Here is a 56,728-nt window from a genome sequence, read left to right on the forward strand (position 1 = left end):
GGCTTGTTCCACTGCAGGCCAAGCGCCATCTCCGACAACGTGCCCAGCCCGCCTCCTATCGCGATGAGGCAGAGCGAAGCGCGCGCAATCAACGCATTTCGTGTGATGCCCAGTCCGGTTGGCAACGCCACGGTAAGAAACGGGTTAGCCTCGTTCGCATCGTCCTCGGGCAGCAGGCCGATCACGATGCCGCCCGCGCGTTTCGCGCCGAATGCGGCCGCTTCCATCACTCCGCCTTTGCCGCCGCAGAGAATCGTCATGCCGGTGCCCGCTAACGCGTAGCCCAGGTTTCTCGCCGCCTGCAGTTGCTCCGGTGTGGCTTCCCTCGGACCGATCAATCCGACCGGCATCGCATGCCGCATTGGGCCCGTCTGGTGAACCGCCAATCTCTGCAGCGCCAGAAACGCTGCGTTGGACCATTCAGTGTCGTCGTTGCCGTGCAAGGCATTCTCCTAGTGCCAGAACGCACGTACAGACCGCCATCAACGCCAGCGAAAGCGCGGCTGCCTGCGGAAAGTCCGTCTGTCCGTCTGAAAGCTTCAGGTACATCAGTAGCGGCAGGATATTGATCTGCGTCCCGGCGAGCGCGAGTGCGGTACCGTAGGTTCCCAGTGCGATCGATGTGACAAGGCACCAGGCCGCAGCGATCGATGGCCACAGTTCCCGCAACGCCACGTCGAAGAGCGCCCGCAGCGGTGACGCGCCCAGTGTCAGCGCGGCTTCGATCGGACGGCGGTCCAGGTTAGCAATCGCCGGATAAAGCATGAGCGCTACGCGTGGAATCAGGTAGTACGCATAAGCCGCAACCAGTCCCGCGGTCGTATAGATCAGCGCCCCGATCGTAGCCGGGTCGGCGCCGAGGCGAGCGACGATGCTCGTCACGAAGCCGGCGCGGCCGAAGGCGAGGATGAACCCGTATGCAATCACCAGACCGGAAAACGCCAACGGCACGCCGAGCAACGCGAGCAACCAGCCGCGCCGCTGCGGCGGCTGTCCGGCCAGCACCATCGCAAGCGGCAACCCTACCGCGAGCGACACGGTGCCGGCGGCGAATGCCAGCGCGAGCGAGTGACCGAGCGCACTGACCACCAGCGGATCATGAGCGAGGCGCACGAAGGCCGCGCCGTTCCCCTCGGCCGCCGAGACCAGCAATGCGCCGAGCGGCAGCGCAAAGAACAGGGTGAGAAGAAGGCCCGCCGGCAGCGCGCCGAAGCGCCGAGCGAGCCCTTCGTTCATCGAGGAAGTCCCCATCTGCCGCCCCTTATTTCGCGAGCGCGGCCTGCGCCCACAACTGGTCGACTTCCGCCTTCTTCGCCGCGGCCTTGACCACGTCGAGCGGATGCATCTGCGGCACGTCGGGCATCTTCGCGCGGATGTCCGCGGAGAGTTGCACGTCAGGCACCGCGGGACGCACGTAGCCTTGCGCGAACAGCGCCTGGCCGACGTCGCTCATGACCAGGTTCAACCACAGACGCGCCGCGTTCGGATTCGGGCCGTCCTTCACGAGGCTGATGGCGTACGGTGCGGACACCGTCGCTTCCTTCGGGATCACCACCTCGACGGCGTCGCCCATGCCGTCGGCATACTTCGCTTTGAGACCGTCGTTTTCGTAGCCGATCAGGATCGGAATCTCGCCCTTGACGAACTTCGCGTACGGGGTGGTGCCTTCAACGCGCATCACGTTGCCCGCTTCACGCAACTTGCCGAAAAAATCGGCACCCGGCTTCGGATTGTCGACGCTGCCGCCGAACGCATAAGCCGCAGCGAAGACCGCGACCTGTCCCTGTCCGGTCGAACGCGGATCCAGATAGACCACCGAGTTACGGTACTCGGGCTTGAGCAGGTCGGCCCAACCCTGCGGGACGTCCTTGATCAGTTTCCGGTTGACCAGCAGAGCGATGTTCAGCGAATGGACCGTGAACCAGCGGCCATCGCGCTCGCGAAACACCGGCGGTAGTTTGTCGAAATTGAGCGGCTTGAACGGCGCCACCACGTCCTTGTTGACGGCGTCCAGTGCGGACGCGGCAAAGTAGTACGCAGTGTCGGCCTGCGGGCGCCGCCGCGATTTGTCCAGCGCCACCACCGTCGCAGCCGAGCCGATGTCGTTGTACGTAATCTCGACCTTCGGATAGCGCTTTCTGAACTCGGCGAACAGCGCCTTCCAGTTGGCCCATTCGGGACCGGTGTCGAACGACACGACGAGCCCTTCATCCGCCGCCTTTGCGTACAACGCCTCCTCTCCGGGGTAAAGCGGCGCGGCCGGCGCGGCATGAGCGCCAGACGCGGCAGTCAGTACCGACAATGCGCAAACGACTCCGGCGATACGGCGGACTCGCGACAAAAGACTAAGCCCTGCAAACATTCTGGTTCTCCGTCAGACAAGGAAGGTGAATTAGCAAAATTGACTGGTCGGCGCGGGCAGCACGAGCAAATGTTCGGGGTCGACGGCGATAGCGTGTTCGGCAAGACGGCGCCCTTCGCACAGAAGCGGCTTCTGCGTGGAATCCGGAACGAAGTCGTAGCGGCACGTCGCCCCGAAGTAGCGCACCTCGGCGCGGCGGCCCGCGAGCCGGTTGACCGCGTTCGCCGGCGGATCGGGCTGCACGTGCTCGGGACGAAGCAGCACCTCGACCTGATCGCCGGGGCGAAAATCGCGAGTATCGGCAGACAGCAGCGCAAAGGAAACGTCGACCGTGCCGTTCGCTAACACGCGTCCGGGCATCACGCTCGAATGACCAACGAAGCGCGCGACCTGGGTCGATACCGGCTGCTCGTAGAGACGTTCAGGCGTATCCACCTGCAAGACACGCCCGCCGTCGACCACGGCCACGCGGTCCGCAAGACTCAACGCTTCGTCCTGATCGTGCGTGACCAGCAGGGTGGTGGCGCCGCATGCGCGTTGCAGCGTGCGAATCTCGTCGCGTAGTTGCTGTCGGATGCCTGCGTCGAGCGCCGCAAGCGGTTCGTCGAGCAGCAGCACCTTCGGTTCGAACGCCAGCGCGCGAGCCAGCGCGACGCGTTGCTGTTGCCCGCCCGACAGCAAGGTCGTACGCCGCCCGGCATGCTCGGCAAGACCGACCCGTTCGAGCATGTCGAGCGCGCGACCCCGGCGTTTCGCGGCATCGATGCCGCGCATCCGCAGCCCGTAGGCCACGTTGTCCAGCACGTTCAGATGCGGGAAAAGCGCGTATTGCTGGAACACCATGCCGACCTCGCGGCGCCACACAGGAACACCCGCGACGTCGCGCCCGTCGATCGCAATCCGTCCTCGATAGCCGTCCAGCAGACCCGCGGTCAGCCGCAGGATCGTCGACTTGCCGGAACCGCTGCGGCCCATCACGGCGAGCAGTTCGCCCGGCGTGACCGACAGCGTGACGGCTTCGATGCCGTGTTGCGCGCCAGGATAAGTAAAGCTCACGTTGTCGAAATGGAGGCTCATCGTTTTACTTCAGTCGTTGAACAGTGTTGATCGATACCAGGGTCGCGATCACCGCGAGGCAAAGCAGCACCACGGTGGCGGCACACGCCATGCCGGTCGCGCCGTAAAACGCCTGCAACAGCACGACCGGATAGTTCCGGTAGCGAAAGCCGGCGATCAGGTTGGACACCTGAAACTCCCCGATCGACAGTGCGGCCACCATGACGAGTCCCGAGAACAGGCTCTGCCGGAGGTTGGGCAAGACGATCGTGAAGAACTGCCGCAGCGGTGTGGCGCCGAGCGTCGCAGCGCACGCTTCGAGGCGCGCGATATCGAGGTGGCGCAAGTCGCTAAGCAGTGTTTGCGTGAGGTACGGCAAGGTCAGCACCGTATGGGCGGCGATCAGCAACGGCAACGATCCGAGCCAGGGCAGCGTGTCGCCGCTGAAGATGGCGATGTAACCGAAACCCAGCGTGAGCGCGGGCACCCCGACCGGCAGCAACGCGACCAGCCGCGCGGTCATGCCGCGCCCGGAGAGCGAGCGGTAGTGCAGCGCATACGCGAGCGGCAAACCGATCACGGCAGCCGCGCAGCAACACGCCAATGCGACCATCAGGCTCACGCCGAAAGCGCGCCGGAAACTCGTGTTGGCGGCGAGGTCGGCGAACCAGTGTCCGGTGACGCCGGTCGGCAGCAATGTGTTGGTCCACGTTTCACCGAACGCGCCGATCAGCAGCAGAGCGATCGGCAGCAGCATGTAGATCGCGAAGAGCACCACCACGGCATGAAGCGCGACGCGCTGGATCGACGCAAAGCCCCCGCTGCTGTGACGAGCGGGAACATGGGGCTGGATGACCGGTGCGGCAGGCGTTTGCATGCAAGCTTTCCTCGTGAAACGGACTGAAATCTGCGCGCCCTGACTGGACTGGGGCGCAAGATTTCGATTTGCTTGCAAGTGTGCGGATGCGACATGGCGTCGTCATGAAAAAAACGTACAAAACACGCATTGCGCTGTGCGCATCCGGAATACTTCGACGCCAGACCGATGAAACACCTTTACCCGAACGTCACCGAATTACTCGCCTTCACGAGCTCCGCCAAGCATCTGAACTTCTCGAGAGCGGCGCGTGAACTGGGACTGACGCCCAGCGCAGTCAGCCGGCAGATCGCCAGCCTGGAAGATTCATTCGGTGTGCAGCTATTCATTCGGGACGGCCGCAATCTTGCGCTCACCCGGGCGGGCAGCCTTTACCTCGCGCGCGTGGCCACCCCGTTGCGCGACCTGGGCAACGCGTCGCTTGAACTGATGAGCGCCGCCGGGCAGAGCGACGTGCTGACAATCGCGAGCGTGCCGACATTCACGACCAAATGGCTGATTCCCCGGCTACCGGAATTCCTGTCAAGCACCCCGGGACTCACGATCAGCTTCAGCCGGCACCTCGCGCACGGCGATCCGTTTCCGCTGGATCTGGACGCGGCTATCCGCTATGGCGATGGAAGTTGGGAGGGCGTCCAATGCGATTACATCGACGGGCGTACTTTTCTGCTGGTCTGCGCGCCTGAATGTCAGCAAAGGTATGCGTTACGACGGTTGCAGGATGCCGCGCGTGTGCCCCGGCTGTTGCACAGCCAGGCTGAACAGGTATGGAGTCAATGGGCCGAGTTCTACGATGTACGCGATATGCATGTGCTTGCAGGCCCGCGTTTCGAGCAATACTCCGTGCTGATCCAGGCAGCTCAGGCCGGTTTGGGACTGGCGCTCATCCCAGCCTTTCTCGTGCGCGACAACCTCGCGGCCGGCACCCTCGTTGAGCCGCTGACGGCTCCGATCGACGTCGATCATGGACACTATCTCTGCTATTTCCCGGGGCGCATCGAAACACAACCGGGGTTGAAGCGTTTCAGGGAATGGATGTTGTCCAAGGTCTGAGACTCAATGCGCCAGAACACGCGTTGTCGGCCTCAGCGGGCGCCAGTGCGCCGCTTTGCGGGTGCCCGCGTTGAGCCTAAACTACCCGCATCCCGTCGGCCCTCCCGGAACTCATGCCCCTTCGCGAAGACCATCACGCCCAGCCGCTTGCCTCGTCCCCCACACCGGTCGGCGCCGACGCGTTGCAAGACCCGGCCCTGCTGCGCCGACTGCTACGCGCCAAAGACCGCATGGACGCCGCCTCCCACGAAGCCTGGCCCGTCAAACGACTCGCCGAGGTCAGCGGCGTCTCTGAAGCCCATTTCGCACGGTCCTTCAAGCGGGCCTTCGGCCTCCCACCGCACCGCTACCTGCTGACACGGCGCATCGAACAGGCCACCACCCTCCTGCGCGACACCGAGCTCAGCATCACGGAAATTGCCTTCGCCACCGGCTGGGAGAGCCTGGGCACCTTCGGCCGCATCTTCCGCGACATCACCGGCCAAAGCCCCAGCGCCCTGCGCCTCGAGGCTCAGGCCAACATGCCTCAACTCGACCGTGTGCCCGCCTGCGTCCTCAAGGCCGCGCAGCGACCCGACCTCAACATCGCAGTTTTGGAGAAGCGCCGCCGCGTGGCCAAAGATACATTCTGACCATCAACCAGGGAGGTGCCATGAACCAAGGTGTAAATGTTGTGGGCTTGTACGTCGATAACCAGGACGAAGCGCTCACGTTCTATGTCGACAAGCTCGGATTCCGCGTCCACACGGACGTGCGCAACGGTCCCTACCGCTGGCTCACGGTCCAGCATCCGGATCAGCCCTCGTTCCAGCTCGGCCTGTTCACACCCGGCCCGCCCATCCACGACGACGCCACTGCGCAAACCTTGCGCGCCATGGTCGCCAAGGGGGCCATGCCGCCTCTGGTTCTCTCTGTGACCGACTGCCGCGCCAGCTACGCCAAGTTGAAAGCCCGCGGCGTGGAATTCACCCAGGAGCCGGTAGACCGCTTCGGCAGCGTCGATGCCGGTTTCCGCGACCCCGCCGGCAACGGCTGGAAGATGATCCAGGCCCCGAGGAGCACGACATGAGTACCAGCAGCTGGATTCGTCGGTCTCACCGGTGGGTATCCATCGCCTTCACGCTGACGGTTATCGCCAACTTTGCCGCCATGGCCCAGGGAAGCGGTGTCCCGCCGCCCTGGATCACCTACGCGCCGCTGCTGCCGCTGGCCCTTCTGCTGTTCTCGGGGCTGTACCTGTTTGCGCTGCCCTACTTCGGCCGCTACAGCAGCCGTCATAGCTCACAGCGTTCTGTCGGCGACCAGGAGGCGCCGCTCGCATGAACAACGCCCCTATCGTGCGAGCTGAGCCTGCCTGGGCGTTGGTGACAGTCTAGCGGGTCGAGAACACTGAGATGCCGCCGTTGGGGAATCCTGCCGCGCCGGCCTGGAACGGCACATACACTTGCCCAAGCGAACTATCGATGGCGACCGAATGCGCGCCTGTGCCCACGGGAATCTTAAATAGCAACTGCCGTGACGCGCCATCGATTACCCCCATCTGCGGGCTAAACCCTGAGGCGGCAGCAGTACCGCTGGTGACATAGTGCCGGGCCGGCAGGAAATAGCGATTGGAGGCCGGATCGTAATTGACCTGGTCCACCCCGCCAAATGGCAGGCTGGCTTGAATTGCGCCACTTGTACGATCGAGGATCAGCGTGATGAGGGGATTGCCGGCGGGTGGATCGCATCCAATGAGCACGTCGTTATTCGGACCGAGCACGATGCCCGTCGGTCCGCATTTCCCTAATGGAAACGACTTGCTGACAGCAGGACTTCCCGCCGCCGCGGAGCTGGCAGTGATGACATCGAGTTCGCCATCGGGATTGGCAGCGGTCCCGTCGTTGTTGATCAAAAAGCTTTTCGAGGCTGGATCATATGTGCATGCTTCCAGCCCCGACGAACCGTTGAAAGGAAGCTTTACCAGCACCGTTTGTGTCAGCGTGGAAATGAACGTGACGAACGGCGGCGAGTCTCCAGGGCTCGCGTACATCACGAGATGATCGTCAGGATCGTAGCAACCCTCATCGACGCGCTGTCCGGAATTACTGATGGTGATGGTGTTGACCGTCTTTTGCGCAGCCGTATCGATCACCTTGACCGAGTCGACGTCGCCGGCATAGATCGTGTTCGTGCCGGTGATACCTACAATACCGTCGGGACCGGACTCGTTTGTCGTGGCGCCGGCACCGATGAATGGACCCGGAATCTGGGCGATCAACGTGTTCGATTTGGTGTCTACGATATCGACTGCTTTGTTGTTGCGGTCGGTGAGAAAGTACTTGCCGGCCTCGACGTAGCCGATGTCGAAACTGAATGGCGGGCTCGAAGCATTGGGCACGGCGATGTTCGTCAGTAGCTTTGGCGATGTCGGTGTGCTGATGTTGTCTCCACCTCCACAGCCGGCCAATGCGGCCGCAGCGAGTAATATCCAGGCCATCCGGCGCTTTTCCATCGATTCGTCTCCTTTCCATTTATGGGCTTGACCGCTGGTCCACGGATTGGCCTGAGTATTTGAATTTCCCGCCGCTCTCGATCGACGAGCCATTTCTTAAGGAATCTTAAGAAATGGCTATCTGTACAGATAGCCCTATTCCCCATCGATGCGGCTGTATGGCTCACACAATGGCGGCGCGGCGGAAAATCGGAAAGTAAAACTTATTTATGGTCTGTATTCAGTGAACGCCATACCTGTAATGGATCTGAAACATTCCGTCGCGTTCGCTCATCTCGTCGATGTTCGTGTTTTCAGACGACCGTCCACTCAATACGCCGAAAGAAGTAACCAACGATGGCTTGTGAGGCCCGCGAGTTTCAGTGACCGAAATAGATCGAATGAGTATTTACGGTTGCCGTCGGCGCGCCCGCCTGCGATGAGCCATCCGACGTTCCGCCTACATCCGTGCTCCCCTGCGCCGCAACATTCTGCGCTTGGACACGCGCCTCTGCTGCCTGGATATCGTCCGGGTAGTGCACATCTTTGGCGGCCGGCCGGTACCCGGCCTGTTCTAGTCGAATCAGATCCGCGCGTACTTCCGCCCGCGTCAGCGGAGCCGCAGCCTCCTGCGCGAAAGAGGCAACTGGAGCGGCGAATACGCCGGCAATCAACGCTGCATAGATAAGGGTCTTCATGATGAAATATCTCCCGAACTTAAGTTTGGTCAGCTTCACGCCACTATGACTGAAGCCTCCGATCTCACCACCTCGTGGAAGCGGGAGTGAGTGTTCCTCATTCTGTACGGCGAAGATGGATGCACGCTGACGCTCACATTACAGTGATGTCATATTCGCTTCAGCAGCCCCCCGTTTCTTGCTGCAAGAGGGAAGATCAAGGGGTTATCCTTCGACACTCACTACGATACAGGCACGTCGATCGTTGACAGTTATTCGCCTGGCATTTTTTGAGCACGAACTTTGCACTTGCCACAACTAGTCCGTTGTTTCACGCTGGAAATATAGCCATGGATTATTTTGCCGCGGTACGGGCCTTCATTAACGCTGCAGAACTGCAGAGCTTCAGCAAGACGGCCCATGAAATGGCAGTCAAGACCTCGACCATCTCGCGCTACGTAAGCGAGCTCGAAAAGGATCTGGGCATTGCCCTGTTCAACCGGTCGACGCGAGGGCTCGTCCTGACAGAGGGCGGCAGACTGTTTCGCGAACACGCCATAATTGCCCTGCAGGCGCTCGATGACGCGCGCCAGGTCACGTCATCGCTGAATCTCACACCGCAAGGCGTGCTGCGCGTCACGATGCCGTCGGCGTTCGGACGCCGGCATATCGTGCCGCATCTGCCGGCGTTCATGACGCGCTACCCCGACATCGGCCTCGATATCGTGTCGACGGATGAAACGCTCAACATGATCGAAGCCGGCATTGACGTGGCAATCCGTATCGGCGTGCTGCCCGACTCTTCGTTAATGGCCAAACGCATTGCGCCGCATCGTCGCATAGTCTGCGGCAGCCCGGCGTATTTCAAGCGCAGCGGAATGCCTCGTGTCCCTGAAGATCTGGCCGCGCACGATACGCTTCGCTTGTCCCTGCTGCCGGACGACAAATGGTCTTTCACGCGCGTCGCGGATGCACAGGCGTCGCCGGAACAGGTGCTGGTGGAATTGCAAGGGCGCTTGCGCGCAGACGACTCCGAAGCCGTATTGGAACTCGCTGTGGCCGGCTGCGGCCTAGCGCTCCTGCCGACGTGGCTCGCGTCTACGGCCTTGCGCGAAGGGCACCTTCAGCACGTGCTGCCTGAATGGGAGGCGCGCACGGGGCGAGCCGAACCAGCGGTCTGGGCGGTCTACCCGCCGAAGAAAATCGTCTCGTCGAAGGTACGCGCGTTCGTGGATTTCTACGCCGAGATGTTTGGCGAGCCGCCGTACTGGGACGACTGACTCGCATTGGCGCTTAAGCCTTAACGGGCGAAGCGGATGTCGAGCGTGCGCAGCCAGGTCTGCAAGCCGGCATCCTGGATCGGAATCACATAAGCGTTTTCGTTCGTTTCATTGAAATGCGCATGCCAGTATCCCGGCGGCGTAACAAACGCCATCCCGGCTTCCCAATCGACGCGTATCGGATTCGCGATATTGCCGTTCTCATCCAGTTCGCTACCGACCAGCGTATAGACGCCTGGCTTGCCCCCGGCGATGAAGTCGAGTGCAATCGACTGGTGACGGTGCGGCTTCTGAATTGAGTTGGGCGGCACAATGCCGAACATGGCCCACAACACATGCGTGACCGTTCGCGTCTGCGGGAAGTTAGCGTTGCCCATCAGCACGCTGATGCGGTTGCGGCGGCCTGCATTGGCTTCTTCCGAGACCTTGCGCAATTCCGCCTGCGCCTGGGCGGCCGGATAGAGCGTCGGCGCAAAACGCGCGCGGACGCCGGTCGTGCCGAGATACGTGAGCAGCGGCGCATCGTTGACGTAATAGAGCGTGGCCGTCGCGTCGGCGGATAGCACAGCGGCATCGCCGCCTGGCAGCGTGAAGAAATCGCCCTGCGCGAACGGGAAGCGGGTTTCGGCCTGCGTCACGCTGCCGGTCCCGCTAATGACGTAGCAGACCTGCGAGGTCGCGTTCGGGGCAAGCGTCAATGCGTCGCCTGCGTTGATGCGCAGGAAATTGGCGCTCAAGCCGGGACCGGTCGCGGGGCCGGGGCAACCCAACTCCGCGGAGAGGTCGAGCGGCACGACCCGGGTTGCGCCATCCGCGTACAGCGAAGGCGGGAAATTGCGGAAAGGCACGCGCGAGATGAGCTTCGCGCCGATCGGATTGGCGGACGACGTGTACTCGAAGTATTGCGCGTCCAGGGTCGCAGTAGCGGGTTCGGCGAGAAGCGCCGGGGACGTCCTGGTCAACATGGTCTGCTCCTTTGGGTTAGGCGGGCTTCGTCCGGGTCCCCTCATGAAGTTGGGGTTAGCGTCCGAAAGCTGACCTGACTATAGGTGCGGGCCGCTGGCCTCAGAAGTGCCGGAAATCGAAATCACTTTTGCGTAAAGGGGTATGCCGCGCCGGGCCGCTTTTGAAAGCGCGCGTGGATCACGCCCGACTCGAATGCTCGCGCACGTAGCGGTCCGGTGTCAGTTTGTCGTTGCCCGCATTGCCCGATATTCGCGTCGAACGATATCCATCAGTTCCTCGACGGACGTGCTGGCTGCTTCCCGCTGGTAAGTGACACGTCCGCGCTGCATCAGCATCACGCGGTCCGCGATGTCGAGCGTCTGAGCGTAGTTGTGCATGATCATGATGATGGACAGACCACCTTTATTCTTGAGTCGAAGGATCAGGTCGATGATCAGCCCAGCCTCGCGGGCGCCCATTGCGGCGAGCGGCTCGTCAAGCAGCAATATCCTGGCATTTGAATTGACCGCGCGAGCGACTGCGATTGCCTGTCGCTGTCCGCCGGAAAGTTGTTCGACCGGCAGGTCGACCGAAGGCACGTGCACGCCGATCTCCTCAAGACACTCCGCGGCACGAATACGCATGGCGCGATTGTTCAAGAGGCGAAACGGGCCTCGACGTATGATTTCCCGATTCAGGAACATGTTGTGATAGATGCTCAGCGAATTGGCGAGCGCCAGATCCTGGTAGACGCATTCAATGCCGAGTGAACGGGCGTGATCGACCGAGCGAAGCATGGTTTCCTCGCCACCAACAAAAAGCTTGCCGCTGGTCTGCTGATGAAACCCGGTCAGAATCTTGATCAACGTCGATTTGCCCGCGCCGTTGTCGCCAAGCACGCCAAGGATCTCGCCTTGTCTTAGCGTCAGCGACACGCCGTCGAGCGCGGTAACCGCACCGAAGCGCTTGACAATATCTTCGCCGCGCAGCGCCTCCAACACCTCGGACATCACAACTCCCCTTTGCGCGCGAGACGAACCACGTGGATGTTGAAGATCATGGCTCCGAGGATCGCCGCGCCGAGAATCATGTTGAAGGTGAAGGCGTTGATGCCGATCAGCGTGAAACCGTCGTTGAGAATGCCAAGCACTGCCGCACCGATCAGCCCACCGATGATCGTGCCCGATCCACCGGCGAGCGGCGTGCCGCCAATTACGGCTGCGGCAACGGCAAGAAACATGATCTGGTTACCGCCCGCTTGCGGATCGATCGAGGTGATACGAAAACCCTCCAGAATCCCGGTCAATCCGGCCAGTAGCGCGGCGAGAATAAAGTTGCCGAGCTTCAGCCGCCTGACCTGTATCCCTGCTTCGCTCGCACCCAGCGGATTCGCTCCCGACGCGATCGTATGCAAACCCCAGCGTGTATGACGAAGCAGCACGTGCATGACCGCGGCAATGGCAAGCGTCCAGATGATCTCGCTGTATCCCCATCCCCCCATGACCGCCGCAAATACGGAATCCTCCGGTGGCGAAACCGGTGTACCTCGCGAGATCGTCAGCGTGAGGCCGTTCACGAAGAACAACGTACCGAGCGTCGTCACAAAGGATGGGATGCGCAGGTAGACCGTCACGGCCCCGTTAATGAGCCCGACGAGGCCTGCCGCAATGACGCCGGTGAACATCGCAAGCCATGCCGGCAGGCCTGCCTCGAGAGAAAAATGCATGATGAAAGGCGCAAACGCAAAAACCATCCCGGCGGAAAGATCGATCTCCCCACCGATCATCAGCATGATTTCACCAAAGGCAATGATCGCCACCGGGGCGATGAACTGCGAGAGATTCTGCAGACTCGCGCCGGTCAGCAAGAAGTCGTGGTTGACCGTCTCGAAGTAGATGCAAAGAATGAGTGCGACGGCAAGGATGCGAATCTCACTGGAACGCCCGAGCGCGCTTGACCAGCGCCTCGGACGTGCAGCGGGTTGTGGGGCGTCCGGCACGGCAGAGGTCACCCTTTGATCGCGCCTGTGCGTGGCACGATCTGGGCTTTCGTGCTTTTGCCTTCATAGCGCGTCGAGGTGTTCAGGTAAGGATCGACCGTGCCCTTGGTGACGAATTTCAGACCCGTGTTGATATTGGCCGGCCCAACGAGGCCGCCGGATGAAAGAAAGATGAAGGCCTCCAGCACCGTATAAAAACCCTGTACATAAGGTTGCTGGTCGATCGTGAAGTCCAGGAAACCTTCGTGGATCAAATCGACCGTGCGCGGCAACAGATCAAAGCCGCCGCCGTGCACACCTTTGGCGGGCAGGTTGGATTCTTTCATCACCTCGGCAACGCCCTGGGTGCTGCCCGCATCCACGGCAAACATGCCTTTGAGATCCTGGTGGCCGAGAAAGAAGGACTTGATCTTCGAGAGTTCTTCGTTGACGGTCGCGCCGGTTGCGATGGTCTGCACGTCGATCTTCTTGCCCGATTTCTTGATTGCGGCCGCTGCGCCGTCAAGCCGGGGCTGAATGTTGAGCTGGCCTGGCGTGGCGATAAAGAGCGCGACGAGACCGCTGTCGATGAGGCTGACAATTCGCTCGCCCATCTGGTAACCAGACAGATAAAGATCCTGGCCGATATAGGCAAGGCGCGGATTCGTCGAACCCGAGGGTGCATCGGCGTTATAGGCGAACACGGGAATGCCGGCGTCGAGTGCGGCCTGGATGGGCTTGTCGAACGCCTTGGGATCGACGATCGGTACCGCAATTGCGTCAGCTTTCCCGGCAATCGCCGCGTTGACCGCATTCACCATTTCCCCGATGTCGGCATTGGCCGACCCGGTCCATTGATAGTCCATGCCCAGCAACGCGGTCGCATCCTGAATGCCGTATTGCGTGGGAACGAAAAACGGATTCGTTGTGACGTGGTTGACGAATACGATCTTCCACCGTTTGTGCGCCGGGAACGATCCGGCTTCCGCCGCCTGCGCCGGCGTGATCATTCCACCCATTAGCGCCAGTGCTGCGGACAGGCCCGCGCCCTGCAGCAAGCCGCGACGCGTGGCTTGCACTTCGTCCTTGCCTTCCTTCGCTTGCGCCATCTCAGTCTCCCGTCTCTCAGTTGTTGAACACTTCAATGTCCATGACGGCGCAAGCAGGAAAAGCCCCGGCAAGAACAGCACCGGAGCCGGGCATCATTCCTTTCATGAAACCCACGTGCACGCGCGTACGCATGACTACCCTCCAGAAAATCCTATATCACGCCCTTTTGCCTACTAATCGATGTATACCCTTAACTAGTCCGACTAATTAATTTTTTGCGGTGCAGCGCGGCGCTCCGCATTCGCGTCCAGCCGTGCAGCGCAACACGATGATGGGACAGGTCCGGATCGCTGGCTGCAGGTCGTGCGTTTTCGAAATGATCTGCACGATATGCAGCTTTAATAGTATGACTATCGAGTTGGCGCCCGGAAAACAAGGGACATAAAGGACAGTAAGCGCCCGCTACGCTCTGCCCAATGGTTCGACTCAGCCAACCCGTTCGCATCAGGGTTCTGTCTGAAACTGGCTGCCGGTTTCCAGAACGCGCTCGGCGTCCGCGCGTGCATTGTCGAGCTGGACCAGACTTGCATGCCGCGCGCCCAACGGGTCACGACTCTGGATTGCAGTGAGAATCGCCTTGTGCCGCGGCAACGAAAGCGCGTGTGTGTCGGGATGACGGCTCGTCAGCTTGATCGATTCCGTCAGGGCAAGTGACAGCATGTTGCCGATATAGGCCAGCAGGTCGTTGTGAGTGGCCGCCATGATTGCGCGATGAAACTCGAGGTCAGGATCCAGTAGCGCGCTTGCGGTTTCCGCACGCTCCATCTGGTCGTAAGCCGATGCAATGCGCGCAAGATCGTCGCTTGTTGCAGCCGTGGCGGCAAGTGCCGCCGCCGCGGGTTCGATAACGCGGCGCACGGTCAGGAGCGAGCTGAAGAACTCGCCTTCCGGAACACTGTTGATCGTCCAGAACAGGACATCGGGGTCAAGCATGTGCCACTCCGCGCGAGGCTTCACAACACTGCCTACACGCGGTTTCGACACGACCAGCCCTTTCGCCACGAGCACACGGGTGGCCTCGCGCAGCACGGGGCGGCTAACGCCATAGCGCTCGCATAAGTCGGCCTCAGCAGGCAAGCGCTGGCCCGGCTGTACCTTGCCGCCGACGATCTCCATGCCGAGCTCCTGCACAATGCGGCCGTGCAAGCTCTTGCGCTGCTGCAGATGACGATAGTCCATGGTCAACGATCGCAGTCGTGTCCGGCTCGGTTTTGCGCCGACCGGTGCGGCGTTCTGGATGGCACTTACCTCATCGTCGACACGGATAGCGGTGGGTAGCGCGGAGATACTTGCCGGTCCAAGCATAGCACGCGACATTTGGCGCTAATACTGTTCGATTTGCCCTGCTGCAATGTCCTCGAGCGATCTTCCGCGTGTCGGCACCCCCATGAGTACCACGGCCATCGCACCGGTCAACAGCACAAGCGTTGTCGCACCGAACACCCCGCCAAAACCAAGCTTCGGATAGACGTACCCGACAAGAATAGGCGCTGCAATCGCGCCCAGCCGGCCAATTGACGAAGCGAGCCCCGTGCCCGTTGCGCGCACGTCGGTGGGAAACACCTCCGGGGTATAGGCGTAAACGCCGGCATAGGTGCCGTTCATGAAGAACGACAGCAGGATGCCCGACACCATGATGCCGGCATCCGTACGCGTCAATGCAAGCCCAAGCGCCGATACGCCGCCCAATATCATGTATGACGCGATCGTCGCCTGCCGGCCGATCTTCTCGTTGAGCCACGCGCCTGAAAAATATCCCGGGATCTGTGCAATGTAAATCACGAGCGAATACGAAAAGCTCCGCGTGATCGTCATTCCGTTCTGAACCAGCAAGCCGGGAATCCACGTGAAAAAAGCGTAATAGCTGAACGTGATGGATAGCCACATCAACCACGTCATGGCTGTGATGCGCGCGAGTTTCGTCGCCCACAACGCCTTGACGTTCGCGACGATCGAGGCTCGTCCGGCTGCGAGCGGAACGGTTCCGTCACGCACCGGAGACAGCGGCTCCAACTGCACGCCCGCTTGGGTGACCTCCGCCTCCATCCTCGACACGATCGCATCGGCCTCCGCGTGCCGGTCGCGCGCCTCCAGCCAGCGCGGCGACTCGGGCAACGCGCGGCGCCACCACAGCAGCATCAGAATGGGCAGCGCGGTGATGACCATCACGGCGCGCCATGCATTGGGTGCGAGCGGGATCACCAGATAGCCGAGCAATGCAGCCGCTACGAAGCCGAAGGAGAAAAAACCCGCGAGGCTGCCCGTGAAACTCCCGCGATACCGCCGCGCCACGAACTCCGAGAGAAACGGCGCGACGATGGCGCTTTCCGCTCCCGTTCCTAACCCGGCGACAATCCGCGTCGCGAGAAAAAATCCCCAGTCGTTCGCCAATGCACTGGCAAGCGACGCGACACAGTAAATCACGAGCGCATACATCATGACCTTGCGCCGGCCGATGATATCGCCGAGCATGCCCGCCAGCATCGCGCCGAAGAAATAGCCCATGAACGTGCCGCTTCCCAGTACGCCCGTCTGTACGCTCGTCAGCCCCCATTGCGTGCGCAACACCGGCAGCAGGAAAGCGAGCACGGCGGCGTCCATCGCATCGAAGGTGTAGCCGAGGCCGCCCATCAATAGCAGACGGCGGTGAAAAGCTGAAAACGGCAGGCGCTCGATGCGGGCGGAAATCATCGTCATAGACAGGCTCCGACAGGGACTGCGGGGCGCCGCGGACGCAGCGTCAAACGGTCAAACTCTTTCGAGTTCGTTGACGAAGAGCCGGCCATCCTTCATCACGAGCGGAATATGCTCACCCTGACCCAGCAGACAATCGACGGACTTCAGAGGATTGCCATCGACCACCAGCACATCGGCATGGGCACCCGGCATGATTCTGCCGAGCTTGTCCTGCATGCCCAGCACTTCCGCGCCAACGAGGGTCGCGCTTGCGATCACCTCGCCCGGTGACAAAACCTCCGCCAGGATCCGGAATTCATCGCTTTGCAAACGCTGTGCCTCGCCGAGCAAGTCCGTGCCGAAGCCCATCTTGACCCCGGCGCGCTTCATGATTTCGATCGAGTGCATGCCGGCGCCGTGCACGTCCGCGACCTTGGCAATACTTTCGGGCGGCAAACCATATTTCTCGCCTTCGCTTGCAAGGGCATCGTAAGTAACAAGGGTCGGCACGACATACGCGCCATGCTCCGCGACGAGGCGGGCGGTCTCATCGTCAATCAGATTGCCGTGCTCGATCGTGCGCACGCCGCAACGCACCGCGCGCGCGATCGCTGCAGCCGTATAAGCATGCGCGAGCACATAGGTGCCGCGCCCCTGAGCTTCCGCTACGATCGCGCGGATCTCATCTTCGGAGTAACCGAATGCGCCGACCGGATCGGTCGGTGACGCAACGCCGCCCGAAGCCATGATCTTGATCTGGTCGGCGCCCATCTGCAGTTCCTCGCGCACGGCCCGGCGCACTTCATCGACGCCGTCCGCCACGCGGCCAAGCGCCCCCACGCGCACGCAGCATCCGCAGGGTGAATCGGGCGGCATGTAGTCGGAGCGGGCGCGCGGATCGGCGTGACCACCGGTCTGGCTTAACGCGCGGCCGGATACGAAGAGGCGCGGACCTTCGATCAGCCCTGACTCGACCGCCTGCTTGAATGGATACCCGGCACCCCCTGCGTCACGCACGGTGGTGAAGCCGCGGCGCAGCATTGCACGCATGATCGGCACGGCGCGCAGCGTAACCAGCACGTTGGGTAGCGTTGCAACGCGCGGCAGGTTGAACTCGATCGCGACGACGTGCACATGCAGATCGATCAACCCCGGCATGATCGTTTTGCCTTTCACATCAATTACGTGCGCGCTGCCGCTTTTTATCGGCTTGTCGGAAACCTCGCGGATGAAACCGTCCTCGATGAGGACTTCGAAGCCTTCTAGCAGATCAGGATGGGTAGGGTCGAGAAGTGCGCCGTTACGTAGGAGGAAGGTGGTCAACGGTTGTCTCCTTCAGGTTTCGATCGCAGCGCCCGGCATCCTGCACTCACCTCGAGTATGCAGACGGGCGTATGGAAGCGCTGCCAGAGTAGTCGTCGGGATCAGTGTGACACGCATCACGTCTGTGCGCTGACGAACACGTTGTGCGAAGCGGCACGCGATTGCCGGTCAACGGGTCATGCTGCGCCGCGACGGCTTCACGAAGGTGCCGTAAAAATGCTGAAAAAGTTTTTCCCACATATTGATCTATTGGACAACTCAGCATTAAGATGAGTGCCATGGCGCGCGACATGCCACCCGAACGTGAGGTGACAGCCTGCAGCAGCCATCCCCGAATTGATCCTGCTCGCGTAGCGAGGCCAACGGATCACGTTCCCAGCAAAGCAGGTTTAGCCAGGAGACGGCGATGCTCAGTCCGCATGAATTCGCGACCCTCATGCTACTCAAGGATGCGCCGGATTGGCTGAGTCTGGACGGTTCCGATCTGGAAGCGCTTCTGGACCGTCAGCTCGTCACGCTGGAGAACCTCCCTTCCGGGCAACAGCGCCCTCTCATCACTCACGACGGACAGATGTTTCTGAAGGCTGCCGCTCGTATCCTGAACGACGAATGACACGTATCGCTTGATCAGTTTCACAGTCAAGGAGTGTTCCGTGGCCGAATCGTGGACAGGAATCGTCGTGGGGCTGTGTGGGTTGAGCGCCGCCGTGCTGCTGGTCGCCGTTCACTATTGGCGCGAAATGACGCGGCGGCGCAAACTCAGCCGAATGGACCATCGCGATTGCTGGGAAGTGATGCGCCACAGGCGCTGATGGCAAGTGCACGTCGCTAACGAAAGATGTATGCACACCCGTTGCCCGGAATCCCAGAATATTAGAGGGCGAAGGTGCCTCGATACTTCTCGTCGGCATCCGAACGGGTATTGAATTCGACGAGGACGCCGCCCGGTACTTCACAGAAGAATCGCGAGCCGCGTTCATGCTTGAACACGCCGGTTTTCATCACGACGTCTGCTGCAACCATCTCGTCATAGAGCGTGCGCCGCGACGGCCACGTCCTCTTGCGGTGGCAAACCGTCACGCGCGAGGACTTCCAATAACACGCTGCGCACCGATCCGGTGCTGGCCAGCGCCACGCGCAGTTGCGGCCTGCTCTCCTCGACGTCGAGTAGCTGTGCAAGCGTAGGTCTCGCGAACTGCTGCCGCACTGAGACGCCGATCAGATGCCTGAACGCGATCGGTCCAAGTGGCGTACCGCGCTCCGGATGACTTCATTTGTCTGCATGCGTCGTCATGCACGCCATTCATGTCGTTCATTTTTGTCCTGAATTTGACCGCCTTTTGCCTCGGCCATATTGTGCGGACATGCCTGCCCCGTTCGCATCGTCGTACCTGCCGATCTGTGTTGTCGAGAGGCGGGATCTCCAACACTGTGATCTGCGAAATGCCATGAATCCTGACGCAACAGCTACGCTTGCTCCCCTATCCAATCTGCGTCCGACCAGCAAGGTTCGCCGCGCGGTGACGACTGCAGTGCTCGGCCAGATTCTCGAGTGGTACGACTTTTTTCTCTATGGAACCGCCGCCGCGCTGGTGTTCGGCCACCTGTTCTTCCCCATCGGCACCGATCCACTGACTGGGACCATTGCGGCGTTCGGCGGCTTTACGGTCGGCTTCATCGCCCGCCCGATCGGTGGCGTGCTCTGCGGTCACATCGGGGACCGATACGGCCGCAAGACGGTCATGATGCTGACGCTGTTGATGATGGGCAGCGCGACCGTCTGCATGGGTCTCTTGCCGACCTATCAGCAAATCGGCATCGCGGCCCCCATCATGCTGGTCCTGCTGCGCATCGTGCAGGGTCTTGCTGCGGGTGGGGAATGGAGCGGCAGTATTTTGCTCATCCACGAAAGCGCGCCCGCTTCGAAACGCGGCGCACTGGCTGCATGGAGTCCGTGCGGCGCAGCATTCGGCTTCGTTCTCTCCACTGTTGCGTTCCTGCTCGTCCAGACGCTGTCGTCTTCCGACTTTCTGAGTTGGGGCTGGCGCGTGCCGTTCCTGTGCAGCGCCGTGTTAGTCGCGCTCGGACTGTGGATGCGCCGCTCCGTGGACGAAAGTGCCGAGTTCGCCGAGGTCAAGGCCGCGCACCGCGGCAGCCGCATGCCGATTATCGAAGTGCTTCGCCAATGTCCGCGTCAGGTGCTGACTGTTTTCGGCCTGCGCTTTGGCGAAGGCGCTGCGTCGTACATCTTCTTCGCTTTTTCGATTGCCTATGGCCGGTTTGTTGGCCTGCCATCGAGCTGGATTCTGGGTGGATTGACCGTATCGATGCTGTTGATGATCCCCGTTTCGCTCGTCATGGGCCACGTGACGGACAAAATCGGCCGCAAGCCGGTTTATCTCGCCGGCGCGATTGCAATGGTGCTGGTCGCCTATCCTTACTTCGTGTTGCTCGGCTCGGGCGTGCTGTGGAAAGTCATCCTGGCGCTCGTCCTCGCCAACAGCATCACACTGGGCATCCTCGAAGGCGCTCAACCTGCTTTCATCAGCGAATTGTTGCCCGTGCATCTGCGTTTCTCGGGCCTTGGCATTGGCCGCGAGATGTCGTCGGTACTCGGCGGCGGCCTGTCGCCGATGATCGCGACCGCGCTGCTCGCTCACTACCGCAGCGCCACGCCAGTCGTCATTTATCTCGTTGTTCTCGGACTGATCACCGTACTGGCGACCTGTCTCGCGCCCGAGACTTTCCCAAAGGCTTTGAGACTTCAGGCGAAAGAAAGCGCTTAACACCGTCAAGAGACAGCGCCGAGGCGCCGCCGCACCAGACGGATCGATTTTTCAATTCCTACACCCTGCCATCATGCAAAGCCTCCAGAGTGCCAGCCTTCCGACTTACGCCTATGAACCTCGCGTCATGGATCAAGCCGACCCGTATCCGGAGTACGCGGGTCCCCTTTCCCTCGATGTTCTGATCGAGGAAATAGAGCGTCGAAGAGACGAGTTCGATCACTTGTCGCATGTTCCGCGCGACATGATCGCGAAGATGAAACGCGCGGGTATCTTTCGGGCAAGTACGCCGCGGCGGTTTGGTGGAGACGCGCTGCCGCCGCCGCAGTTTTTGCGCATACTCGAGCGCATCGCAATCGCCGACGGGTCGACCGCGTGGGTCGCCGCGTTCGGATCGGCGAATACCTATCTCGCGTCGCTCCCAATCGAAACGCAGCAGCATATCTATGCAAAAGGACCCGACCAGGTTTTTGCCGGCGGACTCTATCCATTGCAGCCAGCCGCCAAAGTGCCGGGTGGCTTCATGGTCAGCGGCCAATGGCGATTTGCAAGCGGCTGCAAGGGCGCGGACTGGATCGGCGTAGGGATCGGCGGCACGCCCGCCAATTCGGGTGACACAGGCGCAGGGAAACCTTTCACCGCCGTATTCCCCGCGCACGAAGTCGAGATCGTCGAGAACTGGAACGTCGTCGGCATGCAGGGCACCGGCAGCCATGATCTGCGGCTTCGCGACAAATTCGTCGACGCGCAATGGACATTCGTGCGCGGCGGCCAAGCGCTGATCGACGAACCGCTCTATCGCTATCCCGCCGTTGCGTACCAGGCGCAAGTACACGCCGCCGTCAACATCGGCCTCGCGCGTGCAGCGCTCGATCTGCTGACCGACATGTCCGGATCGACTAAAACCACCACCGGCGCCCCGCGTCTTGCCGACCGCGGTTACTACCGCTCCGGCCTCGCGAAAGCGGAGGCCAACTGGCGCAGTGCTCGCGCGTTCTTCTACGAGTCCGCCGAATCGACGTGGCAAACCATCATCGCCGGCGATCCTGTGACACAGCATCAAGCCAATCTGATGCGCCTCAGCGCAACGCACGCCGCACAAGTGTGTGCCGAGGTCGTGATGCAGGCGTATCAGTTGGCGGGCATCGCGGCGATCTACCGCGAGAATCGGCTGCAGCGATTGGTGCGCGACTCGATTGTCGTGACGCAGCACGCGTTCCTTGGAGAAGGCACCTACGACGCATCGGGCGCACTGTTTGCCGGCATCGCGCCGGTAACGCCGTATCCCTGATGAGGGCCATGCCACATGAAAGCGACAGGACAATCATGACGATCGACGACACCAAACGGCGTTTCCGCGATGCGATGGCGTGCCTGCCCGCGGCCGTCAACATCATCACCACGGATGGCCCGAGCGGACGTTGCGGGATTACCGCAAGCGCAGTCTGTTCCGTGACGGATGCGCCGCCTACGATGCTCGTTTGTATCAACCAGGCCAGTTATGTACACGATGTTCTGCATCACAACCGGAACGTGTGCATCAATGTGCTGGCTGCGGAATGTCAGGACGTCGCGCGTGATTTCGCGGGCATGACAGCCTGCTCGATGGACGAGCGATTCGCACGTCACGCATGGACGATCGGGCATCAGTCGGCCCCGGTCCTCTCGCATGCGATTGCAAGTCTCGAAGGCGAGATAGTCGACCTCAAGAGTGTTGGATCGCATTCGGTCATGTTTGTAGAAATCGGGCATATCTCGACCAGATCGGAGGGCGACGGACTGATCTATTTTGGTCGGCAGTTCCACCGCCTTGTGCGGCCAGAAGCAACGGCGCAATCCGTCGTAGCAAGTGCTCCGAGGTGAACGTGGAAGTCTGTCTGTTTCTTATCGGCTACCGCAATGGCATACATCGGGAGCCGCGCGACATCGATATATCGCTGATTCAGGCGGTGTCCCAGAACGTAGAAGGACTGCGGCGTTTCGTGATCCATCGCTCTGCGGAGTCGGCGAATGGCGACCCTCATTCAAACGAACATGCTTTGAAGCCACGCTGGGTGCTGCAGTGGTATTTCGACGATCTCAATCCTGCCGAAGCGGCGCTTCAACGCGGCGGTGCCACACATACGATCGTGGAGCAAGCGATCGACGCCGTCCAGGACCGCCTTGCATTCGCGCAGCAACTCATGGCGGTGAGAAAATTTGCTACGCCGAATGCCCCCGACATTGACGATCCGTCTGAGAAATGCACGTATCTCGTCGGCTATGAAGGAGAAGCCCAGAATTTCAATGCGTGGTTGACGCACTATCTGAAGCATCATCCCCCGCTCATGGCACAGCTGCCCCACATTCGTGAGCTGGAAATCTATACGCGGGTCGACTATCGGACCGGTTTAGATATTCCGCAAGCAACCGCCATGCAGCGGAACAAAGTGGTCTTCGACGATTCCGCGGCGCTGACCGCAGCGCTGGCCTCGCCGGTACGTGCGCAGATGAAGCAGGATTTCGACGCATTCCCGCCATACAGCGGACCGGCCTCGCATTTCCCTATGCACAGCATTTACGGTAACCTGCAGCGGACGTAAAGCCGGACGCGGATAGCCCTAAGCAGTAGGCGGCTGTCAGGTCCCGCCCTGCGAACCGGATACTGTCGCACCGAAAGTTGCGCGTCCGTCTTAACAGCCAGAGCCTGACGCAACGCGATCGTCAGACTCCTTCACTGCCGCGATCCGAACGTCATGACAAAGTCGCACTCTGGCATTACGGATTTGAATCTGCTGCGCGTGTTTCTGGCCATCTCGGATCTACGCAGCCTGACTGCCGCGGGCGAACGCCTCGGACTCACGCAACCTGCGGTGAGTCACGCGCTCCGCCGGCTGCGTGGGTTATTCGACGATCCGCTCTTCGTGCGCACACCCAGCGGCATGGTGCCCACGGATGCGGCACTGCGTTTGCACGCACCGCTCACGCAGGCGTTCGAGATCATCAACGGGGCAGTGCAGCAGCTCGCGAAATTCGACCCCGCTACGACGACGCGCGTATTCCGCGTGTCAATGTCGGATATGTCGGAGTACTTTTTCCTGCCGCCGCTGCTCTCGATGCTCGACCGTACTGCACGCGGCATCCGGATCGAGATCGCCAATGTCTCCGTCGATTCAGTGAGTGCCGCGATGCGCAGCGGTGAAATCGATCTCGCGCTCGGTTACGTTCCGGGTCTGGATTCAGGTTGTGTGAGCAGGACGCTATTCTTCGACGAACACGTTTGCGTCGTGCGGGCGGGTCACCCTTTGCGCAAACTGAAACCAACCAAAGAAGACCTCGCGGGTTTGCGCTACGTCTATGCGAGCACAAACGCAACCGGACACCGGATGGTTGAGCAATGGCTGGAGGAATTGAATCTGCGCCGGGATATCGTGCTGCGTCTGCCTCATTTTGTCGTTGCGCCCGAGATCGTTCAGAACACCGATCTTGCCGTCATTTTCCCAAGGAGCATCGCGCAGCGCTTTAACCGCAACAAGTCCTTCCGCATCCTCCCGTTGCCTTTCTCGTTGCCACGCATTGAAATTCAAGTCCATTGTCACGCCCAGTTCTCGGCGGATCCGGGAATCGCCTGGCTGGTCGACGCCATTTACGATATGTTTCATCAGGCCGGTTGACCGGATTTGCCCGGACGGCGCTAGTGTCCCGCGCGCAATCTTGCCGACGCCGATTCGAGATCACGCCAGGCCGGCTGCCCTGGCGCGTAGCGCGCGCGGATATACGACGCGAGTTCGGCCATCTGCTTGTCGTCGAATACATCTCCGAATCCGGGCATGTAGCCCAGCGATTCCGTTGCGGGCTGATCGATTCCGTGTTGCAGCACATGCAGAAGATTGTCCGGTGAAGCCTGGGCAACGCTCGTGTTCAGCCCCATCAACGGGCGCACGCCGAAATGGCCAACGCCGCCCGATTCCGCATGACACACCGCGCACGATGCTTCGAAAATGCGACGGCCGTTTTCGAAGCCAAGTGTCGTCGTCGAACCCGCGTCCGTAGCAATCGCATGCGCGGCCGCGGCACGGGCGGACACCTCCGCGTCAACGGGTGGCGACAACGACGCGACGTAGTGAGCCATTGCGCGCACGTCGGATTCCGGCAGCGTAGCGAGCCCGGCGACGACAGGTGCCATCGGTCCCGCCGCCACACCGTGTTCTGCAGAAAAGCCCGTGCGCAAATAGTCGAATAGCGCAGCCTCGGACCACGGCACCGGCGACGCACGCGAAGCCACCAGCGACGGCGCGTCCCAGCCTTCCGCACTCCCGCCCGACAGATACGCAAAACCGCCCTTCTCCGCGCCGATCGCATTGCGCGGTGTATGACACGCGCCGCAATGCCCCGCGCCGTCGACCAGATACTTGCCGCGATTCCACTGCGCCGAGCGCGTCTCGTCAGGGACGAACGCACGCGTGTCATGAAACAGCCAATTCCAGCCGGCCACCAGCCGTCTTTGATTGAGCGGGAATGGCAAGTTCGTTTTCGGTGGCGCGTTTTTGACCGGCGCTTGCGACATCAGATACGCGTAGAGCGCCATCATGTCGGACTCGCTCATCCTGGCGAACGCGGTGTACGGAAACGCCGGGTAAAGATGCGAGCCGTCGCGCGAAACACCTTCGCGCATCGCCCGCGCAAACGCTTCGTACGACCAGGTGCCGATGCCGGTCTGCGCATCGGGCGTGAGATTGGTCGAGTAGACGGTGCCGAACGGCGTGTCGAGCGCGAAACCGCCGGCATTGGTCTTGCCGCCCGGCGCGGTGTGGCAGACCGCGCAATCTCCCGCGGCGGCGATCTGACGACCGCGTTCGAGCGTGGCCGGCGACCACAGCGAAGTGTCGACTGAGGCAATCGGGGCGATCGGCGCCGGCCCCGGCAGGACCGAGCACGCGAGGCCGATCAAACCACCCATCACGCCACCGACGCCGCCCCCGGCCAACCAGCGCCGCCAACGCGACGGACGACGCGTTTGCGCAGGTGCCGCAGCCAACGTAGCGGAAGGTGCGTCGGCCAACGCGCGGCGGATGCGCTCCGCGTCGAACGGGGGCGCACGGAAACGCACGCCGGTTGCGTCGAACAAGGCATTCGCAATCGCGGCCGCGGCGGGCGCGGCAGCACGCTCTATCGTGTCGGCCTCCGCGCTCGTCAAGGTACGCGCCGTCCCGGCAGTCGACTCGTTCAGCGCTCTCCCCGTTACGCTCAGTTCATGCGACACCGCGGCATCACCATTCGCAGAGCCGGTTTCATCGTGGGCTGACCGGGCAAGAAAGCGCACGCCGGTGGAGCGCTCGATCGCATCGGTCACCTGCCATGACGGCAAGCCCGAGACGCGCGCGGCACCCGGTTCGCCCGAACCACGGCCCGCAACCACGCGTCTGATCGCGACATCGCCAGTTTCACGATTCACGTCGACATCCACGACCCACGCCGTCCAGCTATCGGCACTCGGATTCGGCGTTCCCGCCGTGACGCGCACAGGCAGACTGCTTTTCTCATCCGACGATAGCGGCGCGCTGTGTTCAAGCGCTTCGCCGTCGAACGCGAAGCCGCGTCCGCGCACCCAGGGTGACGTCGGCTCAACCTGAGCCGCAAGCGCCCCGCCCCACGCGGCACGCTCGGTCACCATGCGGATCGTTTCGCGCGCGCCGCCGTCACGCTGCGCGTCGAGGTGCTGCAGGCGCAACGCGACGGGATCGCGTTGCAACGCATGGGCGAGTTCGTCGATGAACGATTCGCGGGCAAATGCATGCGCCTGAACAGGAATTGTCCGGGCCGCAGAAGCTTCGACCGCCACGGACGCCTGAGCGTGCCGGTATACCAGCAAAGGCACACCAGACTCGACGTCGTCATCGCACGCTGAAGCCTCTTTGTGTTCCAGCCGCGCACGGTATTGCCACGTTGTCATCGTGCCGTCGCGCTCGTGGCCGGTCTCGACCATCAGGTCCGCATAGGCCATGGCGGCCGCGTCGACCGTTTGCGCTTGTACGGGCCATTGATACCGTTCCGACCGGTACAGCGCCGCGCCGGACTTTTCGTTCTCGACAGACTGCGCACGCACAGACTCAAGCCCACGTTCATCCTCACGCACCGCTACGAGGTCGTCACCGTTCTGATTCATGCGCACCTTCATGCCGCAGATATTGCGCAGCGCGACGCACCGCGTTGACGATCTCGAAGTGCGTGCCGCATCGGCACAGATTGAAGCGCAGCGCGTCGCGGATCGCGTCGTCGTCAGGCTCCGGGTTACGGTCGAGCAACGCCTTCGCGCTCATGATCATGCCGTTCAGGCAGTAACCGCACTGCGCCGCCTGTTCGTCGATGAACGCGCGCTGCACTGGGTGCAGCGCATCGGTCGTCCCCAGTCCTTCGAGTGTCGTGACTTCGCGCCCGATCGCAATGCTCGCCGGCACGACGCACGAACGCGTCGGCTGCTCGTCGACGATTACCGTGCACGCGCCACACTGCCCGAGGCCGCAACCGTACTTCGGCCCATTCAGTTCGAAGTCGTTGCGCAGGATATACAGCAGTGGCGTATCCGGCGTGGCGCCCTGAACGGTGCGACGAACGCCGTTGACGGTGAGTGTCAGCGGACCGGCGGGCGGACTCGAATGCGCCATATCTGAGCCTGTTCACAAATGAAAGGGGACGACGTTACAGCGAAAGCACGCGGCGTGCTATGGCGCCGGCGCCGCGCGCTTCCGGATTGCATGCTTGCCACTCACACTCAGGCCGAAGCAACCTCGGCGGCCGGCGACACAAGCGGTACGTTGAACACGTCGTAGCCAAAGACCCACGACGGGTCTTCATTCGTACGCAGCCACGTGTTGTTGTGCGAGACCAGTTGCACCTTGGAGGCGCGCGTCGCACGGTTTGCTTCGTATAGCGCGAAGGCACCCGCGTAGTCGGTTGCGCCCACTTCGTCGAGGCAGCGCGTCAACATGGCCGCGTCTTCGATCGCCATCGCCGCGCCCTGCGCCATGTGCGGCTTCATCGGATGACATGCGTCGCCGAGCAGCACCAGACGGCCACGGCTCCACAACGGCAGCGGATCGCGTTCGAGCAACGGCCATTTCGTAATGGACGGCGACACGTCGATCAGATTCTGCACGTCCGGATGAAAACCTGCGAACGCCTCGCGCATTTCTTCACGGCTGCTTTCCATCATCGACACCCCCGCGGGCCACTCGGCCTGCGGCACGCCCGTGACGTAGTAATACTCGTCGCGCGCCTCGGTCACGTAGTAGACCATCATGTGACGGTCTTCCGACCACCACTTCACGCACATGTCATACGGCTTGTGGCCGAGCAGCGACGCGGGGAAGACCGCGCGATGCGCAACATAGCCCGTATAACGCGGCGGCTCCGAGCCCAGCAGATGATCGCGAATCTTCGAGTTGACGCCGTCCGCACCAATCACGATGTCGGCTGTCTCGACCGAACCGTCCGCGAAGGTCATGCGCACGTCGCTACCGGTGTCCTCGACAGCCTTCAGGCATTTGCCGAAGACGATCGTGCCGGGCGCAACCGCCTCGGTCATCAGCGCGTGAAAGTCGCCACGATGGACCGTCAGATAGCTCGCGCCATAGGCCTTGAGCGCGTGATCGCCGAGCGGAATCTGCGAGATCGCTTCTGCTGTTTTCCAGTCACGGCTGTACCAGAAGTCGGGATGCGAGCCCATCAGGTTCAGAGCGTCTTCGCAGCCGATACGACGCATGATCTTCATCACATTCGGCCCCAGGTGAATACCCGCACCCAGACGTGAAAACGCCTGAGCCTGCTCGTAGAGCCTGACGTCATAACCGCTGCGTTGCAACAACGCGGCAGCCGCCGTGCCACCGAGGCCTGCGCCGATAACGGCGATACGGGTTTTTTTCATGATGTTCTCCTGTTCGTGCGCCCGCCCAGCGACATGCTTCGACGGTCCGGTTGAGTTCGATAAAATGTAGCGTACACATTATAAATTCTTTCGACAACAAAAATTTTTCGTGCACTCGAACGCCGAATTTATCGCCTATATACGTGCAATCTCGCTTTCATTCCTCCTGTCTCTCGCCAGGAACATTTTTATTCTGTTGAATTTTTATAACGTACACACTAGACTTTGCTTCAACGTACGACGCCCTTCGCCGTCGCAAGGCGCCGGGCATCACTCACATTGACCGGAGAGCATCACAATGACCAGGACATACCGGATCGGCCAGATCGTGCCGAGCTCGAACACCACGATGGAAACGGAGATCCCGGCCATGCTGCGACTGCGCGAGACGATCCGCCCGCAGCGTTTCACCTTCCATTCGAGCCGGATGCGCATGAAGAAGGTCGTCAAGGAAGAGCTGGCGGCAATGGACGCCGAGTCGGACCGCTGCGCCCTCGAGTTGTCCGACGCGCGTGTCGACGTGCTCGGCTATGCCTGCCTCGTCGCGATCATGGCCATGGGTCACGGTTATCACCGCGTGTCGCAGGCGCGCCTGACGAAGCGCACGACAGAAAACGGCGGGCAGGCGCCCGTCCTGACGAGCGCCGGTGCGCTCGTCGATGCACTGCGTGTGATCGGTGCCAAACGCGTCATCGTCGTGGCGCCGTACATGAAGCCCTTGACCGAGCTCGTGGTCGACTACATTCGCCACGAAGGTTATGAAGTCATCGACTATCGCGCGCTCGAAATCCCCGACAACCTGGACGTGGGCCGTCACGATCCCGCACGCTTGCCCGACATCGTCAAAAGCATGCCTTTCGAGCGGGCCGATGCAATCGTGCTGTCCGCCTGCGTACAGATGCCGTCGCTGCCGGCGGTCGCCAAGGTCGAGGCCATGACAGGCAAGCCGGTAATTACGGCCGCGATCGCCACCACCTACGCGATGCTGCGCGAGCTCGATCTCGAACCGATCGTACCGGGCGCAGGTGCCCTGCTGTCGGGCGCTTACTGACCGCCACCGCAAGAGGACGCACCATGACTACCTTCCTGTACGGCGCGAACGTTGCGGCCAACGGCATCCGTCAGCACTATCTGCGCTACGGCGGCGCCGACGGTTCACGCGCGAAACGCCCCGCTATCGTGCTGATTCCAGGCATCACCAGTCCGGCGATCACGTGGGGCTTCGTCGGCGAAGTGCTGGGCCGCACGCACGACACCTACGTACTCGACGTGCGCGGCCGCGGCCTGTCGTCGGCATCGCCGACCCTCGACTACAGCCTCGACGCGCAAGCCGCCGACGTGGCCGCGTTCGTCGCGGCGCTCGGTCTGCGTGAATTCAGCCTGGTCGGCCATTCCATGGGCGCGCGCATCGCGGCGCGCGCGGCGCTGCATGCGCCGCGCGGACTCGCATCGGTGGCGCTGATCGATCCGCCGGTTTCCGGGCCCGACCGCCGTGACTATCCGGGCAAGCTGCCCTGGTACGTCGATTCGATGGCCCTCGCGCGAAGCGGCACCGACGCCGAAGGCATGCGCGCGTTCTGCCCGACCTGGACGGAAGCCGAACGCCAGTTGCGCGCCGAATGGCTGCATACCTGCGACGAGCGCGCGGTACTCGCCTCCTATGAAGGCTTCCACACCGACGATTTCCACGCGGACGCCGCCCGTCTTACCGTGCCCTCGCTGCTGATGACCGCGCAGAACGGCGACGTGGTGCGCGACGAGGACGTCGCCGAACTGCAGCGCGCCACACCGGCGATGCTGCACGTACGCGTGCCCAACGCCGGCCACATGATTCCGTGGGACAACGCTGCCGGCTTTTACGCCGCCTTCAGCGACTTCCTCGGCGCGCCGCTCGCCTACTGACCGTAAAAAGGAACCATCGATGCCAGTCAGCGACTACCAATTGATCGAAGCGTGGAAGGAAGTCCTCACGCTGTCCCGCCTCGAGCCCGGCCAGAGCGTCACGATCCTGACGAGCCCGGCCACGCATCCGCAGACCTTGTCGTGCGCACTCATCGCGACGCAATCGATGGGCGCGATCGTCAATCGGCTCGATCTGCCGCCGGTGAACGGCGAGAAAGCGTTCAGCCGCGATTCGCTCGCCTATCTGGGCACCACGCCGCTCACCGGCAACGGCCCCGCGATCGCCGCGCTGAAAGCCAGCGATCTCGTGCTCGATCTGATGACCCTGCTGTTCTCCCCCGAGCAGCACGACATCCTGAAGTCCGGCACAAAAATCCTGCTGGCCGTCGAACCTCCCGAGGTGCTCGCGCGCATGGTGCCGACCCAGGCCGACCGCACGCGGGTGCTGGGCGCCGCGAAGCGCATTTCCGCCGCACGGGAAATGCGCGTGACGTCCCCGGCAGGCACGTCGCTCGTGTGCCCGCTTGGCGAGTTCGGACCCACCGCCGAATACGGTTTCGTCGACGAACCCGGCCGCTGGGATCACTGGCCGAGCGGCTTCGCTCTGACCTATCCCAACGATCGCACCGCGCACGGCACGATCGTGATCGATCGCGGCGACATCCTGCTGCCGCAGAAGCGCTATGTGAGCGAGCCGATCGTGCTGACTGTTGAACGCGGCTATGCGACAAAGATCGAAGGGGGTGTCGATGCCGCGTTACTGCGCGACTACATGGAAACCTTCAATGATCCTGAAGGCTATGCGATCTCGCATATCGGCTGGGGGCTGCAGCCGCGTGCGCGCTGGTCGACGCTCGGTCTCTACGATCGTGAAGCGACCATCGGTATGGATGCGCGCGCGTTCGAGGGTAATTTCCTCTTCTCGCTCGGCCCGAACAACGAAGGCGGCGGCAGCCGCACGACAACCTGCCACATCGATATCCCGCTGCGCCACTGCACCGTGCTGCTCGACGACGATGTCGTCGTGCGCGACGGCCGCGTAATCGAATCGACACTCTGAGATCTGATGCGATGAATGCTCCCCAAACGCACGCCGAAGCCCATGTGTATCAGCAGCAAGGGTTCGGCACACCGCTGCCCGTGCACGGCAATATTGGCCTGTTGATTGTCGACTTCGTGGTCGGCTTTGCTGATCCCTTTACATTCGGCGGCGGCAATATCGCGCCGGCGATTGCACGTACCGTGAAGGCGCTTGCACACGCCCGCGCCGCGGGTTGGCCGGTCGCGCACAGCCGCATCGTCTACGCGGAGGACGGCAGCGACGACAACGTGTTCTCGCTGAAGGTGCCGGGCATGGCGACGCTCACCGAAGACCATCCCAATAGCGCGATCGTGCCGGAGCTGACACCCGCGAAAGGCGAACTGGTGGTGCGCAAGACCGTGCCGTCCGCGTTCTTCGGCACGCAACTCGCGCCGTGGCTCACGCAGCGCGCCGTGCAGACGCTGCTCGTGGCCGGCGCGGTGACGAGTGGTTGCGTGCGGGCCAGCGTTGTCGATGCGATGTCGTATGGGTTCCGGCCGCTGGTGTTGTCCGACTGCGTCGGCGATCGAGCCATCGGCCCGCACGACGCGAACCTGTTCGACATGCAGCAGAAGTATGCCGCGGTGATGCCGCTCGCGGACGCGCTGGTCGCGATCGAGCAGCGCGTGCGTTGACGCATGAGCGTGGTACACACCTTGGGACCCTGCCCGTGAACCGCTCCGAACTTCTGGCAAGTGTCGGCCGCCTTGCCGTGATCCGCCGGCCGGCCGCGCCGGTCAGGCCCGCCGCCGGACAGCCTGGCAGCCTCTCGACCTACGTGCCGGACGTACCCGAGGTCTTCGTCGCGATACTCGATGACGGGCGGATCCTCGCGTTCAACGGTCACGTCGATCTCGGCACGGGCATACGCACATCGCTCGGCCAGATCGTCGCGGAAGAACTCGACGTGCCGGCGAAGCGCGTCACGGTACTGCTCGGCGACACCGCCGCCACGCCGAATCAGGGTCCCACGATCGCCAGCGCGACGATCCAGATTTCGGCGGTGCCGCTGCGTTGTGCGGCGGCGCAGGCGCGCGGCGCGCTCTTCGAACTCGCGGCGCAGCGCCTCGGCGTCCCCATCGAGCAGCTTGCTACCGACGACGCCCAGATTTTCTGCGCGGCCAACCCGGACGGCGCACGCGTGACGTTTGCCGAACTGGTCGCTGGCCGCAGCATGACGCTTGAACTCGACATCGGCACGCCCATCAAGGATCCGTCGACATACCGGCTCGTCGGGCGTTCATCGCCGCGCGTCGATCTGCCGGCGAAGGCGACCGGCGCGTTGACCTTTGTGCATGACATGCGCGTGCCCGGCATGCTGCATGGACGGGTGGTACGTCCGCCTTATAGCGGCATCGATAGCGGCGCTTTTGTCGGCACATCTCTCGAGCGGGTTGAACGCGAATCCGTCGCTCATATTGCGGGTGTACGAGACGTGGTCGTGATCGGCGATTTCGTGGGCGTCGTGGCCGAGCGCGAAGAACAGGCGATTCGTGCCGCACGCGAGTTGCGCGTCAAATGGAAGCCGCTGCCGCCGCTCGATTCCCTGGATGATCCAGGCGCTGCGATCTCCGCTGCGCCGGCAAAACGACGGCCTCTGCTGGAAGAAGGCGACGTCGAATCCGTGCGCGGCCTGCCCGGCACGATCACGCTGTCACGCACCTACGTGTGGCCTTATCAGATGCATGGCTCGATCGGTCCATCGTGTTCGGTGGCCGATTACCGGGAGCCCGGCAAGGGACGCATCACCGTCTGGTCGGGCACGCAGAACCCGGTCTCGCTACGCTGCGACCTCGCGACCCTCCTGCAACGCGACGAAGCCGACATCGACGTCGTCCGCATGGAGGCGGCAGGTTGCTACGGACGCAATTGTGCGGACGACGTCTGTGGTGACGCGCTGCTGCTCTCGCGCGCGGTCGGTGCACCGGTGCGCGTGCAGCTCTCGCGTGCCGACGAACACACGTGGGAGCCGAAAGGCTGTGGCCAGGTGGTGGACGTCACCGGCACGGTGAGCGACGACGGCCGTCTGCTCGGCTACGACTTCGCGACGCGCTATCCGTCGAACGATGCGCCGCTGCTCGCGTCGCTGCTGACAGGCGCCGTCGCCCCACAAGCGCGCGTCTTCGAAATGGGCGACCGCACCGCCGTCTCGCCGTACGAAAGCCCGCACCGCCGTTTCGCATGCGACGATCTCGCCCCTCTCGTGCGTTCGTCATGGTTTCGCGGTGTGTCAGCGCTGCCCAACTCGTTCGCGCACGATTCGTTCGCCGATGAAATGGCCGCGCTAACCGGCTGCGACCCACTGGAATTTCGGTTGCGCCATCTGAACGACACACGCGCTGCCGAACTGCTTGAAGCGGTTGCCGCGCGCGCCGGATGGAAGCATCGCAAGCGCGGCAGTGAAGCGGCTGACGAGCGCTATGCGCGCGGACATGGCATCGCTTACGCACGCTACGTGCACAGCCGCTTTCCGGGCTTTGGCGCGGCATGGTCGGTGTGGGCGGTGGAACTCGTGGTGGATCGCGTGACCGGGCAGGTGCGGGTCGAGCGCATCACGGTCAGCCAGGACACCGGCACGATGATCAACCCCGACGGTGTGCGCCATCAGATTCACGGCAACGTGATCCAGGTCCTGAGCCGCTCGCTCAAGGAGCGCGTGCGATTCGTCGACGGCAAGGTGGCGAGCCGCGAATGGGGCAGCTACCCGATCCTGACTTTTCCGGAGTTGCCGGCCGTCGATATCGTGCTGATGCCGCGTCAAGGCGAACCGCCGCTGGGCGCCGGCGAATCGGCCTCCGTGCCTGGACCCGCCGCGCTCGCGAATGCGATCTACGACGCGACTGGCGTGCGCCTGCTCGCGCCGCCGTTCACGCAAGAGACCGTGCGCGAGGGTTTGCGCGCCGCCGGCAAGCTGCTGGCGGCTGAACCGGCGCATGCGGCGAATACTTAGGAGCCACGCAAGACGATCGCGGCGTGACTCGCCTACTCGGCGTCCGCGTCCGACTCCATCATTTTGCGCAGCAGAAACAGCATGGCGACGCGCTCGCCCGCATTCAGCGCGCCGTAAGTGCGCTCCGTGACCTCCTGGGCGAACGGCACGGTGCGCTCAATCAGTGCGAGGCCCGCCGCGGTGGGGCGCACGACGAGCTTGCGTCCGTCGTTCGGGTCGGCGCCCACCTCGATCAGCGCGCGCGCCTTCAGGCGCTCGACGACGCCGCGGATCGTCGCCTGATCGATTGCAGTTGCTTTGACGATGTCATTTAGCGAGCACGGTTGCTGCTCTTTGACCGCACACAGTGCGACGAACTGCGCGGCGGTCAGATCGGAATCGGGAATCGCTTCCTGAAAAATCGCGACATGCCGTTGATACGCACGACGCAACAAGTGGCCGATCTGATCGTGAAAGTCGTAGGAATCCTTGCGCGGCGCCATAGGGGTACAAGGCCGGGCGGCCTGAAGACGAAAGAGAAAGAGTGTACACCCTCTAACCGGACCCTCAATACGGGCTTGATCAATCTCTCTCATCGAGCGGCTTATTTGTAGCTAACACGCTTTACATTTTTCATGCACTTCCGCTGTGCAAGAGGTACGTACACGCTCGCATGAAAGCACGAATTACAGGTATTTCTACGAGAAATTGAGCGAATCGATGAGGAAATTTTATGGGCTTTGGCCGGTATTTTTCCACACCGTATTTTGAAGCGTATACGCTACGTTTTTAGCGTGATACACAGACATCTGCAAGCGAAGTGCGAGTGATCTCTGTCGCACGACATCCACCTTTTTTCGCACCACCTTCCGGGAGTGGCAGTCATGGCGAATGTTTATCAGGGCAGTGCCGTGCTCGACACGAGCAGCACCGACAATAGCGAGCTCTATCGCAAGGTTACGATCCGTCTCATCACGTTCTTCTGTCTGTGTTATTTCGCGGCGTATCTCGACCGAATCAACATCGGTCTCGCGAAGCTGCAGATGCTCGACGCGCTCAAGTTCAGCGATACCGTCTACGGCCTCGGCGCAGGCCTGTTCTTCGCCGGCTATATCCTCTTCGAGGTACCGAGCAATCTGATTCTGCAACGGGTCGGTGCGCGCTTGTGGATCGCCCGCATCATGATCACGTGGGGTCTGCTGTCGGGCGCGACGCTGTTCGTCACCACGCCGATGCAGTTCTATATCGTGCGCTTCCTGCTCGGCGTCGCCGAAGCCGGATTTCTGCCGGGCGTGCTGCTCTATCTGACGCAGTGGTATCCCGATGCACGCCGTGCTCGCATCGTGGCGCTGTTCATGGTCGGCTTGCCGCTGTCGAGCATGATCGGCAGCCCCATTTCCGGCTGGATCATGGCGTTCTTCAACGGCGCGCACGGCCTGGGCGGCTGGCAATGGCTGTTCCTGCTCGAAGCGCTGCCGTCGATCGCACTCGGCATTGCGATCCTCGCGTGGCTGCCGAATAACATCGAATCCGCCCGCTGGCTCAGCGCCGCGGAGAAGAAAACGCTGCGCGCGAATCTCGACGCGGAGCCGTCCGGCAACAAGAGTCATTCGCTAAGCGGCGCCTTCGTCGACTTCAAGGTGTGGGCGCTCGGCCTCATCGATCTGTGCGTGCTGCTTGGGCTGTACGCGACGAGCTTCTGGCTGCCGTCGATCCTGCGCGACACCGGTGTAGCAGATCCGTATCACATCGGTTGGCTGATGGCGATTCCGAATGCGTTAGCCGTGCTGAGCACGCTTTACTGCGGCGCCAGCTCCGACCGGATGCGCGAACGCCGCTGGCATATCGTGGTCCCGTTCCTCGTGGCGACGGTTGCGCTGGTTATCGCCGGTTCCGGCCACCACGGCACGGTCGCGACGGTCATTCTGTTCTCGCTGATCAACGCGGGCGCGGCCGCTGCGATGCCCGTGGTGTGGTCGCTACCTTCGACCTTCCTGAAGGGCCCCGCCGCGGCGGCGGGTATCGCCTTCGCCTGTTCGATCGCGAACCTCGGTGGCTTCGGCAGCACGTATTTCATCGGTTGGCTGCGCGATACGTTCCATTCGCAAAGCGCAGGTCTGTTCGGCTTCGCCGCATGCATGATCGTCGGCTGCGCGCTTGCGTTGACCTATTCCGCCAAGCTCGTGAACCGCTGATCGGTTCGTTGCGATGCGCGCGCCTCGCTGCGGCGCATCGTAACGCTTGCCGGCGTAGCAAAAGAATCGCGGAGGGAAGCGGTTAGCAAGGCGGGTGTCGGCCTGTTTTATGGGAGTTTGCCGAGAAGAGCGCTGAATTCGTCTTTCTTTAATGCACGGAGCGTTTGCGTGCGGACATTGCCTGCGGCGCCGAGCGCCAGGCCGAATGACATGAAGCTTTGCTCATCCGGTGCTTCCACGATCGTGACAATGTCATATTGGCCCATCGTCCAGTAGATCTCTTTCATTTCACAGCCAAAACTCTTGGCCATCTCTGCCGCTTGACCAGCCCGCTGTGCGCTGTTTTTGACGGCGCGAATACCCTGATCAGTAAACTGTGCAAGAACCACATAAGTCGCCATGACGATTCCCCTTACGAATAGTACGAGTTGGGATTCAGACGCGCAGGCTCGACAGCGAACGCTACTGCAATCGAGTTGCTCGAAAGCGTTCTGCGCGTAACCTGATTCTAGGTAATGGAATCGCGTGTCACCGCATCAATCTCGACACGCAGCGTTTCCGATGGGAAAAGTTGCTCGGTGGTCGCACGAGCCGGACGCTACCCAGACCCTCCCTTCCCAAATGTTATTATCGGAAACATCGAACGCCGCGCAAGGCGAGCATTTAAGCCAGCCCCATGGACACCCACCTCACCAAACCCGCCGACCCATCGACAACCGACCTCGGCCGCCGCGTCCGCGCCGCCCGCCAGGCGCAGGACTTGACGCTCGAAACCGCGAGCCGCCTCTGCGGCGTCTCCCGCTCGACCCTCTCCAAAGTCGAAAACGGTCTGATGTCCCCGACTTTCGACGTCCTGCAGAAAATCGTGCTCGGTCTGAAGATTGAAATCGGCGAGCTCTTCGGCTCGACGCCCAAAGTCAGCGCCAGCGGCCGCCGCGCGTTGACCCGCAAAAACGAAGGCCAGCGTCACGCCTACCGCGGCTATCAGATGGAGTTGCTCGCCACGGATCTGGCGCACAAAGCGATGTTGCCGTTTCGCATCCGCATTTCGGCGCACACGCTGGATGCCTTCGATGACTGGGGCCGTCACGAGGGCGAAGAATTCCTGTACGTGATCAGCGGCAGCGTGTGTCTCTATTCCGAGTTGTACGCACCGACGCATCTGAATGCAGGCGACAGTCTTTACTTCGACAGCCGTACCGGCCACGCAGCCGTGTCCACTAGCGACGAAGACGCCGAGGTGTTGTGGATGGCAACCAGCGCCGACATCCCGCAGACGTCGGCTACCTCAGAGCCGGCGAAAAAATAGCGACGGCGCTACGGCCCCTTAACGGCGTGCCGCCAACGCCCGCTGCGCTAGTTGCGCGATATGCATCGCGTGTTGCCCGGTCTCCTGTTCGATCTGCTCCCGGCAACTGAAGCCGTTGGTTAGTACGATCGTTTCCGCGTTTGCCGCCGCAGCAGCACGCACCGCTGGAAACAGCGTGTCTTCGCCGATCTTCTCCGAAAGCGCGTGATGCTCGTCGTTAAAGCCGAACGATCCCGCCATGCCACAGCATCCCGTATCGAGCAATTTCCACTTCACGCCAAGCTTGTTCAGCAGCGCGGTATCGCCTTGCATACCGAACAGCGCCTTCTGATGACAATGCCCGTGCACGATCACGTCCGCTGCAAGCGTCGGCCAATCGAACGGCTGACGCGCGACGAAATCGGAAAATAGAAACGTCTGCGCCGACAGTTGCGTCGCTAAAGCGTGATCGGGGAACTGCTTCAGCAGTTCATCCTTGAACACCGATAAGCAACCGGGTTCGAGCCCGACCAACGGCACCCCCGCGGCGATGTCCTCCCCGAGATCATCGAGAATGGTGGTCAGCAACTCGCGCGCACGGTCGAGTAAACCGAAGTCATACAGCGGACGCCCGCAGCACAAACGGTTCTTCGGTAGCACGACGTGCCAACCCATTTGCGTCAGCACATCGGCCGCGGCCTGCGCGATCTCTGGCGTGAAGTGATCGTTGAACGTATCGACCCACAGGATGACTTTCTTCACGTCACTACGAGAACGAGCATCAAGCTCCGTCTGAGGCGAACGCCGGGCAATCTGTCGATACGTCCGCGTCGCAAACTTCGGCAACTCACGTGCTTGCGCGACACCGGCGACCCACTTCCCAACCGCAGCCAACCCAGGCGCCGACGTCATAAAATTCGTGAAACGCGGAAAGCGCGCCGCCCACGGCGCCCATTCGCCAATGCGCCCCATAAACAACGCCTGACGCGGTCGGCGATTCGTCTCGTAGTAATGCGAAAGAAACTCCGCTTTGTACGACGCCATATCCGTATGCGTCGGGCAGTCGGATTTGCAGCCCTTGCACGCGAGGCAGGTATCAAGCGCCTCTTTCACTTCACGGCTTTGCCAGCCATCGGTGATCACGTCGCCTTGCAGCATTTCCCAGAACAGATGCGCGCGGCCACGTGTCGAGAATTTCTCTTCACGTGTCGCACGAAAGCTCGGGCACATCGTGCCGCCTTCGAGCGAGCGGCATTTGCCCATGCCGATGCATCGTTCGATCTCGCGCTGAAAACCGTCGCCTTCCTGGCTCGCGAATGTGAGCTTCGTTTGCAGTGTCACGGGCTTGTAGGCCGGACCCATGCGCAGGTTTTCGTCGGCGCGATACGCATGGACGACCTTGCCGGGATTCAATCGATTGGCCGGGTCCCAGATCGCCTTGAACTGCTCCATCGCCTGCATCAGTTCGGGGCCGTACATAATCGGCAGGAATTCGGCCTTGGCCTGGCCGTCGCCATGTTCGCCCGAGAGCGAGCCACCGAATTCGACCACCAGTTCCGCGGCCTCGCGCAGAAACTTGCGCCACGTCGCGACGCCTTCCACGCTGCGCAGATCGAAGGTAATGCGCGCGTGGACGCAGCCGTCGCCGAAATGACCGTATAGACTCGTCTCGTAGCCATAGCGATCCACCAGCGCCTGAAACGCACGCAGATAATCGCCGAGACGCATTGGATCGACCGCCGCATCTTCCCAGCCGACTACTGGATCGGGCGTGCCCGCATCCACCGACAAGGCCACCGCCGACGCGCCCGTCTCGCGGATCGACCACACCTTCGCCTGCAGAGCACGATCTTCGACAAGCATCGCGGACACGTTCGGTCCTGCTGCGCCCGACGAGAAATATGCCTCAGCGGTTTGCGCCTGATGCACGGCGTCGTCTTGCGTATCAGCACCGAATTCGAGCACGACCCAGGCATCGCCTTCCGGCAAGAGCGCGATCTCGTCCTTCTTCAACCCGCGCGCCTGCAAGCCGCGAATGATCGCACGGTCGAGCCCTTCGATCGCGATCGGCCCGCAGCGCATGAAATGCGGCACGGCGTCCGCGGCGGTGTAGATATCGGTGAAACCGACCACGACGATCACGCGTTTCGCCGGGCTCTTTACGAGCCGAACTTTCGCCTGCAAGGTCACCGCACAGGTGCCCTCGGTGCCGACCAACGCACGTGCGACATTGAAGCCGTTTTCCGGCAGCAGTTGATCGAGGTTGAAGCCCGACACGCGCCGCTTGATCTGCGGGAATTTCGCGCGAATCTGATCGGCGTAGGTGTCGCGTAGTTGCTTGAGCGCGGCGTAGATTTCGCCCTGGCGGCCACCTGCGGCGATGATGCGTTCGAGTTCGTCGTCCGGAGTAGGGCCGACCCAGAAACGGGCGCCATCGAAGGTTGCGATTTCCAACGCCTCGACGTTCTCCACCGTCTTGCCGGCCATTACCGAATGCGCGCCGCAAGAGTTGTTGGCGATCATGCCGCCGAGCGTGCAGCGACTGTGCGTCGCGGGATCGGGTGCGAACGTGAGGCCGTGTGCTTCGGCGGCGTCGCGCAACGTGTCGCAGATCACGCCTGGTTCGACGATCGCTACGCCCGCGACAGGGTCGACCGACACGACGCGGTTTACATACTTGCTCGCGTCGGCCACCACCGCGACGTTCACGCATTGGCCGTTCTGCGAGGTGCCACCGCCGCGCGGAAGAAAGGGCACGTCATTGCGGCGGCACGCAGCGAGCGTTTCGAGCAGATCGTCGACGTCCGATGGCACCACCACGGCGAGCGGGACTTGCCGATAGTTCGACGCATCCGCCGCATAGAGCGCTTTCGAGCCCTGATCGAAGCGCACTTCACCGCGCACGTTGCGGCGCAGGTCGGCTTCGAGCGCCTGCATAACAGCAGCGGCCCCTTGAAAGGGCTTGGCAACGCGCGGCGCTTTCGACGTGTCATGAGCCGCGTCACTCAACGAAGCATTCACGCCCGCGCCCTGCTCTTCATCTAATGACGTTCCCACCTTGCCCCTCATGTCTCGTGTTCAACGCCCACGCTATCGCCTTGCGCTTACGAATTAAGCCGCCTGGCTCGCGGTCATCTTGAAGATGCCCTGCGCGTTGCCCGCGTCGAAACGCAGGTCCGTTTCCCAGCGGCGCGCGTCCTGATCGAAGGTCCGCTTGCGCGTGATGAACTCGTAGAACGAACCCGGCACCTCGCGCGTCACGATGCTGCCATCGGCCGCGCGGAATTCGCGCCGCACGATGTCCGCACGGTACGCGGTCTGAAACACGCGGCCCGAACGCGAACGCTCGACTTCCGGCTTCATCGGACGACCCTTCGCCTTTTCGTCGTCGGAGAGCTTGAACACGTCCGCGACGCGATCGGTAGCGTGATTGAAAGCGTTGCCTTCGGTCGCGATCCACGCCATTTCGGCCGACTCCTTCAACAATACTTCGTAATCGGCTTCGCGTGGCGTCTCATGCTGACGCGCGAACGCGCCAACGATCACCGGCAGCAATGCGTGAGCCGCATCGAGCGGCAACACGCCTTCGCGTTCGAGCTCCCACAACTGGCCGGCGGCTTGCGGCGTCAACGGATCGCGAGAGGCGCCGATCACGTTCGTCACGGCCTGCTGAAACTCTGCCGAGAAACGCTCGGGATGCAATTCGCTAACGAAGAACTGCGCGATCTCATCGGGGGCGTCATCGTGCGCCCAGGCGCGGCCGGTCATGCCCAGGCGGTCGAGCGGATAACGGCCGTTGATGCTGAAGCCGAGCGGCCGTAGGATGCGCGCGAAAGCCGCTTCGCCCGGCGGCAACGCGCCGCTCTCCGCCCAGCGCACCGTGCGCAATGCGCCATGATCGAAGTAGACGCTGCCACCAGCGGCGATCGTCTCCTCGGTGTACTGGCGGCCATTCGCCGAGCGGGCCAGCAGGTCTTCGAACAGCGCCATGTTCATGGCCTGCGCCAGTTCGGCGCGGGTGACGGTGCCGTCCTCCCATTCATTGAGGATCTGCGGATGGTTCAGGGTGGCGAACAGCCTCGCGGTTTTCTCGACGCCGAGCAGTTTCATCAGCAGTTGTTCGACATTCGCATTCTTGATGTTTCGCATATCGGTTCCGGGCGGGGTGCGGTGAGCACGCGTTCGTGTGTTTGGCGATGGCCTGCCGGCATGGCTTCGAGGCGCAAACGCGGCATCGTTGGATGCGAGATTATTCAAATTCGCAGCGCCGCCGTAAAGCGAGATAAAATCGCCACTTGATGCATTTTTGGAATCAACGTGCGAAAGTTCAAGATCCCCAACATGGGCGCCCTGCTCGCTTTCGAAGCCGCCGCGCGGCACGAGAGCTTCACGCATGCGGCGCGCGAGCTGTTCCTCACCGAAAGCGCGGTATCCCGGCAGATCAATACGCTGGAGAGCAATCTCGGCGTGCGGCTGTTCGTGCGCGTCAAACAGCGCGTGGTGCTGACCAAGGCGGGCAAGGTCTATAGCGCGCAGGTGCGGCGCTCGCTGGAACAACTGGACCGTGACACGCTGTCGATCATTGCGCATGGCAGCGGCGGTGGTTATCTGGAACTGGCGGTGCTGCCGACTTTCGCATCGCAATGGCTGATTCCGCGCCTGGCGGCATTCAATGCGCAGTATCCGGATGTGCGGGTCAATATGGGCGTGCGCACCGGCACCTTCCCGTTCGCCGAGACGCATTTCGAAGCCGCGATTCACTACGGCAAGCCGACATGGCCAGGCACGTCGGCGGATTTTCTGTTTAGCGAGGAAGTCGTGCCGGTGTGTGCCGCGAGTCTGCTGGCCCGGCCCGCGGAAACTGCGGCAGATCTGCTGGACTACCCGCTACTGCATTCCACCACCCGGCCTGACGGCTGGGCGTCGTGGTTCGCCAGCCTCGGTGTCGACGATAACCGGACGATGCAAGGCGTCCGTTACGAACTCCACACGATGCTGATCAGCGCCGCCGCGGCCGGTCTCGGCATCGCACTGGTGCCGCGTTTTTTCGTCGACGCACAGCTCGAGCAGCTCGGACTTGTGATGCCACTCGACGCGCCCGCCGTCGCCGACTCGGCGTATTACCTCGTTTATCCGACGGAGTTGAGCCACGGCAAGCCGCTCACGAGCTTTCGCGAGTGGCTGTTGCGGGAAGCGGCGGCATACAGCGCCGTGAATCCTGGGCTGGGCGGCAATCCCGATACTGATTGATTCAGCGGCAGGCGCCGAGTGGCAAACGGCAAGCGCTAAGCGTTAAGCGCCGGTTTGCTCGCGTGCCTGCGCCAACGCGCTCAAATTGCCTTCGCCGAAACCGTGGTGACCCTGCCGTTGCACGATCTCAAAGAAGATCTCGCCGGCGCCGCGTCGCACAAAGGTCTGAAAGAACAGCAGCGGTACGCCGTCGGCGCCGATCTCGCCGTCCACCAGAACATGCGTGCGCTTGAGCCGCTCGACATCGAGCCCATGACCTGGCAGGCGCGCGTCCAGTTGCTCGTAATAGCGCGGCGGTGGCTCGACGAATTCGACGCCGTTCGCGAGGAGTTGCTCGACGCACGCAAAGATATCGTCGGTGGCGAGCGCGATGTGCTGCACGCCTTCGCCCGGATGATCCGGCAGATAGTCGTGCATCAGATTCGTGCGGCGCGTGCCTTCTTCATACAAAGGCACGCGGATCGCGCCGCATGGAGACACCATCACGCGCGATTCCGCCGACACATGCCAGTTCGCGTGCAGCTCGTGAATCTCGCGGAAGTTAAGCAGGTCGCGATAAAAGTCGAGCCATTCCTGCATCCGGCCCTCACCGACCGTTTGCGTCAGATGATCGACCGCAACTAGGCCGGTGCCCGCGTGACTCAGATCGGCGTGCGCGGTATCGATCTCGATCGGACGGAAGTCGATATCGAAGATCGAGATGTCGCCGAGGCCGCCGCGCTGGCCGCCACGGCCGCGCCACCGGTCGACGAAATAGATGTGCGAATCGCCAATGCCCTGGATTGCCGGAATCAGCAGTTCACCCGCGCCGAGCCGTTCGCCTTCGAACGCCCATGCGCCGAGTTCGATCGCGCGGTCGAAGGCGCGCTGCGCGTTGGCCACGCGAATGCCGATCGCGCAGATGCCGGCGCCGTATTCCTCGGCGTAGCGCTCGGCAAACGAATCCGGCTCCGCGTTGATCAGGAAATGCATCTCGCCCTGGCGATACAGCGTGACGTCCTTGCTGATATGGCGCGCAATCGCCTTGAAGCCGAGTTTCGTGAAGGTCTCGCCGAGCGCCTTCGGCTCGCGCGAGGCGAACTCCACGAATTCGAGGCCGGCGGTGCCAAGCGGATTGTGCTCAGGCGCCGACACGGCGCGCAGCGCGGCGTCTGGAGTGGGCAAGTCGCTGGGCATGGCAATCTCCTTGTGCAGTCTTTCGTACGCTGTTGCGCGTGTTCGTGATGTTTCTGCTGCTCGGTGCGCACCGTCATTCACCTGAAGTGAGCTGCAGTGTGACACCACATGCGTGGTGTGCCGCAGCAATGCGGCCCGCGACGGCTTTTGCACCGTGTTTGTACACCGGGTAGCAGGGCGTTCGCAACCTTCATTTTGTACTGGATGGTTCACGCGCGGTGAATCAAGGCGCAGCGTAGGGCTTCTGTGGCGCTCGTGTCCGTCGCGTCTGTGGTGGCTCTCTTCGCTCTTGTGGCTCCTGCACCGTACCATCGCGGCGCGGCATGCGTCAGATGTTGGGCGTCCCGCCGCGACTGCGTTTGGACGCACGTTTAACCGCAGGCTTGCCAGCGGCCGCCGTCATGCGCAACTGCGCAACCTCGCGCACGGCATCGATAAACGCCCGTCCCACCGGCGACGGCTGCGTGTCCGAGCGCCGGATCAGCCCCACAGGCTCGCCGGTGCCCGCGAACGGCAAGGGCAAACGCACCAACATACCGTGCACCAGTTCATATTCGACGGCGCTCAGTGGCACGAACCACACCGCGTCATTCTCCAGCGTCAACGCACGCCCCGTCGACACCGACAGCACTTCGACAAACCCCGACAACGGCGGCACGCCCCACGCGCTCAGCAAGCTTTCAGCCGATTGCCGGATCAGCGTGCCGAACGGCGGCAGCACAACCGGAAAATCCTCCAGCGACGTGGCCGGCAAGCCGGCCCCCAGCGCCAGCGGATGCCCGGCGCGGACCACGGCAATCAACGGCTCGCTGAAAAGCTGCTCGAAACTGAGCCCGACCATCCGTTCCGGGTCCGCCAGACGCCCGATCGCGAATTCGATCGTGCCGGCCTTTAAACGCTCGAGCAATTCGGGGTTGGCGCCGGTGGCAAGGCGCACGATCACACGCGGCCAAAGCGCGGCGAAGCGCTTCAGCACCGGCGGCACCAGCGCAGCCGCGACGGTCGGCAGAATGCCGATTTCCAGCGTGGCGGCCGCCGCGCCTTCCGCGCGCGCCAGCAAGTCCACACCCTGTCGCAACGCACTGACACAGGCGCTCGCATGCGGCATGAAAAGCTGCCCCTCGCGGGTCGGCACGGCGCCGTGGCGGCCGCGCTCGAAGAGCTTCACGCCGAGAATCGCCTCCAGTTCGGCAACCGTCTTGGAGACCGCGGGCTGCGTAATGGACAGGCTTTCGGCCGCCCGCTGCACGCCGCCGAACTGGGCGACGGCCAGGAAGCACTGGAGATGACGGAATTTGACGCGGCTGTCCGCGAGGCTGCGTTGCATAACGGTAGGTTATACGAAATGGGCGAAAACGTCATTTTGCATAACCTCTCGGGTTAGATAAAGTCGCTCCATACGCTGTATCCCACAATTCCCCGAAGGAGACACTGATGGACGATTCCTTTCTCACCGCGCGCGACTTCGCGTCCCACCCCGCCTACGTCTATCCCGGCTACGGTTCTTCGGTCAAACGCGGCCCGACGCGTCCGCTGATTCCGCTGAAGGAAAAACTGCGCGACCAGCGCGTGCCAGTCTACGGCACGGAAGACCTGGGCGCGCTCGATCACGATCTGACGCGCAATGCGGTGCGCAACGGCGAACCGCTCGGCGAGCGCATCATCGTGACGGGCCGTGTGCTCGACGAAGGCGGCCGCCCGGTGCGCAATACGCTGGTTGAGATCTGGCAAGCCAATGCTGCCGGCCGCTATGTGCACAAGAACGATCAGCACGACGCACCGCTCGACCCGAACTTCCTCGGCGCAGGCCGCTGCATCACCGACAACGAAGGCCGCTATCGCTTTCTGACGATCAAACCAGGCGCTTACCCTTGGGGTAATCACCCGAACGCGTGGCGTCCGAATCACATTCACTTCTCGCTGTTCGGCGACCATTTCGGCTCGCGCCTCGTCACGCAGATGTATTTCCCCGGCGACCCGCTGTTGGCCTTCGACCCGATTTTTCAAGGCACGCCCGAGCACGCACGCGACCGCCTGATTGCAAATTTTTCGCTCGATACGACGCAAGAGGCCTATGCGCTCGGCTACGACTTCGACATCGTGCTGCGCGGCCGCAACGAAACCCCGATGGAGCGCTAAGCCATGACGACCCTCAAGCAAACGCCTTCGCAAACGGTTGGACCGTACTTCGCCTACGGTCTGTGCCCGCAGCAATACGACTTCGCCTTCAAGAGCCTGTTTACGCCAGTTCTGGCCGACCGCGAAGCGGCCGGCGAGCACATCACGATCGTCGGCCAGGTGTTCGACGGCGATGGCAAGGTGATCGGCGATGCGATGCTGGAAATGTCGCAGGTGGACGCGCAAGGCCACTACCCGGAATCACGCGAGGAAATCCTGAAGACCGGTTTTCGCGGCTTCGCCCGCGTCGGTACGGGCACCGATCCACTCCAACGCTTTGTCGTTGAAACGGTGAAACCCGGCCGCGCAAACCCGAACGAAGCGCCGCATCTAAACGTGATTGTGACGATGCGCGGCATGCTGCTGCACACCTTCACGCGCATCTATTTCGAGGACGAAGCCGAGGCTAACGAGCGGGATGCCGTGCTGGCAGCGGTTCCGGCGGACCGGCGCGGCACGCTGATCGCGCGCTGCGAGCCGAACACGGCCAATGTGTACCGGTTCGATATCTATATGCAGGGCGACAAGGAAACCGTGTTTTTCGATCTGTGACGCGGATTTTCTACACTTTCATATAGCTTTCACATACACTGGAGATGATCCGTCTAGCGACTGGATCGCGAAACTCCGAGTAGGTTAAGCCCGCCCCGCGCGGGCTTTTTTTTGGATGCCAAATCAATTTGCACAACGCGATGTAGCGCAGCCACGCAGGAAAACGATTAGCAGAAGAAACGGAGGCCACCGCTCAACAGCGGAAATGGTCGATGTTCTGTCCAGCGTAGATTGCGCGCGCAAGCCAATCCGGCTTTTCGCCATGACCGTCCCACGTATTTCCGTAGGCGTCGCGATACATCACGGCCCGGACTGCGGCTTTGTCGGCTTCGATTGCACCAGCAAGCGCTTCAATCGTAATGCCGTATTCGTCCATGCGTCGGCGGATCCACACGATCAGGCGCTCACGCGCATTCCCGTCGAGGTCGAACAGCCGTTGTTCTTCTCGCTCTTTCATAACGTACCGGTTTCGCGGCTGATAGTGCTCGCGTTGGAAAAACAAAGGCTTCGCTAAACAACGCGAAGCCTATGCGTGAATCAGATGGGTTGAGTGCGAATCGAACTCACGACGCCGCTCCTGATGCGCGACAACTCGCATCGGGAATCATGCCCAATAAATCCTGGATTTAGGGGAATTCGTCGGCAAACGGCTCGAATCGCGCCCGATCGGCCTTGGTGCTCCAAGGCTGCTTTAGCGTATGGAAGGGGATTCTAGCATCCAATTTCCGCTGCTTGCAGCAACTGATTGGCTGCGTGCGGTGATGGGCTTTCTTTGTCATTCGGTTGGCGTTCGTTACCGGCTTTTTCGATTCTTATTGGTTCTTTATTGGTTCTATTGGCGCTGACCGAAAACAAAACCTCGCCCTCCCATGCTATGTTCACTGATCCGCATCGCCGCCTGTAGGAGACACACAAAAATGCCCGCCTCGACCGCCATCGTCACAATCCTGGCCGCACTGCTGCTCGGTGCAATGAGCCCAGGACCGAGCTTCGTTATCGTTGCACGCAATGCAATCGGACTCTCGCGCGGCGACGGCCTTGCGACAGCGGCCGGCATGGGCATCGGCGGCGTGTTCTTTAGCGGTATCGCCTTGCTCGGCCTGTACACCTTGCTGGCGACAGTGGAATGGCTGTACGTCGGCTTGAAAGTGGCGGGCGGCCTTTATCTGATCTACCTTGCGTCGAAGATCTGGCGCGGTGCGGCCAAACCGCTCGCGTTCGACGCTGCGCAAGCCGCCGCTACCAACGTGCGCAAATCGTTCTGGATCGGTTTGAGCACACAACTCAGCAATCCGAAGACAGCGGTCTACTACGGCAGTATCTTCGCGGCCTTGCTTCCGCAACATCCGCCGCTGTGGTGCTACTTTGCATTGCCCCCTGCGATCTTCGCCATTGAAGCCGGCTGGTACACCGTGGTCGCCTTGTGCTTTTCGAGCAAACGTCCGCGTGAAATCTATCTGCAGTGGAAGGCCTGGATCGATCGCGTCGCCGCAAGCGCAGTTGCCGCGCTCGGATTACGCCTGATCCTGACGGCGCATAAAGTGGGCATCTGAAACCGAAACCCAGTTGGAATGACTTGCCGTGCCGCGCGACACGGCAAGCGAGCAACGAGGGTCACATGGCCACACGCCCCTCATGCACAAACGGTGCCCATAACAAAACAGTTACAAGATAAGTGTTGACGCTGGCATGCCCGGCGGTTACTGTGGCACCCGAAGTTCAAGAAGTTCGATTGCTGTTCATCAATGTCTCGCTCCTCAGCGGTATTCGTTGTCCTCTCCCTCCTTGACGCTTCACGCGCTCCTCAACCGAGCAAATTTTTCTATTTTTACTCAAGGATTCTTCATGGATACCGGTACCGTTAAGTGGTTCAACGACAGCAAAGGCTTTGGCTTCATCACCCCGGACAAGGGCGGCGACGACCTGTTCGCGCACTTCTCCGAAATCAGCGGCGACGGCTTCAAGACGCTGGCTGAAAATCAGAAGGTGAGCTTCGAAACGAAGCAAGGCCCGAAGGGTCTGCAAGCGGCTAACATCAAGCCGATGTAAGTTTGAAGGGCTCGGTGTCCGGCAACGGACATCGGGCTGCAGCGACATCCTCGCGGAGCTTTGTCTCCCACAGTTGGCGCGATCGCTTTTAGCTGCATATATTGCTCAGCTAGCCTAAGCGCCAAACGCCTCGTTGCACCTCATTCTCCCCTCTGGCTTTAACGCCCTTTTTAGCTTTCCGACTGCGTTTGGATTCGGCTCGCAATGGCTTGAATCGGCTCGTCCGCGTGACCCGTATAACGGCTCGCACGGCAGGCGCGCACTCGAACATTATTAAAATATAAAATGCAAAACAAACATATTCATCATTACAACGGCTATGCCGTCAAACCCTCGGCACATCGTTTGCCCGACGGTAGCTTCTCATCCAACCTGTTGCTCGAACGCGCTAACAGCGCGCGTACCGAAGGGCGCTACCAGTTCTATTCGCTCGATTACTTCCCGAACGAAGAACAGGCACTGCAGCACTCGGCACGCTGGGCACGACGTTGGGTCGACACGCGCGGTTAAGCGCGAGTCGAAGCTGATGCGCGCGGAACCCCGCGCTTGCATCGCTCAGCACCCATAGCGCGCCATTCGGTGCGCTAGACCCTCGCGCGCGATCTATTCGGTTTGTTCCGCCTTGATCCGCGCGCGCAGTTCGAACTTCTGAATTTTTCCCGTCGACGTCTTCGGCAATTCGCCGAAGCGCACCGCTTTTGGCAACTTGTATCCTGCAAGAAACAGCCGGCAGTGCGCGATGATCTCTTCTGCGCTCACCTGAGCGCCCTCCTTGAGTTCGACGAAGGCGCAGGGTACCTCACCCCACTTCGGATCGGCCATCGCCACCACGGCGGCAACCGACACCGCAGGGTGACGGTACAGCGTGTCTTCGACCTCGATGCTCGAGATGTTCTCGCCGCCCGAAATGATGATGTCCTTGCTGCGATCACGGATACGGATGTAGCCGTCAGGCATCCGCACGCCGAGATCCCCGGTATGGAACCAGCCGCCGCGGAAGGTCGCTTCCGTGGCGCGCTCGTTCTTCAGGTACCCCTTCATGCAGATATTGCCGCGGAACATGATCTCGCCGAGCGTTTCGCCGTCGTCAGGCACGGGCGCGAGCGTGTCCGGGTCGAGTACCGTTACGGCTGCCTGCAAGTGATAGCGCACACCTTGCCGCGCGTTCATTTCGGCACGCGCGTTGTCATCGAGCGTGTCCCATTCTTCCTGTTTTGCGCAAACGGCGGCCGGTCCGTACGTCTCGGTGAGTCCGTACACGTGCGTCAGATCGAAGCCGATCTCCTTCATCTTCGCGATCACTGCCGGTGCGGGCGCCGCGCCCGCCACCATCGTCGACACGCGATGCGTGATGCCCTCACGCCATTCGACGGGCGCATTCGCGAGCGCGCTTTGCACGATCGGTGCGCCGCAATAATGCGTGATGCCTTCGTGGCGAATCAGTTCGAATACCGTCTTCGCGTCGAATTTGCGTAGACAGACGTTGACGCCGGCACGCGCGGCAACGGTCCATGGGAAACACCAGCCGTTGCAGTGAAAGAGCGGCAAGGTCCATAGGTAGACCGCATGCTTGGGCATATCCCATTCGAGGATATTGCTGAGCGCATTCAGATACGCGCCGCGATGGTGGTAAACCACGCCTTTAGGATCGCCCGTCGTGCCCGACGTGTAGTTCAACGCGATAGCGTCCCACTCGTCGGCGGGCAAGGTCCAGGCGAACTCGGGGTCGCCGGTTTGCAGGAAGGCTTCGTAGTCGGTTGCGCGGATAAACTTGCTGGCGTCGGCGGGCATTGCATCGGCCACGCTGATCACGCGCAACTCGGGGAATTCCAGCGCGGCGCGGTGCGCCAATTCGCTGTACTCCGTATCGACGATCAAGGCCTTCGCCTCGCCATGACGCAACATGAACAGCAGCGACGACACGTCGAGCCGCGTATTCAGCGTATTGAGCACGGCGCCGGCCATCGGCACGCCGAAATGAGCTTCTATCATCGGAGGAATATTCGGCAGCAAAGCGGCAACCGTGTCGCCGCGTTCTATACCGGCCTGCTGCAACGCGCTGGCCAGACGCCGCGCGCGCTCGTAGGTTTCGCGCCAGTTACGGCGAATCTCCCCATGGACGACCGCCAGCCGCTCACCGTAGACTTCCGCTGCGCGTACGATGAAATCGATGGGCGTCAGCGGGACATAATTGGCCTCGCGCCGCTGGAGGCCTTCTTCGAACATGTGTGTCATCGCTTGTCTCCTGAGGCGCTGGCCGCGCCGTCGATTTTTCTGATTGATGAGCTAGCCTAGCAATTGTCATGGTGAACTGTCTGTCATTCAAATGACAGAGTGGCGCGCCCTGGCTCAATTCACCCGACTTCACTCGCCTACACCCCGCTCGCCGCTTATGGATGACGCACCGTTTACCGCCGTCGCAGACTCCCGCCCGCACCGGCCTGAACGGGTCCCGCGCGCCGATCTGCCGCGGCTTTTCGGCACCTGCGCATGGTTCAGGGCGCTCGCCGCCGAGCACCAAGCCATCGTGCTTGCTAGCGCGCACGCGGAGCGGCTGGAAGGGGGAGCTTGGATTGCGCGCCGCCAGGAGCCGTCAGACTACTGGATCGGCGTCCATTCCGGCCTCATCAAACTCGCCATCTACAACGCCTCGGGACGCAGTTGCACGCTCTCCGGCGTGCCACCCGGCGGCTGGTTCGGCGAAGGCAGCGTGATCAAGCGCGAATTGCGCAAATACGACGTGGCCGCCATTCAGCCTTCGCTCGTGATGTTCGTGCCGTCGGAGACGTTCCATGCGCTGCTCGAATCGAGCCTACCGTTCACCGGTTTTGTGATCCGGCAGTTGAACAACCGCATGGGCGAATTCATCGCGTCGATCCAGAATAGCCGTCTGCTGGATGTCGACGCGCGCGTCGCCCAGTCGCTCGCGCAACTGTTCAATCCGGACCTCTACCCCGATACCGGTCGCACGCTGGCCATTTCGCAGGAAGAAGTCGGCCTGCTGGCAGGCGTGTCGCGGCAACGGATCAACCAGGCACTGCAAAACCTCGAAAGGCTGCAGATTCTGCGCCTCGCGTACAACCAGATCGACGTGCTGGACCTCGAACGCCTCTCAGCGTTTGGTCAGGAGCAGATCTAGGGTAAGCGCGTGCGCCATGCTGCCCGCCGCAGTTTTCCGCAGTTTTCTACGGGTTTGACTCCACTTTCCCCGATTTTCCTCGACGTTTCCCGTATTTCATCGGTCGCCTCGGGCCGGAAATTCACGTTTCAGACAGCAATTTCGGACGCCGGAATAAAGAATCCACAGCAATAGCCGTTATGCCGGCTATGCAACGCTGATTGCAGCCCCTCCCTATTCCGAGTTCAACGTATTGTCGAAACCGATAATGAACCGTCTGACACTAAAACAGAAATTGTGGGTGCCGATACTGCTTTGCTGGGCGGCGCTTCTGATCGTGACCGTTGTGAATGCGTTCGATGCCCGAAACGCTCAAATGGACGCACGGCGCGCGGATCTGGCCGACGTCACCGACATGGCGGTGTCGCTCGTCGCGGACTACGCGAAGCAGGCCGACGCGGGCAAGCTCCCGGTCGATGAGGCCAAACAGCAGGCCATCGCCCGCATCACTGCGCAACGCTACGGCACATCGGGCTACGTGACGATCGTGCGCAGCGATTCGGTAATGGTCGCTCATCCGATGAGTCCGAAGCTGAACGGCAAGGACATGAGCAGCTTCCGCGACGCCAAAGGCAATGCGCTGTATCACGACATCGCGCAGGCAGGCGGCTCGGCGAGCGGCGCAGGCTATCTGCGCTACTGGTGGCCGAAACCCGGCGAGACGGCGCCGAGCGAAAAGATCGGCTATGTGAAGCGCTTCGGCCCGTGGAACTGGGACTTTATCGCCGGCGCCTATATGGATGACATCCAGGCGCAGTTCTACGCGACCCTCGCGCGCTCGGCCGGCATGCTGGTGCTGCTGGGTGTGCTGGTGTCGTTCGTGGCTTCGCGGGTGGTGCGCAACGTATCGCGTTCGATCGGCGGAGAGCCTTCCACGGCAGCGGCGATTGCCATGCAGATCGCGCGCGGCGACCTCGCCACTCACATCGACCTACGGCGCGACGACGCGTCGAGCCTGTTGTTCTCGCTGCGCGAGATGCGCAATCAACTGGCTGCGACCGTCGCGCGGATCAAGACGTCCGCCGAAACGATCACGATCGCCTCGAAAGAGATCGCCGCGGGCAACCTGGATCTGTCGAGCCGTACCGAAGAACAGGCCGCATCGTTGCAGCAGACTGCCGCCAGCATGGACGAACTCACCAAGACCGTCACGCAGAACGCCGACAATGCGGCGACCGCGTCAGAACTCGCGGCGGATGCATCGAACATTGCCGCGCGTGGCGGCCAGGTCGTCAATGACGTGGTCGAGAAAATGGCCGGCATCACCGATAGTTCGCGCAAGATCGGCGAGATCATCAGCGTGATCGAAGGCATCGCCTTCCAGACCAATATCCTCGCGCTGAACGCAGCGGTGGAAGCGGCGCGCGCCGGTGAAGAAGGCCGCGGCTTCGCGGTCGTTGCGGGCGAAGTGCGCAATCTCGCGCAGCGCAGCGCGACGGCAGCCAAAGAGATCAAGGTGCTGATCCATCAGTCCGTCGCGCAGGTCGGCGAAGGCTCGACGCTGGCAGGCAAAGCCGGCAGCACGATCAGCGAGGTGGTCGACGCCGTGCGTCGCGTGACGGCGATCATGAACGAGATCTCGGCGGCCTCGAAAGAACAGAGTTCGGGTATCGGCGAAGTCAATCTCGCGATCCGCCAGATGGACGATGTGACGCAGCGCAATGCTGCGCTAGTCGAACAGGCAGCGGCTGCAGCCGGTTCACTCGACGAGCAGACCGAACGTCTGCGAAATGCGGTTGCAGTGTTCAAGGTCGAACAGCATGCGTGATTGAGCGCTGCCTTCGATCAGCACCTTCATGCAGCAGGCCAAAGCATGCGATTGAAAAGGCCGTCATCCGGTAACCGGATGACGGCCTTTCTGCTTGTTATGCCGAAACGGTTCTGAGCCTGCTACGCTGTGCGCGGATAGCCCCTGCGAGTGACAGGCCGCGTCAGCATGGCATCGGTATCGAACAAGGCAAAGGCGATATTGGCCAGCACCCCTGAATTCTTCCAGCGCAAATAATAGCGATGCGCGGTCTGATAAGGCGCATAGCGGTCGGGCATTGCGTGCCATGGCTTGCCGGTGTGCAGCACCCACAGCACGCTGTTCACCACGCAACGGATGTCGATGCTGGGACGGCCGCGCCGAGGTCCGTGATCTTTCATTTCCGGCAGGAGCGGCACGATGAGATGCCATTGCTCGTCGGTGAGATCCTGAATGGCTGGCGAGCGCGCCAGCGGGTTTGAAGCGGGAGTATCCATGCAGTAAGAACGCGCACCTGCAGCACACGTGCTAGCGTCGCCGCGAAAAATGTCTATAACTCAATCGTTTCAGACTACCCCAAGCGCGCTGTCGCGAAAGTCAATTATTGTCAGACTCGTGTGCACAATTGTTAGAAATCGCCATACGTTATTGCGCCAATGGATTAATGGCGCGGCGGAGGTGGTGGCCTATCATCGGCGCGCCCGGCGCGTAGCAAGCCTGCGCGTCCCGCCCTTGAATGGCGCACCACGGCATCCGGCATTCACGCCGGGTGCCGACCACCAAAGTGGCGCGCCCATAAAAAAAGGTGCCGCGAACGGCACCTTTTCTGCAACAACTAGCTTCTTCTGCTGAAGCTTAGAAGCGGTGACGCAGACCGACCGTAGCGGCCGTCTGGTTCTTCGACGACGACGGCAGTTGCGTCACGTCTCCGCTGTAGATCGAAGCAACACCGCCGTCGCCCATTGCGTGCTGGTACACGGCTTGTGCGTAGACGTCCGTACGACGCGACAGTGAGTAGTCAGCTTGCAGGCCGATCTGGTGGTAGCGAACCGACTCCGAACCACCGTTTGCAGCAACGCCGTAGCCCTTGCCGTCGGTGAACGTGTAAGCAACGCCCAGGCCCAGAGCCGGGGTCACGTTGTACTTGCCGTTGACTTCGTAGTTGTTAGCGCGCAGCGATTGTTGAGCGCCAGCGACGTTGTCGATACGCGATTGCGTCCATGCCAGACCGACGGTAGCCGGGCCGAACGAGTACGAACCTGCTGCGCCGAATTCACGCTGACGGAAGTTACCGGTGAGGCCCAGGATCGAACCGTCCGAAGCTCCGCCGTTGCTTGCCGTGCCTGCTGCGTTCCTTGCGCCCGGGTTGTTCTGCTGTGCGTAAGCAGCGCCCAGGTGCAGGCCTTGCCACTGGTATGCAGCACCCACGCTGTATTCGCGGTTGTTTGCGAATGCGCCAGCCTGGTTCGAGAAGCCGTACGTGCCGCCGAACGTGAAGCCAGCGTAGTTAGCGCTCGAGTACTTGATCGAGTTGTTGACTGCGAAGCCGCCGTTCGTGTTCAGGTTGTCGTTGTTGAACGGGTGCGCGAAGTACGTGCCGCCCCAGCTGCCCGTTGCGGTCAGCGGTGCCAGGTAGTCTTGTGCCGCGTCGTATTGACGACCCAGCGTGACCGTACCGAATTGTGCGCTCGACAGACCGACAAACGCTTGACGGTTGAACATGCCGTTGTTGTTAGCGAACTTGCCGTTGTTGATGTTGAAGCCGCTTTCCAACGTGAAGATTGCCTTCAGACCGCCGCCCAGATCTTCCGAACCGCGCAGACCGAACATGCTTTGGTTGATGCCGCCGCTACCTGCTGCCCACTTTGCGTTGTGGTTGACGTTGCTGGTGTACGTCAAGCCTGCGTCCAGCAGACCATACAGGGTCACGCTGCTTTGTGCGTGAGCGACGGAAGCAAACGATGCGGCAACCGCAACGACGATGAGACTCTTTTTCATGCGTGGGACTCCAGTTCGATAAATTTACGCGGGGAGCGGGACCTGCCTCAGCAGCGCGTGAATCATTCGCTGCCGCCCTGTTCGCCGAACCGTTTCGGATCAGCCGGGCACCCTTGAAACGAAGCGTGAGTGTAGGTGGAGACCCTAGTAGCGACGCCCGCAATTTACGCAACAGGATTTTTCAGAATCCGCAACAATCAAATCGAGATATGCATTAAGTCTTTATCTTTCATACGCTTATCGCAAAATGTGGATGAATGTACGCTTGCTCTGGACAAAAGTTATCCGCAACATCTCAATATTAAAGTTGTGTGAATGCAACAGCATTTAATATGCGTGACGTAATCGGGTCGGAACGTTTGAAAAATGAGAGACATCTGATTGCTCGGAAATCAGGCAATTGCGATAGGCCTAAATCGATGCGGTGTAAATTTATTTTGGAAAAGCGGGAACTTAATTGATTTAATGCAGTCGGCGATTTAACGCCGAATACTCCGAGGAACGGATATCTGCACTAGCTGTGATTAACGCGGGCCGTGAATTGCCGAGCGGCTTGGCGAAGTTGAGTCAGGCGAGGTGAAGCCTTCAGCACGGGCATTGCCCGGAGGTGGACTGCGGCGCCGGCCGCCGCGTGACAAGAACCCGCGCTGAAAGCGGACGGCATACAGCGAACAGCCCCCGTATTCATTTAACGGCACAGCCGTGC

The 56,728-nt window shown here is 61.6% G+C and carries 55 protein-coding genes (1 of these 55 only partly in view); 27 read left to right on the plus strand and 28 right to left on the minus strand.

Going from position 1 to position 56,728, the window contains the following annotated elements:
- The 5 genes in view from M0D64_RS00460 to M0D64_RS00480 are tightly spaced (at most 58 nt apart) and all read right to left on the minus strand, a layout consistent with a single transcriptional unit that may run on beyond the window.
- A protein-coding gene (locus tag M0D64_RS00460) for a TIGR00725 family protein (protein ID WP_266256482.1) crosses the window boundary here: on the minus strand, positions 1-362 show its 5' portion. 127 nt of this gene lie to the left of the window's left edge; the window shows 362 of its 489 coding nt (coding positions 1-362); its start codon is at positions 360-362; its stop codon lies beyond the left edge, outside the window.
- Positions 363-420: 58 nt separating this feature from the next.
- Positions 421-1,251, minus strand: coding sequence for an ABC transporter permease (locus tag M0D64_RS00465; protein ID WP_266256268.1), 831 nt, complete (start codon positions 1,249-1,251; stop codon positions 421-423).
- Positions 1,252-1,261: 10 nt separating this feature from the next.
- Entirely contained in the window at positions 1,262-2,362 is a 1,101-nt protein-coding gene (locus M0D64_RS00470; protein WP_266256269.1) for an extracellular solute-binding protein, read from the minus strand.
- A gap of 30 nt (positions 2,363-2,392) precedes the next feature.
- Positions 2,393-3,439, minus strand: a complete 1,047-nt coding sequence (locus tag M0D64_RS00475; protein WP_266256270.1) for an ABC transporter ATP-binding protein — start codon at positions 3,437-3,439, stop codon at positions 2,393-2,395.
- Positions 3,440-3,443: 4 nt separating this feature from the next.
- Positions 3,444-4,175 carry an ABC transporter permease gene (locus tag M0D64_RS00480; RefSeq protein ID WP_257021158.1) on the minus strand — a complete coding sequence of 244 codons (732 nt, stop codon included), beginning with the start codon at positions 4,173-4,175 and terminating at the stop codon, positions 3,444-3,446.
- A 288-nt stretch (positions 4,176-4,463) separates the two neighbouring features.
- Between M0D64_RS00480 and M0D64_RS00485 the strand changes: the two genes are divergently transcribed.
- The 4 genes from M0D64_RS00485 (at position 4,464) to M0D64_RS00500 (ending at position 6,671) form a co-directional block, all read left to right on the plus strand.
- The gene (locus tag M0D64_RS00485; protein WP_154558018.1) at positions 4,464-5,348 is read left to right on the plus strand and encodes a LysR substrate-binding domain-containing protein; all 885 of its coding nucleotides are present in this window, start codon (positions 4,464-4,466) and stop codon (positions 5,346-5,348) included.
- 113 nt (positions 5,349-5,461) lie between these two features.
- A complete protein-coding gene (locus M0D64_RS00490) occupies positions 5,462-5,980 on the plus strand; it encodes a helix-turn-helix transcriptional regulator (RefSeq protein WP_154557862.1) in 519 nt (172 codons plus the stop codon).
- A gap of 20 nt (positions 5,981-6,000) precedes the next feature.
- Positions 6,001-6,417 (plus strand): VOC family protein, encoded by a 417-nt coding sequence (locus M0D64_RS00495; RefSeq protein ID WP_266238085.1) that lies wholly within the window; start codon positions 6,001-6,003, stop codon positions 6,415-6,417.
- Positions 6,414-6,671: a hypothetical protein gene (locus M0D64_RS00500; protein ID WP_266238083.1), complete on the plus strand. Its 258-nt coding sequence runs from the start codon at positions 6,414-6,416 to the stop codon at positions 6,669-6,671. The genes M0D64_RS00495 and M0D64_RS00500 overlap by 4 nt, the downstream gene beginning before the upstream one ends.
- A 49-nt stretch (positions 6,672-6,720) precedes the next feature.
- On the opposite strand, the gene M0D64_RS00505 is transcribed toward M0D64_RS00500, so the two are convergent.
- Both M0D64_RS00505 and M0D64_RS00510 read right to left on the minus strand, forming a co-directional pair.
- Entirely contained in the window at positions 6,721-7,842 is a 1,122-nt protein-coding gene (locus tag M0D64_RS00505) for a hypothetical protein (protein ID WP_266238081.1), read from the minus strand.
- A 359-nt stretch (positions 7,843-8,201) separates the two neighbouring features.
- The gene (locus tag M0D64_RS00510) at positions 8,202-8,519 is read right to left on the minus strand and encodes a DUF4148 domain-containing protein (protein ID WP_266238079.1); all 318 of its coding nucleotides are present in this window, start codon (positions 8,517-8,519) and stop codon (positions 8,202-8,204) included.
- A 329-nt stretch (positions 8,520-8,848) separates the two neighbouring features.
- Here M0D64_RS00510 and M0D64_RS00515 point away from each other — a divergent pair, with 329 nt between their 5' ends.
- Positions 8,849-9,778, plus strand: a complete 930-nt coding sequence (locus M0D64_RS00515; RefSeq protein WP_266238076.1) for a LysR family transcriptional regulator — start codon at positions 8,849-8,851, stop codon at positions 9,776-9,778.
- A gap of 20 nt (positions 9,779-9,798) precedes the next feature.
- Here M0D64_RS00515 and M0D64_RS00520 read toward each other — a convergent pair whose 3' ends face one another.
- From M0D64_RS00520 to M0D64_RS00550, 7 genes are all read right to left on the minus strand, one after another.
- A complete protein-coding gene (locus tag M0D64_RS00520) occupies positions 9,799-10,743 on the minus strand; it encodes a cupin domain-containing protein (RefSeq protein ID WP_266256271.1) in 945 nt (314 codons plus the stop codon).
- 219 nt (positions 10,744-10,962) lie between these two features.
- Complete coding sequence (locus M0D64_RS00525; RefSeq protein WP_266256272.1) at positions 10,963-11,733, minus strand: ATP-binding cassette domain-containing protein; 771 nt, start codon at positions 11,731-11,733, stop codon at positions 10,963-10,965.
- The gene (locus M0D64_RS00530) at positions 11,733-12,722 is read right to left on the minus strand and encodes an ABC transporter permease (RefSeq protein WP_233464705.1); all 990 of its coding nucleotides are present in this window, start codon (positions 12,720-12,722) and stop codon (positions 11,733-11,735) included. Before M0D64_RS00530 ends, M0D64_RS00525 begins: the two co-directional genes overlap by 1 nt.
- Before the next feature lie 8 nt (positions 12,723-12,730).
- Positions 12,731-13,810 carry a sugar ABC transporter substrate-binding protein gene (locus tag M0D64_RS00535; protein WP_266256273.1) on the minus strand — a complete coding sequence of 360 codons (1,080 nt, stop codon included), beginning with the start codon at positions 13,808-13,810 and terminating at the stop codon, positions 12,731-12,733.
- 445 nt (positions 13,811-14,255) lie between these two features.
- The gene (locus M0D64_RS00540) at positions 14,256-14,990 is read right to left on the minus strand and encodes a FadR/GntR family transcriptional regulator (RefSeq protein ID WP_266256274.1); all 735 of its coding nucleotides are present in this window, start codon (positions 14,988-14,990) and stop codon (positions 14,256-14,258) included.
- Positions 14,991-15,134: 144 nt separating this feature from the next.
- Entirely contained in the window at positions 15,135-16,508 is a 1,374-nt protein-coding gene (locus M0D64_RS00545) for an MFS transporter (RefSeq protein WP_154557872.1), read from the minus strand.
- 51 nt (positions 16,509-16,559) lie between these two features.
- A complete protein-coding gene (locus M0D64_RS00550) occupies positions 16,560-17,810 on the minus strand; it encodes an amidohydrolase family protein (protein ID WP_266238064.1) in 1,251 nt (416 codons plus the stop codon).
- Between the two features lie 406 nt (positions 17,811-18,216).
- On the opposite strand from M0D64_RS00550, the gene M0D64_RS00555 reads away from it, so the two are divergent.
- Entirely contained in the window at positions 18,217-18,423 is a 207-nt protein-coding gene (locus M0D64_RS00555; RefSeq protein WP_266238061.1) for a hypothetical protein, read from the plus strand.
- Positions 18,424-18,463: 40 nt separating this feature from the next.
- Positions 18,464-18,622 (plus strand): hypothetical protein, encoded by a 159-nt coding sequence (locus M0D64_RS00560; protein WP_154557875.1) that lies wholly within the window; start codon positions 18,464-18,466, stop codon positions 18,620-18,622.
- A 61-nt stretch (positions 18,623-18,683) separates the two neighbouring features.
- On the opposite strand, the gene M0D64_RS00565 is transcribed toward M0D64_RS00560, so the two are convergent.
- Positions 18,684-18,890, minus strand: coding sequence for a hypothetical protein (locus M0D64_RS00565; protein ID WP_308101416.1), 207 nt, complete (start codon positions 18,888-18,890; stop codon positions 18,684-18,686).
- A gap of 368 nt (positions 18,891-19,258) precedes the next feature.
- On the opposite strand from M0D64_RS00565, the gene M0D64_RS00570 reads away from it, so the two are divergent.
- From M0D64_RS00570 to M0D64_RS00590, 5 genes are all read left to right on the plus strand, one after another.
- Positions 19,259-20,596, plus strand: a complete 1,338-nt coding sequence (locus M0D64_RS00570; RefSeq protein WP_266256275.1) for an MFS transporter — start codon at positions 19,259-19,261, stop codon at positions 20,594-20,596.
- Between the two features lie 73 nt (positions 20,597-20,669).
- Positions 20,670-21,887, plus strand: a complete 1,218-nt coding sequence (locus M0D64_RS00575) for an acyl-CoA dehydrogenase family protein (protein ID WP_266256276.1) — start codon at positions 20,670-20,672, stop codon at positions 21,885-21,887.
- 35 nt (positions 21,888-21,922) lie between these two features.
- Entirely contained in the window at positions 21,923-22,459 is a 537-nt protein-coding gene (gene hpaC, locus M0D64_RS00580) for a 4-hydroxyphenylacetate 3-monooxygenase, reductase component (RefSeq protein ID WP_266238050.1), read from the plus strand.
- 2 nt (positions 22,460-22,461) lie between these two features.
- On the plus strand, positions 22,462-23,178 hold the full coding sequence (locus M0D64_RS00585; protein WP_266256277.1) for an ethyl tert-butyl ether degradation protein EthD: 717 nt from the start codon (positions 22,462-22,464) through the stop codon (positions 23,176-23,178).
- A 153-nt stretch (positions 23,179-23,331) separates the two neighbouring features.
- Positions 23,332-24,249, plus strand: a complete 918-nt coding sequence (locus M0D64_RS00590; protein WP_266238045.1) for a LysR family transcriptional regulator — start codon at positions 23,332-23,334, stop codon at positions 24,247-24,249.
- A gap of 20 nt (positions 24,250-24,269) precedes the next feature.
- On the opposite strand, the gene M0D64_RS00595 is transcribed toward M0D64_RS00590, so the two are convergent.
- The 3 genes from M0D64_RS00595 to M0D64_RS00605 form a co-directional block, all read right to left on the minus strand.
- Positions 24,270-26,741 carry a c-type cytochrome gene (locus M0D64_RS00595; protein WP_266256278.1) on the minus strand — a complete coding sequence of 824 codons (2,472 nt, stop codon included), beginning with the start codon at positions 26,739-26,741 and terminating at the stop codon, positions 24,270-24,272.
- Positions 26,725-27,240: a (2Fe-2S)-binding protein gene (locus tag M0D64_RS00600; protein ID WP_266256279.1), complete on the minus strand. Its 516-nt coding sequence runs from the start codon at positions 27,238-27,240 to the stop codon at positions 26,725-26,727. The genes M0D64_RS00595 and M0D64_RS00600 overlap by 17 nt, the downstream gene beginning before the upstream one ends.
- 107 nt (positions 27,241-27,347) lie before the next feature.
- Positions 27,348-28,499, minus strand: a complete 1,152-nt coding sequence (locus M0D64_RS00605) for an FAD-dependent monooxygenase (protein WP_266256280.1) — start codon at positions 28,497-28,499, stop codon at positions 27,348-27,350.
- Positions 28,500-28,797: 298 nt separating this feature from the next.
- Here M0D64_RS00605 and M0D64_RS00610 point away from each other — a divergent pair, with 298 nt between their 5' ends.
- The 5 genes from M0D64_RS00610 to M0D64_RS00630 are packed head-to-tail and all read left to right on the plus strand — an operon-like array spanning position 28,798 to position 34,432.
- Positions 28,798-29,550, plus strand: coding sequence for an Asp/Glu racemase (locus M0D64_RS00610; protein ID WP_266256281.1), 753 nt, complete (start codon positions 28,798-28,800; stop codon positions 29,548-29,550).
- A gap of 23 nt (positions 29,551-29,573) precedes the next feature.
- Positions 29,574-30,401 (plus strand): alpha/beta fold hydrolase, encoded by an 828-nt coding sequence (locus tag M0D64_RS00615; RefSeq protein ID WP_266238032.1) that lies wholly within the window; start codon positions 29,574-29,576, stop codon positions 30,399-30,401.
- Positions 30,402-30,420: 19 nt separating this feature from the next.
- Positions 30,421-31,461 carry a 2,5-dihydroxypyridine 5,6-dioxygenase gene (locus tag M0D64_RS00620; protein WP_266238030.1) on the plus strand — a complete coding sequence of 347 codons (1,041 nt, stop codon included), beginning with the start codon at positions 30,421-30,423 and terminating at the stop codon, positions 31,459-31,461.
- Positions 31,462-31,472: 11 nt separating this feature from the next.
- Complete coding sequence (locus M0D64_RS00625) at positions 31,473-32,117, plus strand: isochorismatase family protein (protein ID WP_266238028.1); 645 nt, start codon at positions 31,473-31,475, stop codon at positions 32,115-32,117.
- A 35-nt stretch (positions 32,118-32,152) separates the two neighbouring features.
- Entirely contained in the window at positions 32,153-34,432 is a 2,280-nt protein-coding gene (locus M0D64_RS00630) for a molybdopterin cofactor-binding domain-containing protein (protein WP_266256282.1), read from the plus strand.
- 32 nt (positions 34,433-34,464) lie between these two features.
- Here the strand turns inward: M0D64_RS00630 and M0D64_RS00635 are convergent, their stop codons facing one another.
- Positions 34,465-34,914, minus strand: a complete 450-nt coding sequence (locus tag M0D64_RS00635; RefSeq protein ID WP_154557886.1) for a MarR family winged helix-turn-helix transcriptional regulator — start codon at positions 34,912-34,914, stop codon at positions 34,465-34,467.
- Between the two features lie 381 nt (positions 34,915-35,295).
- On the opposite strand from M0D64_RS00635, the gene M0D64_RS00640 reads away from it, so the two are divergent.
- The gene (locus tag M0D64_RS00640; protein ID WP_266256283.1) at positions 35,296-36,606 is read left to right on the plus strand and encodes an MFS transporter; all 1,311 of its coding nucleotides are present in this window, start codon (positions 35,296-35,298) and stop codon (positions 36,604-36,606) included.
- 107 nt (positions 36,607-36,713) lie between these two features.
- Here M0D64_RS00640 and M0D64_RS00645 read toward each other — a convergent pair whose 3' ends face one another.
- On the minus strand, positions 36,714-37,007 hold the full coding sequence (locus tag M0D64_RS00645; protein WP_154557888.1) for a GYD domain-containing protein: 294 nt from the start codon (positions 37,005-37,007) through the stop codon (positions 36,714-36,716).
- Between the two features lie 275 nt (positions 37,008-37,282).
- On the opposite strand from M0D64_RS00645, the gene M0D64_RS00650 reads away from it, so the two are divergent.
- Entirely contained in the window at positions 37,283-37,915 is a 633-nt protein-coding gene (locus M0D64_RS00650) for a helix-turn-helix domain-containing protein (RefSeq protein ID WP_093635019.1), read from the plus strand.
- An 18-nt stretch (positions 37,916-37,933) separates the two neighbouring features.
- Here M0D64_RS00650 and M0D64_RS00655 read toward each other — a convergent pair whose 3' ends face one another.
- Positions 37,934-40,951, minus strand: coding sequence for an FAD-binding and (Fe-S)-binding domain-containing protein (locus M0D64_RS00655; RefSeq protein ID WP_266256284.1), 3,018 nt, complete (start codon positions 40,949-40,951; stop codon positions 37,934-37,936).
- A gap of 54 nt (positions 40,952-41,005) precedes the next feature.
- On the minus strand, positions 41,006-42,034 hold the full coding sequence (locus M0D64_RS00660; protein WP_266256483.1) for a DUF1338 domain-containing protein: 1,029 nt from the start codon (positions 42,032-42,034) through the stop codon (positions 41,006-41,008).
- A gap of 177 nt (positions 42,035-42,211) precedes the next feature.
- Here M0D64_RS00660 and M0D64_RS00665 point away from each other — a divergent pair, with 177 nt between their 5' ends.
- Positions 42,212-43,144, plus strand: a complete 933-nt coding sequence (locus M0D64_RS00665; protein ID WP_266256285.1) for a LysR substrate-binding domain-containing protein — start codon at positions 42,212-42,214, stop codon at positions 43,142-43,144.
- Between the two features lie 42 nt (positions 43,145-43,186).
- Here the strand turns inward: M0D64_RS00665 and M0D64_RS00670 are convergent, their stop codons facing one another.
- Positions 43,187-44,320, minus strand: coding sequence for a 4-hydroxyphenylpyruvate dioxygenase family protein (locus M0D64_RS00670; RefSeq protein ID WP_154557890.1), 1,134 nt, complete (start codon positions 44,318-44,320; stop codon positions 43,187-43,189).
- A 328-nt stretch (positions 44,321-44,648) separates the two neighbouring features.
- On the minus strand, positions 44,649-45,647 hold the full coding sequence (gene pcaQ, locus M0D64_RS00675; protein ID WP_266256286.1) for a pca operon transcription factor PcaQ: 999 nt from the start codon (positions 45,645-45,647) through the stop codon (positions 44,649-44,651).
- A 107-nt stretch (positions 45,648-45,754) separates the two neighbouring features.
- Here pcaQ and pcaH point away from each other — a divergent pair, with 107 nt between their 5' ends.
- Positions 45,755-46,459, plus strand: coding sequence for a protocatechuate 3,4-dioxygenase subunit beta (gene pcaH / locus M0D64_RS00680; RefSeq protein WP_266238011.1), 705 nt, complete (start codon positions 45,755-45,757; stop codon positions 46,457-46,459).
- 3 nt (positions 46,460-46,462) lie between these two features.
- Complete coding sequence (pcaG, locus tag M0D64_RS00685; protein WP_266238009.1) at positions 46,463-47,050, plus strand: protocatechuate 3,4-dioxygenase subunit alpha; 588 nt, start codon at positions 46,463-46,465, stop codon at positions 47,048-47,050.
- Between the two features lie 193 nt (positions 47,051-47,243).
- Here pcaG and M0D64_RS00690 read toward each other — a convergent pair whose 3' ends face one another.
- Positions 47,244-47,507 carry an H-NS family nucleoid-associated regulatory protein gene (locus M0D64_RS00690; protein ID WP_266256287.1) on the minus strand — a complete coding sequence of 88 codons (264 nt, stop codon included), beginning with the start codon at positions 47,505-47,507 and terminating at the stop codon, positions 47,244-47,246.
- A 460-nt stretch (positions 47,508-47,967) separates the two neighbouring features.
- Here M0D64_RS00690 and M0D64_RS00695 point away from each other — a divergent pair, with 460 nt between their 5' ends.
- From M0D64_RS00695 to M0D64_RS00705, 3 genes are all read left to right on the plus strand, one after another.
- Positions 47,968-48,603 carry a LysE family translocator gene (locus tag M0D64_RS00695; protein ID WP_093635011.1) on the plus strand — a complete coding sequence of 212 codons (636 nt, stop codon included), beginning with the start codon at positions 47,968-47,970 and terminating at the stop codon, positions 48,601-48,603.
- Positions 48,604-48,895: 292 nt separating this feature from the next.
- Complete coding sequence (locus M0D64_RS00700; protein WP_007178877.1) at positions 48,896-49,099, plus strand: cold-shock protein; 204 nt, start codon at positions 48,896-48,898, stop codon at positions 49,097-49,099.
- Between the two features lie 285 nt (positions 49,100-49,384).
- Positions 49,385-49,609 (plus strand): hypothetical protein, encoded by a 225-nt coding sequence (locus M0D64_RS00705; protein WP_093635010.1) that lies wholly within the window; start codon positions 49,385-49,387, stop codon positions 49,607-49,609.
- 93 nt (positions 49,610-49,702) lie between these two features.
- Here M0D64_RS00705 and M0D64_RS00710 read toward each other — a convergent pair whose 3' ends face one another.
- Positions 49,703-51,334 (minus strand): acyl-CoA synthetase, encoded by a 1,632-nt coding sequence (locus tag M0D64_RS00710; protein WP_266256288.1) that lies wholly within the window; start codon positions 51,332-51,334, stop codon positions 49,703-49,705.
- A gap of 157 nt (positions 51,335-51,491) precedes the next feature.
- Between M0D64_RS00710 and M0D64_RS00715 the strand changes: the two genes are divergently transcribed.
- Together M0D64_RS00715 and M0D64_RS00720 are read left to right on the plus strand one after the other, a co-directional pair.
- Positions 51,492-52,238 (plus strand): Crp/Fnr family transcriptional regulator, encoded by a 747-nt coding sequence (locus M0D64_RS00715; RefSeq protein WP_266256289.1) that lies wholly within the window; start codon positions 51,492-51,494, stop codon positions 52,236-52,238.
- A 247-nt stretch (positions 52,239-52,485) separates the two neighbouring features.
- Positions 52,486-54,045 carry a methyl-accepting chemotaxis protein gene (locus tag M0D64_RS00720; protein ID WP_266256290.1) on the plus strand — a complete coding sequence of 520 codons (1,560 nt, stop codon included), beginning with the start codon at positions 52,486-52,488 and terminating at the stop codon, positions 54,043-54,045.
- 122 nt (positions 54,046-54,167) lie between these two features.
- On the opposite strand, the gene M0D64_RS00725 is transcribed toward M0D64_RS00720, so the two are convergent.
- Together M0D64_RS00725 and M0D64_RS00730 are read right to left on the minus strand one after the other, a co-directional pair.
- Positions 54,168-54,521, minus strand: coding sequence for a transposase (locus M0D64_RS00725; protein WP_266256291.1), 354 nt, complete (start codon positions 54,519-54,521; stop codon positions 54,168-54,170).
- A gap of 358 nt (positions 54,522-54,879) precedes the next feature.
- On the minus strand, positions 54,880-56,022 hold the full coding sequence (locus M0D64_RS00730; protein WP_154557898.1) for a porin: 1,143 nt from the start codon (positions 56,020-56,022) through the stop codon (positions 54,880-54,882).
- Positions 56,023-56,728 lie beyond the last annotated feature (706 nt).

The organism is Paraburkholderia sp. WS6, assembly GCF_030464835.1.
Lineage (GTDB): Bacteria > Pseudomonadota > Gammaproteobacteria > Burkholderiales > Burkholderiaceae > Paraburkholderia > Paraburkholderia madseniana.

Coding starts and splice junctions, on each gene's coding strand:
- M0D64_RS00475 (WP_266256270.1), bottom strand. CDS start 3,439: ATGAGCCTCCATTTCGACAACGTGAGCTTTACTTATCCTGGCGCGCAA.
- M0D64_RS00645 (WP_154557888.1), bottom strand. CDS start 37,007: ATGGCGACTTATGTGGTTCTTGCACAGTTTACTGATCAGGGTATTCGC.
- M0D64_RS00700 (WP_007178877.1), top strand. CDS start 48,896: ATGGATACCGGTACCGTTAAGTGGTTCAACGACAGCAAAGGCTTTGGC.
- M0D64_RS00595 (WP_266256278.1), bottom strand. CDS start 26,741: ATGAATCAGAACGGTGACGACCTCGTAGCGGTGCGTGAGGATGAACGT.
- M0D64_RS00650 (WP_093635019.1), top strand. CDS start 37,283: ATGGACACCCACCTCACCAAACCCGCCGACCCATCGACAACCGACCTC.
- M0D64_RS00720 (WP_266256290.1), top strand. CDS start 52,486: ATGAACCGTCTGACACTAAAACAGAAATTGTGGGTGCCGATACTGCTT.
- pcaQ (WP_266256286.1), bottom strand. CDS start 45,647: ATGCAACGCAGCCTCGCGGACAGCCGCGTCAAATTCCGTCATCTCCAG.
- M0D64_RS00670 (WP_154557890.1), bottom strand. CDS start 44,320: ATGCCCAGCGACTTGCCCACTCCAGACGCCGCGCTGCGCGCCGTGTCG.
- M0D64_RS00570 (WP_266256275.1), top strand. CDS start 19,259: ATGAATCCTGACGCAACAGCTACGCTTGCTCCCCTATCCAATCTGCGT.
- M0D64_RS00545 (WP_154557872.1), bottom strand. CDS start 16,508: ATGACGATGATTTCCGCCCGCATCGAGCGCCTGCCGTTTTCAGCTTTT.
- M0D64_RS00470 (WP_266256269.1), bottom strand. CDS start 2,362: ATGTTTGCAGGGCTTAGTCTTTTGTCGCGAGTCCGCCGTATCGCCGGA.
- M0D64_RS00590 (WP_266238045.1), top strand. CDS start 23,332: ATGACAAAGTCGCACTCTGGCATTACGGATTTGAATCTGCTGCGCGTG.
- hpaC (WP_266238050.1), top strand. CDS start 21,923: ATGACGATCGACGACACCAAACGGCGTTTCCGCGATGCGATGGCGTGC.
- M0D64_RS00490 (WP_154557862.1), top strand. CDS start 5,462: ATGCCCCTTCGCGAAGACCATCACGCCCAGCCGCTTGCCTCGTCCCCC.
- M0D64_RS00525 (WP_266256272.1), bottom strand. CDS start 11,733: ATGTCCGAGGTGTTGGAGGCGCTGCGCGGCGAAGATATTGTCAAGCGC.
- M0D64_RS00615 (WP_266238032.1), top strand. CDS start 29,574: ATGACTACCTTCCTGTACGGCGCGAACGTTGCGGCCAACGGCATCCGT.
- M0D64_RS00465 (WP_266256268.1), bottom strand. CDS start 1,251: ATGGGGACTTCCTCGATGAACGAAGGGCTCGCTCGGCGCTTCGGCGCG.
- M0D64_RS00640 (WP_266256283.1), top strand. CDS start 35,296: ATGGCGAATGTTTATCAGGGCAGTGCCGTGCTCGACACGAGCAGCACC.
- M0D64_RS00480 (WP_257021158.1), bottom strand. CDS start 4,175: ATGCTGCTGCCGATCGCTCTGCTGCTGATCGGCGCGTTCGGTGAAACG.
- M0D64_RS00510 (WP_266238079.1), bottom strand. CDS start 8,519: ATGAAGACCCTTATCTATGCAGCGTTGATTGCCGGCGTATTCGCCGCT.
- M0D64_RS00725 (WP_266256291.1), bottom strand. CDS start 54,521: ATGGATACTCCCGCTTCAAACCCGCTGGCGCGCTCGCCAGCCATTCAG.
- M0D64_RS00625 (WP_266238028.1), top strand. CDS start 31,473: ATGAATGCTCCCCAAACGCACGCCGAAGCCCATGTGTATCAGCAGCAA.
- M0D64_RS00600 (WP_266256279.1), bottom strand. CDS start 27,240: ATGGCGCATTCGAGTCCGCCCGCCGGTCCGCTGACACTCACCGTCAAC.
- pcaH (WP_266238011.1), top strand. CDS start 45,755: ATGGACGATTCCTTTCTCACCGCGCGCGACTTCGCGTCCCACCCCGCC.
- M0D64_RS00535 (WP_266256273.1), bottom strand. CDS start 13,810: ATGGCGCAAGCGAAGGAAGGCAAGGACGAAGTGCAAGCCACGCGTCGC.
- M0D64_RS00540 (WP_266256274.1), bottom strand. CDS start 14,990: ATGGACTATCGTCATCTGCAGCAGCGCAAGAGCTTGCACGGCCGCATT.
- M0D64_RS00605 (WP_266256280.1), bottom strand. CDS start 28,499: ATGAAAAAAACCCGTATCGCCGTTATCGGCGCAGGCCTCGGTGGCACG.
- M0D64_RS00575 (WP_266256276.1), top strand. CDS start 20,670: ATGCAAAGCCTCCAGAGTGCCAGCCTTCCGACTTACGCCTATGAACCT.
- M0D64_RS00485 (WP_154558018.1), top strand. CDS start 4,464: ATGAAACACCTTTACCCGAACGTCACCGAATTACTCGCCTTCACGAGC.
- M0D64_RS00555 (WP_266238061.1), top strand. CDS start 18,217: ATGCTCAGTCCGCATGAATTCGCGACCCTCATGCTACTCAAGGATGCG.
- M0D64_RS00610 (WP_266256281.1), top strand. CDS start 28,798: ATGACCAGGACATACCGGATCGGCCAGATCGTGCCGAGCTCGAACACC.
- pcaG (WP_266238009.1), top strand. CDS start 46,463: ATGACGACCCTCAAGCAAACGCCTTCGCAAACGGTTGGACCGTACTTC.
- M0D64_RS00695 (WP_093635011.1), top strand. CDS start 47,968: ATGCCCGCCTCGACCGCCATCGTCACAATCCTGGCCGCACTGCTGCTC.
- M0D64_RS00635 (WP_154557886.1), bottom strand. CDS start 34,914: ATGGCGCCGCGCAAGGATTCCTACGACTTTCACGATCAGATCGGCCAC.
- M0D64_RS00620 (WP_266238030.1), top strand. CDS start 30,421: ATGCCAGTCAGCGACTACCAATTGATCGAAGCGTGGAAGGAAGTCCTC.
- M0D64_RS00705 (WP_093635010.1), top strand. CDS start 49,385: ATGCAAAACAAACATATTCATCATTACAACGGCTATGCCGTCAAACCC.
- M0D64_RS00710 (WP_266256288.1), bottom strand. CDS start 51,334: ATGACACACATGTTCGAAGAAGGCCTCCAGCGGCGCGAGGCCAATTAT.
- M0D64_RS00730 (WP_154557898.1), bottom strand. CDS start 56,022: ATGAAAAAGAGTCTCATCGTCGTTGCGGTTGCCGCATCGTTTGCTTCC.
- M0D64_RS00500 (WP_266238083.1), top strand. CDS start 6,414: ATGAGTACCAGCAGCTGGATTCGTCGGTCTCACCGGTGGGTATCCATC.
- M0D64_RS00495 (WP_266238085.1), top strand. CDS start 6,001: ATGAACCAAGGTGTAAATGTTGTGGGCTTGTACGTCGATAACCAGGAC.
- M0D64_RS00690 (WP_266256287.1), bottom strand. CDS start 47,507: ATGAAAGAGCGAGAAGAACAACGGCTGTTCGACCTCGACGGGAATGCG.
- M0D64_RS00505 (WP_266238081.1), bottom strand. CDS start 7,842: ATGGAAAAGCGCCGGATGGCCTGGATATTACTCGCTGCGGCCGCATTG.
- M0D64_RS00515 (WP_266238076.1), top strand. CDS start 8,849: ATGGATTATTTTGCCGCGGTACGGGCCTTCATTAACGCTGCAGAACTG.
- M0D64_RS00520 (WP_266256271.1), bottom strand. CDS start 10,743: ATGTTGACCAGGACGTCCCCGGCGCTTCTCGCCGAACCCGCTACTGCG.
- M0D64_RS00715 (WP_266256289.1), top strand. CDS start 51,492: ATGGATGACGCACCGTTTACCGCCGTCGCAGACTCCCGCCCGCACCGG.